Genomic DNA, 57671 nt, shown 5'->3' with positions numbered 1-57671 from the left:
CCCGTGCCTGTGGGAGAAACGAGCAACAGATTTTCCCCGGCGTCGATGACCGGCCACGCCAGGGACTGAGCCGGAGTCGGTCCGCCTGGATACGATTGGGCAAACCAGCGCCGAACGGCGGTCGATCGGATCGAGCCGTCAATGAACTCGGTTGAAGATCTTCGACGCGATCGAGCGTCCTGATTGCCGAGCTTGCGAGCCATCCGGGCGTCGTCCGACCGGAAGATCGACGCCAGGCGTGATCCGTTCCGGACTTTCGGGGTATCTGACAGGGGCGTTTGTGGTCAGGTATTCTAGTCAGGAGTGAACGAATCGTCGAGCGTGAGCTCATCGATCCGGGCCACGGCCAACCCAACCCAGTCGGCATGATCCGGCGAGAGTCCTGGGCACAGGAACAAAATCCCGGAATCCGTGTCGGGAACGCGTCTCGAATTTCGTCCAAGAGAGTGCGAATGACTCGTCGGAAGACCGTTCCGGGTGGACGACACCAACCGGCCGGCGACTGGATTCAGGTTAAGCGCCGATGACGGGATGGCAGACCTGTTGACGTCGGGTCGGCCCACTGCACCAGGGACTGAAGGAGCCAAGACCGTGGTTCGAGCCGTCCGTCGCACATCTCGAAAGGCTCGACCGGCTCGGGTGGAACTTCTCGAAACGCGGGCAATGCTCGCGACGGACCTCGGCCTGTTCGATCCCCCGAGTGACGTGGAGCCAATCTCGCTCGCCGTTCCGGGCCAGACGATCAATCTCTGGGAGTTGGAGACGCCGGATGTCGTCATCGATCAGGTCCTGGACACGCCTCCGGAGCATTCCCGCGTCACCATGTCGTTTCCCTGGCGGGTGACGTCCTGGCTCAAGGCCGACGAATTGCGGCCAGGGGATCGCCCCTCGTTCCCGGAGGAGGATTTCCCCTCCACGTTCGATCCGGACGCGGCGAGGGTCCTTCCCTCCGATCAGGAGATTCTGTGGAAAGGCTCCATCGTGTCCGGAAACGAGGGCCAGATGTTTCGCATCTCACTCGCCCCGGGAACGCGAGCGATCAACTTTTCCTATGCCGTCCGATTCGAAGATCGGTTCGATGCCAACGTCGCGGCGCTTCGTGTCTCGTTGCGGGATGCCGAGGGTGCCCTGATCGATTCCTGGTGGCTTGACGCCTCGGTCGATCGGGTTGATGCCCGCTTGCTCGCTCTGATCCCTGCGGAGGAGGCCACGTTTTATCTCGGGATCGAAGCTGTAGGTCCGCCTTCCGTGTCGGACACGCCGATTCCGTATGCCCTGAACGTCCGCCCGGCGGTTCATCCTCCCGGCAACTGGTTTCCCGGACCGGGACCGGGACAAAGCCAGGTTGAATCTCCGGTTTTCGGGGACGAGACCCTGAGCCAGGTCGTTCCGTTCTTCGGGGAGGTGGCACGATTCCACCCTCCGATTCTCCTGAGTCTCGACGCCAGCCGAGGTACAGATTTCTCCACGATGGAGGTCGCTTCGGGTCGAGAAACGGCGATGGAACTCATCGCGGGCGAGCCGGGCATAAGCTCTGCGTTTGAGGGAGGACTCATCCGACCGTTACCGACGCAGAGCGCCTCAACCGTGGGTGGCTTTCTTGCCACGGGACCCGACATTCGAGGAGAGCGTGATGTGCCCGATCGGTTCCCTCGGATCGACGAGTTCGCCGACCCCTTGCTGATGGCTTCCAATCCGGTCACCGAAGGTTCCGGGGAATCCGACCGTTTCGGCATCAAGGAGAGCCCCGATCAGGTCGGGGAGTCGTCGGCGTCGGGCTCGGTGGCCGAACTGACGGTCATCCCGATCGAACTGGCGCCGGAAGCCGCGGGACCAGGCATGACTTCGGTGGCCGATGCGGGATCGCTTCCCCTGTTTGTGGCGGGGCTTCGGACCACTCGGGGAACCCCGTCGATTCTCTCCGGCGAGCATTGCTCGCCGCCCATTCCCGACGATCTGGCCGCGTTGGTCGCCGCCACCGACCCACCCGCTCCAGTCAACACCGAGCAACAGTCCGAGGACCCACCTGAAGAGGACCCTGATCCGACCCGACCTCGGGTACTTCGCACGGCCTTGGTTGGAGTCGCGGCGCTGGCCGTGGGGCTGCTTTTGCCCGATCTGACCTCGGAACGGACCTTGATTCGCCTCCGATCCTCACCCGCCCGCGCTCGATGGTGGTTCTTCGGATGAGCCGCAAACCGTGGACTTCCACGAGCTTCGGCCGCGATTTGATTCGAGCCGACTTTCCTGCTTGGTGCAGATGAAGCAGGAATGCGGGGCCCGCGTCTTGCTCTCAACACAGCGAGCCAGGGGCCGTATAATGCGCCGCGATCATGATCTCGGGCAGACCGCTGACGGATTGGCGGTCGAGCGACCCGCAGATGACTCCAAACAGCGATCGTACCCCTCGACTCGAATTTCTCGTCACGGAGGCTCCATCCATGTGCGTGATCGACCGACGCATTCTGTCGCCGGCGGCCCTTGCCCTTCTCTTGTTCCTGGCGGGTGCCGCGATCGCGCAGGCTCCGCCCACCGGCAGGCCGTCAGGGGCCGCTCCGGCTCAGGCCCGAGCGACCCCTTCGGCCAATGATCCGGTCGTGGCGACCTACGAGGGGGGGCAGATCACCCGATCGCAGGTCCTCGAATTCCTCGGCCAGTTTGCCATTCCTCCCGATGCGAGAGAGGAAGTTTATACCACGGGCATCAACGCGCTGATCAATCAGGAACTGTTCGCTCGCTTCCTTCAAGCGCAGAACGTCGCCGTCACGGCGGCGGAACTGGACGCCGAGGTCGCGAAGCTGGGCCAGCAACTTCAGCAGAGTGGTCAGGGAAGCCTGAACAGTCTGATGGCCGAACTCGGACTGACCGAAACCGAGCTACGCGAACGCCTGGCGATGAATCTCCAGTGGGCCAAGTATCTCCGCTCTCAGGCCGATGAAGCCACGCTTCGCGCCTATTTCGAGAAAAACAAGGATCTGTTCACCGGAACGACGCTCCAGGCGAGTCACATTCTCATGCGGGTCGAGCCGGAAGCAACGGATGCCGAGAAGCAGGCTGCCCGGCAAAAACTGGTCGACTTGAAGAAACAGATCGACGAGGGGGCACTCGATTTTGCCGTCGCTGCCGACAAGTTCTCCGAAGACCCAAGCAATCAGGAGGCGCCCGACGGCGGCAACATCGGTTACTTCTCCCGCCGAGGGCAGGTGGTGGAACCGTTCGCCGAGGCCGCGTTTGCGCTGGACGTCGGAGCGGTGTCCGATCCGGTCGAGACCGAGTACGGCTATCATCTCATCAAAGTGACCGACCGTCGCTCGGGTCAGGATGTCACCTTCGAGGAGATTCGAGACGCCGTCGAAGCGGTCTATGGAGAAGAACTTCAGCAATCCATCATTGAAGAGGCCCGGGAAACGGCGAAGATCGACATCAAGCCGATGCCCGAGAACTTCTTCCCCGCCCCAACCCCTGCGGTCGGGATTCCCGGAGCCCCGACCCCGGGAACGGTTCCCGGTCAATCACCCAGGTGATCTCGCGGGATCGCCGCTCGATCGACAAGAACGCCCCCTTCGCTCCTCGATCATCGTGGAGCAAAGGGGGCGAGTGGGTTGAAATTCCAGCCTTCCTGAATCAGCGGGACTGACCCCGGAGCCAGGCGAGCGTATCGGCAATTTGCTGATCGTTCAGCACGATCTGGAAGCCGGGCATCCGATGGCGTCCTTCGCGGAGAATCGTGGCGTAATCCACCGGTCGGAGCAAGACCGAGCGAGCAATCAGGCTAACCCCAAGATCGCCGCCCAATCCGTCCGGACCGTGGCAGGTTGCGCAGTGCTCGGTGAAGACGGCCGCCCCGCGGTCGGCCTGACCTTCGGGAAGGGCGTCGGCATCGGGCTGGGGGCGGGTCGAGGATCGGGCATTGTCGAGCGTTTGCCGATCGAAGACGGGCTCGTCCGATTCGGTCGCGTAGGAGGAGGCCAGGTAAGCCACCAGCAGAGCTGTTTCTTCGGGAGGAACGGGCGCCCCCCAGCCGACCATCTTCTCGACCTCGGCGGCCCACTGCTCGGGAGTGAGACGCTGGGTCTCGATCATCTCGATCGAGTGGCACATCAGGCAGTTGCCTTCGAGACTTCGACGCCCCAACTCGCGCTCGAAGGCCCGTTCGTCATCCCCGGCATCATCCTGTCGAGGGACCGCTTCCGCGTGGACCCGGCCAGGCGAAATGCGTGCCAACGAGCCGGCCAGGACTGTAACCGCCAGGGCAACGGCGACAAGAGCGATTCGTGTCTGCATCACTCGATCCGATCCTCGGAAGAAGAAAGAAGATGGGCGTCAGGCAATCTCGACCGTGATCGCTTCGATCGAATTCCAGAGGTAACCGCTGCGGTTCCAGGGGGATTGTTCCGGCTGGGTCTCACCGTGGGAATCGACGGCTCGGGCCCGGATGGTGTGCGAGCCGCTAGGCGCGTTCCAGACATGTTGCCAGGTCCGCCAGGAGCCTTCCACGTCGGGGCCGGTCAGGGTGGCTGATTGCCAGGGGCCACCGTCGATCGAAACCTCCACCTCGGTGATGCGGCCGGGGCCGGTCCAGGCGACTCCGCTGATTTCCATGGGGCCAGATGAGAGCGTTTGACCATCGCCGGGACTGGTGATCAGCGACTTGACATTCATCGCCGTCACAGGGACCACTTCTCCCTCCGGGTCCTCGATCCAGGAGCCGGGCGGGGCCAGTTCGCGCGGAATCCGGTAGCCGGTCCTCTGGTAAAAGCCGGGGGCTTCCTCGTCGGCCAGGGTGATCTCACGGAGCCACTTGAGCGAGTGATTGGCGGTCCAGCACGGCACGATCAGACGAAGCGGTCCGCCGTGCAGTTCGGGCAGGGGTTCGCCGTTCATGTGGGTGGCGACCATCGTCATCGGATCGACCGCCTTGACCAGCGGGATACTTCGGAAAAACGCCGGGGTTTTCGGATGCGGTGGTCGGTCGGCCCCGAGCAGGTGGACGTGCTTCGCTCCGTCCTTCACACCCGCCCGATCGAGCAGATCAACCAGCCGCACCCCGGTCCATTCCGCGTTGCCGACGGCCCCCTTCGCCCAGGGAATCCCCGGAATGTTCGGGCGGAACAGTCCCCGGCCGTTCCCGGCGCACTGGAGCACGACCGGCCTGGTGATCTGTTCCATCTCGGCCAGATCGTCCAGGGTCAGCGAGATCGGCCGATCGACCATCCCTTTGATCTCGACCCGCCACGGCTCGGAGAGAATCGCCGGCTCGACAAAGTGACTGCGCTTGAAGAACAGATCATTCGGGGTGATCCAGCGTCCCAGGCTTGTAACCGGTGTTTCAGCGTCGAGCGGGACGAGGTTCCGAATGATCAGCTCCCGGTCGGATTCGTTCGCCTCGGCGAACCACCCGAGCGCCTCTGATTCTCGCCAGGCCCAGATGCCGATTCCCGCCGCGGTGCCGCCCAGGGCTCGACGTAAGAGCGATCGGCGGTTTGACTTCGGGATCGCACTCGTGGCTTCCTGGCTCATGACGAATTCTCCGGTCGATCGGTTTCAGGGCCTTCCGGCTGGCGTTTTTTTGATTCTATCCGGCATTGGCCCACGGTCCAATTCCTGCCCAGGAGGACGCAAGGATCACAGATCCGACAGGTCGAGGCGTCCTTGGGCTCGAAGGCTCGAAAACCGCTGGTAGGTGTCGGCGATCCCTTGACCGAGGCTGGTCCGGGGCAGGGGGCCGAGCTGAGCCTGAAGCCGACCTTCGTCGAGACTTGGGGCGATGGGCAACTGATTCGAACCGTGTGAGACGCGGCCTTTCGCCTCGGGAACGACGGATTCGAACGTGGAGACGAACGTTTCGATCGGCACGACATCGCCCCGGACGTTAAAGGCATCGGCCCCCTCGAACGGCGCGTCGAGGGCCCGGACGAAGGCGGCGGCCACGTCCCCGACGTACTGAAGGTCCTGAAGGCCGCCATAGCTGATCGCATAGTCGCGGCCGGCGGCGACAGCCTTGATCGCTTTGGTCGGCTCGCTGGTCATGCCGAAGTCCCGACCGACTCCGTACACGGTCCAGGGACGCAACGCGACGCTCGAAATGCCGTGGTCGAGCCAGTAAACCCGGGCATTAAGCTCGTTGCAGACCTTGTAGGCGCCGTAATGGGTCACCGGGGTGAGGCGGACCTCGTCGGCCAGAGGGGCGCCTCCTGGTTCTGAGGGACCGTGTACCGCGGCCGAGCTGGCGTAGACGACCCTCGAAATCTGATCCTTCAGAACCCGAGCCGTTTCAAAGACCGCCAGAGTGCCGACGACGTTGACCAGGGCTCCCTTGATGGGATCGGCCCGGCAGAGGGGCACCTGCAAGGCGGCCAGGTGGAGCAGCTGGGTGGCTCCGAACTGCTCGGCCGCCTCCCGGACGAGATTCGGATCGGTCACATCGCCAGGAAGAAACTGCACGAGTTCCAGTTGTTCGGGACTGAGCAGCAATTCCAGGCGGTGCGTGTCCCGTTTCAGGTCGAGGATCGCGACCTCATGGCCTCCTTCGATCAGTTGCAGGGTGACCCAGGAACCAATGCATCCGTATCCGCCGGTCATCAAGACGCGCACGCCAATGCTCCTGGCCCGAGGGCCTTCTCATTGTCTCGTTTCGAGTGTTCGAATTTCCGGAGTGTATCGACGCGGGGGTCGCCTGCCCAGCGTTCGCTCCGGCGTCAGCCGGGAATCCGCGTGATCGACTCGAGAGGGACGAACGGCACGGAGATCCTTGAGTCAGAAGGTCTGAGCATTGTGTAAGCTATGCGGTTCGACTGTTTCGGTTGTGTCTGCCGAGGTCACTTCCATGCTGCTGGTTGCCGCGTCGATTCACTGGGGACATGTTCTCATCACGGGATTGGGCATCCTGGTGAGCCTCATCGCCACCATGCATGTTTTGTTGCACAAGAAGGAGACGCGGGCGGCGATCGGTTGGATCGGTCTCATCTGGCTCTCGCCGATTCTGGGAGCGATCGTCTACGTGCTGCTGGGAATCAACCGGATCGAACGGAAGGCCAGGGCGTTGCGGCGGGATCGGCCCTCGGTGCATAAGCTCGACCCGGAAGGCTATACAGATGCCCTGTTAATCGAACGGCTCGGCCAGGATCGTGCTCATCTGGCGACGCTGGCCCGGCTTGGCTGGGCGGCGACGGGACGGCGACTGCTGGGAGGCAATCGCGTCAGGCTGCTCGATGGCGGCGACGAAACCTATCCGGCGATGATTCGGGAGATTGACCGAGCCGAGCGGTCGATCACCCTCTTGACCTATATCTTCCGCAACGACGAAGCCGGGATTCCGGTGGCCGAGGCCCTGTCCCGAGCCCGCGATCGGGGGGTTGAGATTCGGATCCTGATCGACGGCCTCGGCTCGGTCCATGAAGGCGCGCCGATCGTTGAGCACCTGCGAAGCCTTGGCCTCACCGTCGCACTGTTCATCCCCACCCTTCGGCCCGACTGGATGCGTTATGCCAACCTTCGGAATCACCGAAAGGTGATGATCATTGATGGCCATCTCGGGTTTACCGGAGGCATGAACATCCTTGATGACTTTCTGAGTCGACCGCACGAGCAGCGCGGAGTTCATGCCCGCGACACCCACTTCGAGATTTGTGGCCCGGTCGTCACCACGCTGCAGCAATCCTTCGCGGACGACTGGGCGTTTAGCACGGAGGAGATCCTCGACGGTGAGCTCTGGTTTCCTCGCGATCATCCGTGCGAAGGTGACACGATCGCCCGCATCATCGTGGATGGCCCCGACCTGCAAGACAACCCGTTGTCTGCCGTCCTGTTCGGAGCACTTGCGGTCGCTCGGAATTCCGTGTCGATCGTCACCCCTTATTTTATCCCCGACCCTCCGCTCTCAGCCGCCTTGATCTCGGCGGCGCAGCGCGGTGTTGACGTGGAGATTCTCGTTCCCCAAAAGAATAATCATGCAGTTGTTCAGTGGGCTGGAATCCCGTTGCTCGAACCGTTGCTTGAAGCGGGATGCCGTGTCCTGCTTCTGGAACCGCCGTTCGACCATTCCAAGCTGATGGTGGTCGACGATGCCTGGTCGTTCTTCGGTTCGGCCAACTGGGATCCGAGGAGCCTGGTCCTGAATTTCGAGTTGAACGTGGAATGCTACGATCCCGACCTTGCGGCCGAGATCAACCGGTTTCTTGAGGATCGTCGTCGCCACTCTTGCGAGTTGACCCTCGATTCCCTCAGGCGTCGATCGCTTCCGCTGAAACTCCGAGACAACCTTGCCCGGCTGTTCTCACCGTATCTTTGAACCTGGCGATGCCCCGCCGGCGGCGGCCCGCTTGTATCGCGTCCTGGGCCATTGCCGTTCATCAGGAGTTCCGTTCGTGAGTGACTCTACGAGTTTCCTGGAGATTCCGGTCGGGCTGGAACAGATCCGCGAGGCCGCCGATCGCCTGAGCGGTCTGGCCCATCGGACTCCGGTTCTGACCTGCTCGGCGTTGGATGAGCGGGTTGGCGCCTCCGTTTTTCTGAAGTGTGAAAACTTCCAGCGGATTGGTGCGTTCAAGTTCCGAGGAGCGATGAATGCCATCCTGCAACTCTCGGACGACGAGCGACGAGCCGGAGTCGTCACGCATTCCTCAGGCAATCATGCCCAGGCGATTGCGCTCGCGGCGAAGCTCGCGGGAGTACCGGCCTGCGTGGTCATGCCGCATACGGCGCCGAGCATCAAACGCCAGGCGACCGAAGGGCATGGGGCTCGTGTCGTCTCCTGCGAGCCGACCGTTGCGGATCGCGAAGCAACGGTTGCCCGCTTGATCGACGAGCATGGTTACACACTCGTTCATCCCTACGACGACTGGCGCGTGATTGCCGGAGCCGGGACGGCCGCCCTGGAACTGATCGAGGACGCCGGGCCGCTCAACGTTGTCATGGCTCCCATCGGCGGTGGAGGCTTGATGGCCGGAACCTGCCTGGCGACGGCCGGATCGAGCCCCTCAACCCGGCTGGTCGGTTCCGAGCCAAGCCGAGCCGACGACGCGAGGCGATCTCTCGAACTTGGGCAGATCCAACCGTCGGACAACCCGAAGACCGTGGCCGATGGCCTTCGTACGTCGCTCGGTTCTCGCCCCTTCGCGGTCCTCTCGCGTCACCTGGAGCGGATCGTCACCGTAGAAGAATCAGAGATTCTTGAAGCGATGCGCTTCATCTGGGAGCGTTTGAATCTCATCATCGAGCCCTCGTGTGCCGTGCCGGTCGCCGCGTTGCTTGCCCACCGCGTTCCGGAGGTCCGTGGGGCTCGGGTCGGAGTCATTCTGACAGGTGGGAATGTCGACCTCGACCCGATGTTTCAGTCACTCGCCGAACGCTGGCTCGGCGAGGGTCGTTGACAGAGTTTCATTCCCGGCCTAGCCTTCTCGTGAGAGTCTCTGAGAATGCTGTTTGACCGGGAAGCGTTCTGCTCCTCCTACCAAGAGAAAGCCCGATTCGATGCTCGCTCGATGGTTCACTCGAATCGTGTCTGACGATTCCGCGGTCTCGGCAGTCGAGTACGCCTTGGTGCTCGCGCTGATTGCATTGTTCTGCGTCTCCGTGATCTCTGCGCTGGGTGACGCAACTCAGAGACCGATGCAGGTGATCACGGAGCTTTTCTTGAGTGGTTCCGAGATGTAACCGATCGGATCCAGTCGGTCATCTGGTCGAGGACTTCCGGTGCGATGGTCTCTTCGATCGACCCATATTCGGTCGGAGAGCCGCTCTCGGTGTGCTGAAAGAGATGATTCAGGCCAGGCAACAGAACCACGCTTGACTGGGGATTGCCACTCTCTCGGAGGGCGGCTTCGACCTCAGGCGCATTCTGGGTCGGATCGACTTGAAGATCCTTCTCGCCGAACAGAGCAAGAACCGGACAGGTCACCTGCCGGAGGGCCGGCCTCGGGTCATACGTCAGAAAGAAGCGGAACCAGGGGCGTTGCAACTCGGAGGCGGAGAGCGCGAGCGCCACGTCCGACTCTTCCATTGCAGTGCGTTGTTCGGGACTCAGGACTTCGAGCGCCTCACGGGTCAACGCTTCAATTGCCTCGGTGTCGAGGGCCGCGGCCTTGCCCGATGCCGGTGGGGCCGTCAGCTCGTCCAGAACCTTGACCTGAAACGCGACCAGCTCATCGGGAAGTCCCGAGGCCCGGGCGATCAGGTCGGTTTGCCGCAGGATGATCTCCCGGCCGGTCACACCGGTTCCGGCAAGCAGGACCAGAAACGCGACGTCCTCGGGAGCCTTGATTGCTGCTAGGGGACCGATGACCCCTCCTTCACTGTGGCCGATGATGCCGATGGTCCCCGAATCGATCTCTGGCCGATTCCGCAGAAACCGCACGGCGGCGAGGGCATCGGTGGCGAAGTCTTCCGTGGTGGCCGAGGCGTGATCCCCCTCAGACTTCCCGACCCCTCGATCATCGAACCGCAGCACGGCGATGCCCGCGCGGGTCAGGTGATCGGCGATGACCAGGAAGGGCTTGTGCCTCACGATCGTCTCATCCCGATCTTGCGGACCGGAGCCGCTCACCAGCACGGCCGCCGGAAACGGCCCGTCTCCTTCGGGGATCGTCAGGGTGCCGGCGAGCTGAATCTCGGCGGCCGGATTGGCGAATGTGACCTCCTCGACCGCGTAGGGAAACGGCGGTTCTGGATGCTGCGGACGGTTGAGCGTGCTCGTCGCCTCGACCTTTTCGAGAGACAACGGGAGGCTCAGGATGGATTGCGTCCACTGTCCCTCGATCCGGGTGCGATCGTCGTTGATCGTGCCTTCAAACGAGCCTCCGATGGATTTGACCTCGAATCGGACGGCCTTGTTCTCGACTGAGATCGCGGTGACGGGGATTCCCTTCACGTCCTGATCGATACTGTCGAAGACGGCCCGGCGCGTGTCCGGCGACCCCTTGACGGGTTCCACGCGAATCGCCACGCGAAGCGTCTGGCCGAGCGGCAGCTCGATCGGCCCTTGCCAGATGCCAAGCAACACTTCCGGGGCATCGACGGGCCGAGGGAGTTCGTCTTCCGGAGTGAGGGTCAGGGTGATCGGGTTTGCTCGGCCACCCTGGTGAAATGTTCCTTTGATCGTCTGACCATCCTCGGCCAGCGTTCCCTCAAAGCTTGCCGCAACGGTCTGGCTTTCGAACTGGAGCGTCCGATCGTCGAGGGAAATCTGATCGACCTTCAGTCCAAACGACCCCTGATCGGGGCTGTCCAGAGTTCCAGCCAGTTCTCCTTCGTCGGTCGAGGTCACGTGCAAGACGAGGATCAATTCGATCGGACCGACCTTCAACGTGCCGACCCAGTGGCCAAGGACGGGAGACGGTTCGTCCTGGACGGTTCCCGGCACAGCCGAGGTCAACAACGCGGTTGCAAGGATCAGCGAGGTCATCGGAATACCCAGGAGGCCCATCGACGGGAAAAAAAGACGTTCAGAGTGGCTCGGCGAGCCCCTCCTCGCAAAATCGACGCGAAGACTTGGTTTCTTCGTTAGGCTTGCGTCATTATTGAAGGCGGATCAAGCCCGCCTCGTCGGTGAACGTCCCAACCGAAACGATCGAGAGGTCAACCCGATGCCGACCACCGGGCGATCGTTGGCTCCGGGACTCGTTGACGGCCCAACCGGCTGGCGGCTTGCCCCGGAGGGAGCAGCGATCTTCGAGGCCGATCAGGTTGCGATTGTCGCCGATGTGCACCTCGGCTACGAGTGGGCGAGAGCTTCGGGGGGCGATATTGTGCCGTCGCATTCGCTCGGAGAGACGATCAACAAATTCGATCGCCTGCTCAATCGCGTGCCGGTCGATCGGCTCATCGTCGCCGGGGATGTCACCGAGTCGGCTGCGCCGTGCCCAAGGACGGCTCGATCGCTGGCCCGCCTCCGAGCCTGGTTTGCCGAGCGTCGAGTCGAGTTTCTCATGATCGCCGGCAACCACGACCCGCGCCGACGCCCCCCCTTGCCGGAATCGATTACCGTGGGAGGCTGGACGATCGCCCACGGCCACCGCCCGATTCCCGGCGACCGGATCGTCTTCGGCCATCATCACCCCACCTTGAAGGCGGCCGGGCGATCGGCTCCGTGCTTCCTGTTCGATGACCGGACCATCGCGCTACCGGCCTTCTCGGCGAACGCGGCGGGGCTGGATGTGGGATCGGCTCCCTTGCCCAGAGCGCTGCAAGCAGGCACCTTGCGATGTGTCGCGGGGACAGGATCGGAACTGCTCGACTTCGGCCCGCTTGCGGAGTTGCGTGCTCGACTTGCGACCCGGAACGGCTGAACCTGACTCAATCGGTCAGCGTCGCTCGCGTCGTCGTCGGGCAGATTCGAGGTTGCTTTGCAGATCGAGCACGACCAGCAACTCGGTTTGCGTCGGGCCGCCGAACCCGAGGTTGAGCGGCCCCCCTTTGTTCATGAAAATCCCCGGGAGAATTCCGGCCGAAATGAGCAAGGTTTTGTCCAGCGGCCACTTGGGGATGGTCTGGTTGAGCCGGCTGTGGGCGACCTCCGGCACGTCGAGATCCATTTCGGCCGGGCCGATCTGGCGGGGGACGATCACGCGGGTCAGATGTTTCCGCTTGACGACCGTGGCCCGCAAATCGACCGCCAGATCAACCGAGGTGCCATCGTCTCTGAGCAACGGGCTGGCCCGGAGCTCCACCCCTTCCTCAATGGCGTCGATGGTCGGCTCGAACCCAATCTGCACCGTGTTCGAGCGGTCGAGTCCCCCTCGATAGGTAATAGGGTCCTTCAGACCGGTTCGAAGACTGAGCGTCTGGCCGTTGACGATGGGTTCCTTCCGCTCCTCAACGAGTCGGAACGACTGGCTCAGCGCCATGGTGGCCATGAGCTGTTCCGTCAGGCTCGGGTCGACCAGCCAGGCTTGCTGCCCTTGAGGGCCTCCCCGGCCCTGAGTGCCCAGCCGAACGGGTTCGAGGCGCGAAAAGACGTCGAGCCGCCACTTGGGATCGATCGCCGCGACGATCCGAACGCGGAGCGTCAACACGTCGAACCAGGCATCGACGAATCGCTTGTAAACCTCATTGACCTTGGCGATCACCTCTTCGCGGTGAAAGGCACGAAGCTGCTTTGAGGTCGCACTCAGGACCGCGAGATCCCCGCTGTGCCAGATCTCCGACCCGGTGTGCCGAAACACCCACTCGACCAGTGCCGTCTCGGGTTTGGCGGTATCCCGGGAGTGGGGCAGGGCCGTGTACGGGGCGATGTTGAAGATGCCCCAGCCAAGCCCCTGTTGCTTGATCTGAGAGGGAGGCGTGAACGGCAGGTCCTCGGACGGGTCCGAGCCGCTTCCTCGCCCGATCTCCGGGGCGAGGGGATCGGTACCGATCCCGAGCAGATCGGGATCGAGCCCTGGCTCATCGACGGTGTCCTGGGCCGGTCGGAAGCCCGAGGATCGACGATCCTGGCCCCGAGCCATCCGCCCGATCAGACCGCCGAGCATCATCGTCGAGAACAAGGCCATGCGGCGATTCATGCCAGTGGCCTCCTTGCCTGCTGGCGGTGCAGTCGCGACGGATTCCAAGGGGCGATCCCGTTTCGTGTGGCCGATCGGCGCGGATTCACCCCACCGTGTGCGTTGCAAACCTTAGCGAATCGAGCCAGGAGCACAAGGCCGATTCGATCGTCAGGGATTGGGGTTGGCTCGTCTGGTTCGGAGGTCGGGTACGAAGGTCAGTCGTTCCAACCGTCCCAGGTCAAGCGGAGCGTTTCTGGCAAGACACGACCGGCGGCCTGATAGCCGTGATAGCTATCGTCGGTGACGAAATCGACGTCGTAACCGGTTTCCGACAGGGCGGCGTGCATCCGGATGTTGGCCTCCCACCAGTTGCCGAAGCGATTGATCAGATCATTGCGGCCATCGTGCAGGACGACTTTGACGATCGGCTTGCGCTCCGAATTCCGGACGATCTCGGGGTACGCACCTCCCCCCCGGATGTTCGTGAAGCTGCCGATGTGCGAGCAGACCCGACCAAACAGATCCGGCCGCTCCCAGGCGACCGTGAACGCACAGATGCCTCCCGACGACGCCCCACCAATGGCCCGAAACGACGGATCATCGCGCAGGGTAAACTCCGACTCCAGTCGGGGGATGACCTCGTCGGCCAGGAAGGTCGCGTAGCGATCGCTCAGGGTATCGTACTCAACGCTCCGGTTTCGCGAACCGTCGTCGTTGACGCCCGGATTCAGCAAGGCCAGGATCGTCACCGGCATGGCTCCATCGGCGATCAGGTTCTCGACAACTGTGCCGACATGCTCGCGCTTGTACGCATCTCCGTCCTGGAAGACCATCAAGGCGGCCGGTTCGGAACCGTCGTACGCACTGGGAATGAAGATCCATCCGGTGCGATCGTTGTCGAAGACCTCGCTTCGGAAGGAGAACTCGCGGAACGTCCCGTACTCCTGGCCCGGCCGCTCAGACGACTCGGGGGGATACGCCCACCCGGGCATCTCGATCGACCCACCACCGATTCGGTCGTCTCCCAGAGTCAACTCGTAATTGAATTTCTGGTCGTTGGCGACCTCCAGCACGATTGCCCACAGTCCGGTATCACCGATCGGCTTCAGGTCCCGGCCCTGTTGTCTCGTGACCATCCCTTCGAGCCGAGGGGCGGGATTGGCGTCGCTCGGGGCGGCTACAATAAACGCGGCCAGTCCCTCGTTATGGAAATGCGCTCCCCGAGCCAGATCGGCTGTTTCGGGAAGGCGTTCTCGAATGCGATTGGCCAGCCGATCGCTTGCCTCTGCGGTGATGGGGGAACGCAAGGCGTCTCGCAATTCCGCCGCAGAAATTGGGTCGGACTCCAGAATCATCGCAAGCAGGAGGGAGAGGATCATGAGGGGATCTCGCAACATCACGGGGCGGACACGTCACGGGCCTCCCCGACGGCTCATCACCAGATACGCCGGGACACCCGCGAGGATGATGCCGAGCCCGACAATCGACTCGGCGAACGTCTCTTGAAGCATGTTGCCGAGCAGCAACGCGGCACCGGCCAGGTAGATGATTGGCGTGATTGGGTAGCCCCACGTTCGGTAGGGGCGGTTCAGGTCGGGCCGGGTTCGCCGGAGAACGAAGACGGACGCGACGGTCAGGGCATACATGAACGTCGCGCCAAAAATCACGTAAGAGAACAGAACATCATAAAGAGGTGTCTGATTGAGTTTCACCCAGGCGTTTCGGAGCCAGACCGGCAAGCCGCTCTCCGTACCTGGCGCCTCGATCACCAGGAAGATGGCTCCGGCGGCCGTCAGAAGCGCTGCCCAGGCGGTCTGAATGATGATGGCGTTGGCCGGGGTATGGAACCTCGGATGAACATGGCTAATCGAGTGCGGGAGCAATCCATCTCGGGCCATGGCGAAATATGCCCGAGGGCCGGACAGGGCATTCCCATTCAATGCGATGAAGATCGACCCCATCACGACCAGGGCGATGAGCCAGGCACCGGGCAGGCCGAACAACCGAACAAAGAACGCCCCCGCCACATTTCGGCCGTCGGGCGGCTGCGCGACATCGGCCATCGGCAAGACCAGGTGATACGAGAGTGTGACCCCGAGATACACGGCAATCAGGGTCAGGGTTCCCAGAATCGCCGCTCGGGGAATGTTCCGCTCGGGTTCCCGGATCTCCTCAGCGAGTGCGGTAATGTTGATCCAACCGTCGTACGTCCAGAGTACGCCGACCATCGCTGCGAGCATGGCCCGGGTGAGTGAGCCGCTCAGGTCCGTCGGCCACATGGGGGAGAGGTTGTCGGTCCGGGCCACTCCCATCAGGAAGGGCAACGGGAGCAGGATCATGGCGACCATTGTGCCGACCTTCAGCACCGTGCCGAGGACCTGCACACCCCCGCCGACCTTTGCGCCCAGGACGTTCAGGATGGCCAGGGTCGTCATCGCCAGGATGGCCACGCCCGCTTCCCAGGCCGCCTTGGGAATGCCGTTCGGGGCCGGCACCACCTCTCCGAAATAGAGCGCAAATCCGGCGGCCAGGGCCGCGACCGAGCCGGATCGGATGACCAGGAATTCGGTCCAGCCGAAGAGGAAGCCCGCGAGCTTGCCGAACGCCTCCCTCAAATACACATACGGCCCACCGGCTTGTGGGAGCATCGCCCCCAGCTCGGCGACCGTCAGGGCTCCGGCCAGCGTGAGCAAGCCTCCGGCGATCCAGATGGCAATGATCAGACTGATCGACCCGAGGGTTCCCGCGACCCTCGCCGGCACGATGAAGATGCCCGAGCCAATCACCGATCCGACGATCGCGCTGTACGCAGTTGCTGGTCCCAGAACGCGAGGCAAAATCGGGCGGCTGGCTTTCGTTGGATCGGTCAACATTCGAGCATGCTCTTGTGGGAAAGCGATTCTGCGTATTGGAGACAGCAGGCGGGGCAGGAACACGTCCTCCGATCCCTGGCTCAATCCTCGTCCCGTGCGGCCTGTTCCGCTTCAGACATGACGGTCATGGCGGCCTTGATTCGATCGATCAGGATGGGCACCTGTTCGTTCATCAGATCCTGATGAGTTTCTTCGATCGCTTGTCGGACACCCGGCAAGGGCCAGCTTGCATAGCCCGTCGTCAGGCCGGGAGCATAGATCGCATGACGGAAGAACGGACGGCCTGGGAGCCCGCCCTCGATCAAGAACGCCCGTTCGACACGCATCAGGGCATCATTGACACGGCTCAGCGTGTCCTCGTCCGGACGATCCTCGCGAGCCGCCAGGGCGGCCGTCGCCTCATCGAGCGCAGCGGCCTGTTCCTGAAAGTCCTGAATGGCCTGGGACAGCTCGACCAGACCCTCGAACCGGATCGGCGGTTCGTCGTCGCTCGCCAGCGTCTTGCGAGCCACCATCTCGCGGAGCCGGTTCAATTCGTCTTCGAGCGCCTCGCCGTAGGGGGTGAAGGTCAAGGGAGCCACCTCGGCCGACGAAGCTCGCAAGAGGATCAACGTGTAGAGCTTGGCCGCGGTGGTGTGCCTCGTGAAACTCGGGTCGCCGAACCGTTCCATCCAGAAGAAATCATCATAAATGGAATGATAGACTCCATAGCGGCCACCGAAATCGACGTTCAGCGCGGGGATGCCCAGGTGGTCGACGAAGGCCGTGTAATCGGACCCCGAGCCCAGCGGCTTGAGCCTGGCGGAGAAGGGCGGCAGCTCAGGCTCCGGGTCATTGGCGTCAAGGTCGGGCAAATTCAAGCGAACCGACTTCGCCCACGCCGATCGCTGCTCCTCTAGCCAGACCTCCCGCAAGGATCGGCCGGAGGACGGCTCGATCACGTCCGCGGCGGCCGAGAGCATCAGGTCGCGGAGTGACGGAACGCCATCAATGTCGAGGTTCGGACCGGAGACGGCCGAATCGACGTTGAGCATTATCAGGCCCTTGGCGTCGAGTTCGTCGCGATGTTCGTCGGCCCATTCGGTCGAGCCCACCAGGCCGTATTCCTCCGCGTCCCAGCTCGCATAAACAAGCGTTCGTCTCGGACGCCAGCCAGCCTTAGAGGCTTCACCGAGGGCCCGGCAGGCTTCCAGGGTGGCGGCGGTGCCGCTTCCCGGATCGACGGCGCCGTAGGTCCAGGCGTCTCGGTGGTTGCCGACCATCACCCAGCGGTCGGGCTCGATCTCCCCCGGCAAGGTGGCGATGACGTTGTGAATCGTCTTGAGGCTGTATTGGGTCCGGACCGCCAGTCGCACTTCGACCGGACCCGGCCCGACGTGATAGGCCAGGGGCAGTCCCCCTTGCCAGTCTTCGGGGACCTCGGGACCGGCAAGGGCTTCAAAGATTGGCTGCGCGGCCTCGTAACTGATGGGGAGCGACGGGATCGCGGCGAAGTACTCGTTGCGATCGAACCCGGTTTCCTCCTCCCAGATGGCGACCTGATCTGGGTGAACCGTGTAGAACATGCTGGGATCATCAAGCGACCCCGGCGCCTTGCCCGCCAGCGGGAACCCGAAATGGCGGTCGAACGGCAACCGATCGGCCCCCTTGACCGACGGGCCAAATGGGGTCGAGGGGTCTCCTGGCCCGAGCGACAGGAACTGGACGCTCCCGCGCTGGATTGCTGAGGGGGGCCGGAACGGGCCGTTGGGATAAATGTTCCCTCGGGCGTAGCCGTCGTCGATGGGATCGGAGTACAGCAACACGCCAATCGCCCCCCGACGCTGGGCGTTCAACACCTTTAAGCCCCGAAAGATCGCCCCGTAGCGTGCCAGGACGATCTTGCCGGCCACATCGATCCCCAGGTTCTCCATCGCCTTGAAGTCGGCGACCGTTCCGTAATTCGCATAAACGATCTGCCCGGTCACGTCTCCCGAAATTCCGTAGCCGTGGAAGGCGGGCCAGGCGTTTGGGCTCGCTGAGTCCTTGTCGAGCGGGTTCGGGTCTTCGATCACCTTCAACTCCACCCGGTCGGGGTGAAGGATGGTGACGGACGTCAACCCGTCCGGCTCGTTGAGCAGAACCTCGTACTCGGCGAACTCTGCCTCCCAGCCCCATTCGCGGAGCCTGTCCCGAACATAGACGGCCGTCTCGTAACCAGCGACGGTCCCGGCCTCGTGCGGTTCCTCGGTCAGGCGGCGGAGGATCGCCCGCGCCGAATCCGGATTCGGAACGGTCAAGGCAAGGGCTTCCACCTCGGCCAGTGTTTCGGCCGCTGCCGCTGAGACTCCCGGAGGGCGCGGGCCCTCTGCTCGACCGGAGGCGGGAGTCGCCATCAGCAACCCAAGCAGAAAAGAGAGCCCGAGGAAACGGGGAAGAGACGCGGATCGATGCATCGGCTCTAGGCTCCGAAACGACGGGGCGACTTGACAGAGAACGCCGCAAAGGGTCATCCTCAGTCCAACAACCCGAGACGGGGCTCTCGTGATCTGAGCAGGATACGGCCCGTTTTCGACCGACGCCAGCCCCTCCGATCGGATCGTCGGTCCTGCCGATCCGCTCCGAACCGTTCAATTCCCCGGACGTCTTCGTCGAGGCTCGTTGCGAATGTCCATTCTGCCGTTGCTTCTGACGCTCGGAATCCTGGGCAATGCCGGTCTCCAGGATTCTCCCGCCGAGGGAGAAGCCATCAATGCCCGCTACGAGGTCGATCTCCTCGGCAAGAGCCGTGTCGTGTTTGCCTTGCCTCCAGGGCCTCGGACCATCCGAACCTTCCGGTGGGTTCCCGCCTCCGGTTCCTCCGACTCCTGGAAATCAGCTCGGCTGCGCCTCGTCTGGGATGGCGACGACCCGGAACGCGCGGGGGTTGACGTGCCGCTTGGCCGGTTCGTCCGCACGGACGACGATCTCCCGGCCGAGTTCGCCACTGATCGCGTGATGCCTTACCGTCGAACCGGCCGTTTGGTGCTCGATGCCGAAGGGGCGGTGCGCGGTTCGCTCCGGCTCGAAACCGCTCCAGGGGCAACCTCACTCGACGACCGGGGCTATCTTCGAGCGAAACTCCAGGCCAAGCCCAACGCGGCGGAGGATCGCCCGCCGTTGAATTCGGAAAACGTTTCCGAAATTCCCGAGGGTGGATCGGGACCTTTCGTGCGATACTGGTACGACCGCGAACCAGGTCCCCCTGCATCGCGCCGGTCAGAATGATCGAAGTCACTTCCCTGCCCGTTCTGTCAGTCGTGCGTCGAGGTGTCTCAAGGCCCCTATCGTCCGGCGGCTGCCTTCTGCGGAGCCGGGGGAGATCTTCTCATGCCGCTCTCCGTCACCATCGGTGGTGCCAAAGGAACCTTTGCGGATCGGGTCGGGAGCGAGGTGGCTCGCGTGCTCGATCGGGCATTCGGGGCCGAGGGTGACTGGGAAGGCGTGGCCGTTCGCCACTTTGGCGAATTGACCGTGGATCTCCTTGCCGATCTTCGCCGCCGAGCCGCCGAAGAACTGGGCGAAGACGCTGTGCCGAACCTCTCCGGCGTTATGGGAGCCAAGACCGGGGTGTTCCTCCCCGCCCACGTCCAGACGATCACCCTTCCCCTGTCCGAAGGCGGATCGCTCCGCTGTGCGAGTCTTCCTGGACTGCGAGACGAACTGGCCGAACTGGCCAAATGCTGGGACTTACCCCTCGACGATGCGGCCTTGCTCGACTTGCTCCGCGTGGCCGACGACCCGGAAGACGGCCCCGTCTCCGAGCCCCTTGAGGTCGTTACCTTCGCCCGCCTCGCCCTGGCCGCCAACGAGGCCGTCCGGCGCGATTGCCCGCTCTGGCTCCTCGATTGAGCCTTGTCTGGCTGGCTCCGAAGTCGAGCGGCCCGACGCAAGCACTCAAAACGCGTAGCGAATGCCGCAATACGGCAAGGTTTTGCGCAAGAGTGCCTCGAACTGTTCGACCAGGTCCCCTTTCAGGCCGCGCTGGTAGCGAACATTCCGCCCTCCGGTTTCGGAGATCTTCGCCTCCTGAAGCTCGGGCACCCAGAGCAAGTCCTCGGCCCTCGGGTGCCAGCGCAGGTTCACCTCGTGCAAGCCGTCGTGGTGGGTCAGGAAAATGACCTCCGCCCGCAATTGCCGGCGAGCCCGGGGGCCGATCGCGTCGTCGATGTTTGAGAACAGTTCCGCGTAATCGTCGAGCCATCCTTCGTAGTACACAACCGGGCTGAAGTTCAGATGAACCTCATACCCGGCCTCGACAAAGTCGTCGATCGCGGCGATCCGATCCGCGATGGATGACGTGCGAATGTCCAGCAGTTTCGCCACGATCGGCGGCATCATGCTGAACCGGAGACGTGTTTTGCCGCAGGGGTCGTAATCGAGCAAATCACGGTTCACAAACTTCGTGGCGAACGACGCCTTCGCGTTCGGCAGGCGGCGAAACAAGGAGACGAGGTCCCGAAGATTGTCCGAGATCAACGCATCGACCGAGCAATCCCCGTTCTCGCCGATGTCGTACACCCACTGCCAGGGATCGACCTGATTCGGGGTGACTTTGTCTCCCTGTCGAATCGCATGCCGCTCGATCGCCTGTCCAATCGCGTCGATGTTCACAAACGTACTGATTGGATTGGCATATCCTTTACGCCTCGGCACATAGCAGTAGGCACAGGCCATCGCGCAGCCATTCGAGAACCCCGGCGCGATGAAGTCGGCCGATCGACCGTTGGGACGGATTTCCATCCCTTTGCGAACACCCAGGACCAGCGTGGACTTTTTGATCCGAAGCCAGTCCTCCGCGTTCCCCTCGTTGCCGTGTAGGCCGGGAATGTTCCAGTGCGAAGGAACAACAATGCGCTCGGCATTCGGGAAGCGATCGAGGATTTCTCGGCCCCTTGGTATCTCTGGGATCGAGGATTCCAGGTATATCGTCCCGACATCCAGCATCGCGGCCGGAAGGGCAGGCGCGGATCGTGTCGGCATCCTTCGGTCCCTTCATCCTTGAAACCGAGAAGGAATTGCGGCTCGTTTCTGGGCGCAGATCGGCCGTTCCGGTCGGCCCCGCCGCCAGGGATGATTGTAGACAGGCGTCCAGATATCGTCGAGCCGGGGGCGCAGATCAGTTCCCCGTTGCCCTCCGCCGGGGAAGATTCTGGGGAATCGGGCTCGGCGCGGTGATCGTGACCTGCGGATTGGAGTTCAAGAGGTGGGCACTGCTCTGACCCGACTGGATGGTGTCGAAGTGGACCGGGGGCGAATGCGGGGGCAGGGGATTGCTCCGCTGCCGGAATCGATGGGCCAGTTCCTCGCTCCGGGCACGTTCCCGGGCCCGTCGCTTCTGGATCTCCATGATCTGCATCATCACCATCCGAGGGCTGCTCCCCCCCGAGGCACCTACGTTCGAATAGATTTGAGCCTGTCGCGTGTTGTACATGGTCCAGTAGACGCCATACAGGTTGTCGTTGGTCCGGTGGATGACCTGCTGTTGCATCCCTCGCATCGTGGCCGCGCGATTGGCGTTCATCGACTGGATCATGGCGTTCGTGCGGTTGACCGACGCGATCGCCCCGGTCATCGGCTGGCCCCCGCCCCCGTATCGGGCGGCGACCGGGCTCATGGAGGACATGGCCCCGTTGGTCCGGACGATCGACTGTTGCGTCGCGTTCAGATAGCGGTCGGCCCCCCCCAACGTCTGCGCCCCGACGGCCGATGCCATCACGACGGGACCCATCAGCGACGCCAAGAAAATCGGCAGCGGTCGTGTGGCTGTCATGGCTGGCCTCCGGGGGAAACGCTCGGATGGGGGCGGAGATCCTTGGAGTCGCAATGCAAGCATGATTCTAGGGCCTGGCGCAGCAGTTCGGCAAGCAATCTTTCCCTTTGCACCCCGTCATGGATCGGGGCGCCGGGCACAGAAGGGTGCAAGACACTTCGCTTGCCGAGCCGGGCCGGATCTGCTACGACACCTGCCGGATCCGCTGCGGTTCGAACCTGCAAAGCCTGGGCCGGGGGTGGTTGCGTGATCGGGAATCGGATCGATCTGGCCTTCTCCGGCGACCTGACCGACCCGTGGGTCGCGGCCCTCCACGAGGCGATCCGGGGCCTGTCCCCCCGGATCCTCGGGGCGGAGCTGCCCGAGGACGGGGCGGCGGGGCCGACCCCCTCGGTCCTGGTGCTCCATCGAGGAACCCTCTCGGTGACCGAGGCCGATCGCCTGCGACGGCTCCGGGACTCCGATCGGGCGCCTCGGGTGATCCTCGTGGTCGGCCCCCACGCCAGGTATCACCAGATCATGGCCTGGTCGGGGCTGGTCGATGTGGTCTTGCCCGAGGCGACCGCGAGCGAGACGATCGCCCGACACGTCGGGCAGCCGGGGCCGCCCCGGAGCGTGCCGCCCCGAGCCCGCCCGATCGCCCTGGCCTGCGGTCATTGGGAACTGGGCCGCATGGTCGAGGACACGCTCCGCGAGGCCGGTTACGCCCCGAGACGCGCGCGGGACAATCCCCTGCTCGGGCCGGAACCCTGGGTCGTCTGGGACGTTCCCGTGCTCGATCCCGACTGGTCGACCCGGCTGGCAACGGCCGCGCAGCGGCGCGGGGTGATCGCCCTGCTCGGCCTGGCCGATCGGGAGACGGTCGCCAAGGCCCGAGCCAGCGGAGCGATCGCCTGCCTTGATCTCCCGTGTGATCCCGACGACCTGATTTTCGTGCTCGATCGTCTCACCGCGTCGCGGCGTGCGGCCGCACCACGCCGAGACGCGTCTCACCCGCACCGACCTCGATCGTTCGATCGGCAACCTCGTGTCAGAACGCAGTAACGAGGGGACGAGTTTCGCAGGGGCCTCTTCGCCAAGAGCACGCTGGCAGCAGGTTGCCGGTTGGGATAGGCTCTGCGTTGGGTTCGTCCCCTTGAGACTCGTCGAGATGTCACGCAACACGGAGACACACCGGAATGACCCCTCGCCTTTCGAGACGATCGCTGCTCGGGGCTGCCTCGGCCCTTGGCCTGACCTGGAGTGGCTCGCGAGCGAGTGCGGCCGACGCCCGACCGGCGGTCCTCGGAGGAACCCCGGCGCGCACGGCGTCATTCCCGAACTGGCCGATCTTCGGTGATGAGGAGATCTCAGCGCTGGTCGATGTCGTCCGGTCGGGGGCCTGGTATCGGGGCAGCGGGAATCGGGTCGAGCAGTTCGAGGCCGCCTGGGCCGATCGCCTCGGGAGCAAGCACTGTGTGGCGACGGCCAACGGAACAAGCGCCCTGATCACTTCGCTCAATGCGCTGGAGATCGGCCCGGGAGACGAGGTGATCGTTCCGCCGTACACCTTCGTCGCCACGATCAACGCCGTCTTGATTCAGCATGCCTTGCCCGTCTTCGTCGACGTGGACCCGGAAACCTCGCAAATCGACCCGAGCAAGATCGAGGCGGCCATCACCGATCGGACGCGAGCCCTGATGCCGGTCCATATTGGCGGGTCGCCGGCCGACATGGACGCGATCATGGCCATTGCCTCCAAGCACGGCCTTCCCGTCATCGAGGATGCCTGCCAGTCTCACCTGGCCGAGTGGCGCGGCAAGAAGGTCGGCACGATCGGCGACCTGGGCTGCTTCAGCTTCCAGGCGAGCAAGAACCTCAACTCGGGGGAGGGGGGAGCCGTGATGACCCAGGACCCTCGCTTGCAGGCCGAGTGCATGAGCTTCCAGAATAACGGCCGATCCGGTCCAGGGATGCCCGGCATCTTTGCCCGCAATGGGGCCAACCTCCGGCTTACCGAGTTCCAGGGGGCCATGCTGATGGCCCAGATGACCCGGCTCGATGCGCAATCGAAACAGCGCGAACAGAACGCCGCCATCCTGACCGAATCCCTCAACGACATCCCGGGCGTCACCCCCGCTCGGATGTACGAGGGCTGCACCCGCAACGCCTATCACCTCTATATGTTCCGCTACGACCCGGATCAGTTTTCGGGCCTCTCCCGCGCTGGCTTCCTCAAGGCCCTCGCGGCCGAGGGGATTCCGGCCTCCGGTGGTTACAGCCCGCTCTACGACGAGCCGTTCCTTCGCCGCGCGCTCGATTCCCGAGGCTTCCGCGCCGTCTATTCCACCCAGCAACTGGCTGACTACGACGATCGAATCGACTGCCCCGGAAACGATCAACTGTGCCAGGAAGCCGTCTGGTTGACTCAGACAACACTGCTCGGAGGGCGAGAGGACATGGATCAAATCGCCTCGGCGATTCGCAAGATCCGAGAACACTCCGGCGCCATCGCCGCCCTCTGATCCAACCCTCGTTACGAAACACCGTGTTCTGGTCGATTCCGAGGCCCGCCCTTATCAGGGGGTCGGCCTCGGAATCACGCGAAACCGGGAGGATCGACCACGGAATCCGCAACATAAGAGGCATTCTTGTTGCGATTGATCGTATCATCCACGGCCTGAACGACACTCTGGCCGAGGCCCTTTTGCCGGATGCTCTCGATCTGTTCCCGACAGGCGAACATCGCGTCCACCACCTCGGGATCCCACTGGGTTCCCGCGCCGTCTCGGAAGATGCGGTCGATCTGCTCGGTGGCCAGTCGGCGTCGATACGGTCGGGTGCTCGACATGGCGTCGAAGGCGTCGGCGACGGCGAGGATCCGGGCGATCTGCGGAATCTGGTTCCCGCTCAGACCATCGGGATACCCGGAGCCGTCGAAGTTTTCATGATGGTGCGCCACTCCGGGCAATAAGTGATGCAATTTCTTCAGGTCTGAAAGAATCTGCACGCCAATCGTTGGGTGACGCTTGATCTCCTGGAACTCCTCCGGAGTCAACGGACCGGGCTTCTGCAAGGTCGCGTCGCGAATCCCGATTTTGCCGACATCGTGCAGCAGACCGCACAGGTACAGGTCTCCTCGCTCGTTGGCCGACAGGCCCAACACTTCTCCCAGCAGCGAGGCGATTCGCCCCACCCGCTCGGAGTGCCCGAGCGTGTATGGGTCTTTGGCGTCGATGGCCGCCGTCAGGGATCGAATGATCCCGAACAGGAGATCTTTCAGTTCGGTGAAGTGCCGGGCATTGATGCGTTGCGTGGCGATCAGGCTCGCGACCGGTCGGAGCACATCGGCCTCATCCTGGCCGAGGGATCGGCCGTCGATCGGGTTGACCGCGACCAGCCAGCCGGCTCGAACTCCCTCGGAGTCCGACGAGATCGCCAGCGCTTGCCGCACTCCTTCGATCTCATCCTGTGCGTCGTCGGTCCAGCGTCGTTCCCCCTGGTCGGACTTGCTGGGAAGCAGAACGCGGTATGCTTCGGCGCTCAGACCCGCGACCTCGCCGTCAATCACCACCGCTTCGCGATGGCTCCGAGGAACCCATGCCACGGCTTCCACCTGGAGCGTCTCGCGCATCAACTCGACCGCCAGTTGCTGAAACCGTTTCGGCGGCTCCGCGATCGACATCTCTCGAGTCAGGCGGTCGGGAATGCGGAACTGGGTTCGTTTTGATCGGAGCGAAGACGACTCGGCTTTTGCCGACGAACCGCGTCTCTTTCCGAGCCGCTGCGCGACCTCTCGGCCCCACGCCAGTAACGCCTGGGCGGGCGTTGCCGGACCCCAGGTGCGATTTGCGGCGCGCTCTCCGAAGCTCACCAGCGCAAAGCCGACCCAGACGGTCAAGTCTTTGCCGAAGACCTCCTCGATTTCCGTCAGATGCAGAATCAACCAGAGGTGATCTTCGGCGGGACCGGGAAGCCAGAGCGAGGCTCCGCTCTGCTCTCGGTCCAGGTCGATGGCCGTACCTGCCGCTCGGGACGGTTCGGGCCAGCGAACCCCGTCGGAACCTTCCTGGGCCAGCCAGAGTGGTTGGTTATTCAGATCGGTGCTGAGCAAACCCACCGGCGCCGAGAATTCCAGGCGTAACGCTCGTGCGAGCCCCTGGGCCTGGCTTTCGGGGCTCTCCACCATCTGCTGAGCGTCCAGGTGGATTGAGAACGGATCAACCGTACTGCCAGCGTGCATGGTTCCTCCTGGCTTGCAAGACGCCCCCGTCCCTCCAGGCACGCCCGGTCCGGCGTTCGGTGACGGTCCAGGAAGAACGCTAGGTCGTGGCGGAGCATCTGGCAACTCGCGCCGGCGTCATCTTCCTCAACAGGGCAAGGCCGTTTTGCCCGATCATGGATCAATCGAACGAGGTGGATCAGAGACGTCGGCCGATCCACCCGAAGCGATCCATGATGTTTTTGGAAGACGTACGGGGGCATTCTTGCGATCTGGGCCGGTGATCGCCGCGTCGAGAATCGGGTGGCGCCCTAGAGTTCCTTTGGGATTCCACGAATTCGGGTTTCCACGCACGTGAATCGGAATCGGCCTGGACTCCCCTCCGCGCATCGATCAGGTCCGGTCTGCCCGCCGACTCGGAGGAACAACGGCGATGAGTGATCGGGGGTCATCGTTTCGGGACGACCCTTTGGACTTTGACCCGGCCCTGGGCTGGAATCTTCGTCCCGAGTCGTTCGAGGAATCCAACGCTTCGCCTTCGTCATTCTCGAATCCCTCCGAGTCCCACCCCGCTCCGTCCGATCTGTTGCGACCTCCAGGCGAGCTCCGGATCGATCTCGATTATTCGATGCATCTGCGCCCGAGCGACTCGCCGATCCCGCCGCCAGACGCTCCAATTCCACCGCAGCGACCATCGGGCTCGTCGGCTCAGGGAACCTGGCGCTATCCGAGAGCAGGCGAGCAACTGGCCGGCTTCCGGATCGTCGGCGAGCTGGGACGAGGGGCTTTTGCACGCGTTTATCTGGCCGAGCAGCAAATACTTGCCGACCGGCAGGTTGCGCTGAAGGTTTCAAATCAGCCGGTGGGTGAGGAGTCGCAACTGCTTGCCCGATTGCAGCATTCGCATATCGTCCCGATTCACTCGGTTCACGAAGACGTGGCGTCGGGCCTTCACCTCATTTGCATGCCCTATCTCGGCGGGGCAAACCTGGCCCAGGTGCTGGAGGCCGCCGCCACCGGATCGAGCCCCACCTCCCGTGATCCGGGGGGAAGCCTGATCGACGCGCTCGATCTGGTCTGCGGGCCGCTGCCCTCGTTGCCGGCCAGCCGGATGGCGGGAGGCCATCGGCACTCGTCCCGGGGTCAGTCCCCCTCCCGAATCACGGCGTCCGCAATCTCCCCCTCGATGCCGAATGTCAGACCGATCGAGGCTGCGAACGGCCCAATCTCTCGGCTTCGGGCGATCTGGGATCGCTCCTGGAGCTGGATCACCGGCTGGAGCCTTAATCACGATGAGGTCCCTCGCACGGTTGTCGAGTCTGACCGGGCCCAGCCGGCCCGTCACTTTCTGAAGCATGCGACTGCTGTTCAGGGCTCGGTCTGGATTGCGGCGCGACTGGCGGAAGGGCTCGAACATGCTCATTCCCGAGGCCTGCTGCACCGCGATCTCAAGCCGTCGAACATCCTGATCACCGCCGATGGCATGCCGATGATCCTCGACTTCAATCTCTCGGCGATCGCCAATCCCGGAGACGAAGGCAAACGGGCTCGGATTGGCGGCACCTTGCCCTACATGGCTCCCGAGCATCTCGACGCGTTCCATCCCCGAGGGTCAACTCCTGCTCACGCGGTCGACGAACGCTCCGACCTCTACTCCCTGGGTTTGATCCTCTTTGAAATGGTCGCCGGCCGACAGCCGTTCCGCGAGCCTCCCGATGGCCCCCCCATCGCCGAGGTCCTCGACCAGATGATCGTCGAGCGCCTGACCTCCGTCCCCTCGGCTCGGGCCATCAACCCGGCGGTGCCCTGGAGCCTCGACGCTCTCTTGCGCAAGTGTCTCGATCCCAATCCCGCCAAACGCTACCAGCACGCCGGCGATCTGGCCGAAGACCTGCGCCGCTTTCTGGAAGATCGGCCTGCGCGGCACGCTCCCGAACCGAGTCTCCGAGAGCGATTCAGCAAGCTGATGAGGCGGAACCCCCAGTTGAAAAGCTCGACGACGGTCGGGGCCGTCGCCATGATTCTCCTGGTGCTGGTTGCCCTGATGTTCGTCACCGTCCGGGAACGCTGGCAGGGTGATGCCGCACGGGTGGCCCTCCAGGATTTCGACAGCGACTTTACCCGCTGCCAGATTCTCCTGAACTCCTCGGCCGAACTCGACCAGGCCTCGAAGGCCGATCTCGAACGTGGCCTCAGACGTGCCCGGATGGCGCTGGCCCGCTACGGGGTCGATCGCCTCGGTCCTGCCTGGGTCGATGAGCCGATGGTTCAGAACTTATCCCCAACGGATCAACAAAACCTAATTGATCGTGTGGTTGAGCTCTTGATGCTCGAAGCGAGGGCCTCAATCGTCGTGGCCCGCGATGGCTCCGAGGCCGACTATGCCGCCGCTCTGATCCGAGCCCTGAAGCGGCTCGACCTGGCCGAGCAGATCGATCCCCGGCCTCCCTCGACGCTATTCGCCGAACGCGCGACCTATGCCGCCGCCCTTGGCCTCAGCGACCAGGCCGAGCGCGACCGCATCCGAGCCGACGCGATCCCCCCCAACTCCGCCCGCGATTATTACCTTCGGGGCACCGCAGCCCTGGCCAATGGGCAGATCGATCAGGCCGAGCGCTTGCTCGATCACGCCACCGGACGCGACGCGCGCCGCTTCTGGTCCTGGTTCGCCCTTGGCCTGTGCCATTTCGAGCAGGGACGCTACGACGTGGCCGCCTCCGATTTCACCATCTGCATCATTCTCAACCCAGAATCTGCCCAGGCATTTGCGAATCGAGGCCTGGCGCTGGCCTTGGATGCTCGACCGGCCGAAGCCCTTCGGGCCTACAACGAGGCCGTGATCCTTGATCCCGACCTGATCCCGGTTCGAATCAATCGCGCCCTGGTTTGCCTCGAACTCGACAAACCGGATCAGGCCGTCAACGACCTGCGATATGCCATCGAGTCCACCAAGAGTCGCGACCCCGCCTTGCTGGCGACCTGGGCCGAGGCGCTGGCCCGTTCCGGCGAAAAGGTCGAGGCCGACCATCGCTTCGGCGAGGCGTTGAAGGTCCGACCCGGCGACCCGGTGATCCTCGTTGCCCGAGGCTTCGTGCGCCTGCCCGATGCTCCCGAAGCCGCTCGAGACGACTTCGAACGGGCCCTCAAGGCCGATCCGAGATCCCCCAGAGCCCATCTCGGTCTCGCCCATGTCCTTCGCGCAGATGATCCGAGCGAGGCCCTCAAGCACCTCGACACGGCTCTTGCGGCCGAGCCGAACCTGATTGATGCGGTGCAGCTTCGCGCCTTGGTTCGCGCCCGGCTCGGCATGCGATCGGCCGTGGCCGATGTCGATACCCTGCGACAGTACCCGACCCCTCATCGGCTCTACAATGCGGCCAGCGCCCTGGCCATTCTTTGCGAAACGACCTCGGAGACCTCCCTTAAAGGGGATGCCCTGGCCTTGCTCCATCGGGCAATCGACGCCGGCTTCGACCCCGCGTTCGCCGCCTCCGACCCCGATCTGACCTGCTTGCAATCTCTGCCGGCCTTCCAGAAACTCGTTTCCCCGAAGTGAGCGGAACGACCGAGCTTGCCCGAACCGAGGCAGGATTCCCAGCCGAACCTCAATCCTCCTCTTCGACCGCTTCGACCGTGGGCGTTCGAGGTCCCTCGTCAATTCGGATGTGCAGTCGGAGCGCATCGACGACTCTCGAAAAGCTCTCGGCGCTCATCGCCTCAGGAGCCCGAATGCGAACAACCTTCCCCGCATCGGTTCCCCAGAGCAGCAGATCGATCCGCACTCCCGGAGCGGGGGGGGCGTTTCGAGCCGGTCGCCGAGGCTCGGGCTCCGGCGCGGGACTCGTTGATTCCCAGCGAGCGGGAGGCGCCGCGGCTTCGATCGGCGGTCGAGCGGAGAACGCGCCGTCGGGCCTGAGGATGCCGTCGTCTCCCAGGGCTCCGGCGAATCGGGCCGATTCCACAAACGACTCGGCCGCGGCCAGCTTGGCCGAGGCCGTGATCTGGTAGCTGTGATACAGGAGGTTCGCCAAACGTTCGGGATCGGGCATTCGCCGGTCGGCCAGGCGAACGAGCAAGTCAGCATAGAGTGGCGGCGTCTTCAGGGCCTCACGATACAGGCGCGGCAGGTCGGCCGGATCGACCGGATGAAGGATCGCCCGCGAGAGGGGAGAGAGCCGATACCCCGAGCCTTCGAGCGTCAAAAGGCCGAACTGACGGGCCGCGCTCAGGCGCGTCGAGAAGGTCCGCGTCTTGATGCTCTCAAACCCGAGCGACGCCGCGATGGCCTCGGCCGAGGTGCCGTCGAGCCCCTGATCGTCGACGAACCGGGCGAGTTCGATCGCCTCGGAGAGTGGGGCGCCGGGATACCGGGCACTGCGCTCCCGGCGTCCTCGAACGGTGGGAGCCTCGGAATCGTCACTCACTCGGCACCCCCGATGGCCTCTCGACGCGCCAGCACGAAGGCCGCCGCCAGGACGGCCGCCAGAAACGCCAGGACGGCTGCAACCCAGAGCCAGTCCTGTTCCGCAATCGCCGCCGCGACGGCCAGGACCGCCGCGCCGAGGAGCAGCGGTCGCCACGGTCGCAGCCGGAAGCTCAAACGAAGGATCATCCTGAGAATCCGCAAGCCATCCCGAAACGCATTCAGCTTGCTGTGCGTTCCGGCGATCCGAGGGCGATACGGCACAGGTTCCTCGGCCACCCGCAAGCCTCGGCCGACCGCCTCTCCGGCCAGTTCGGTCTCAATCTCAAACCCTTCCGACCGCAGCCGCATGGTTCGCATCGCTCGGGACGAGAAGACCCGATAGCCAGAGAGCAAATCCGTGGTCCCCGGGCCGACGAGGACCCAGAATCCCACCCCGATCAACACATTGCCGACGCTCCGGATGGGCGACATCGCCCCCGGCTCGGCAATCGGCTGGCGAATCCCCACCGCCATGTCGGCCCGACCCTCTCGCACAGCGGCCAGCAACGGGCCGACGGCCGAGGCCGGATAGGTGCCGTCGCCGTCGATCATCACCATCGCGTCGCGGTCGGCCAGTTCGGCGAACATCCGGCGCACGACGTACCCCTTGCCTTGGTCCGGCACCGGAATGACCGTCGCTCCGGCCTCGGAGGCCTTGGCGGCCGTCCCATCGGTCGAGTGATTGTCGAAGACAACAATCTCGGCCTCGGGCAGCTCCCGACGCCACTCGGCGACCACGGCACCGATCGCCGCCTCCTCGTTATAACAAGGAATCGCCACAGTCACCCGAGGGGATGTTGACGGGTTAGGATCACTCAACGGTCTTCCATCAGTCTCAGACGTTGGGATTCGGGAGCCTCCCGGCCAGGGGACACGATGACCCATTGTTCCGCCAACCGCCTTCCGAGGCAACGCGGAGTCATCGACCGAACCGGACATTCCTCCGGTTGTCCTTCTCCAGGCCCGGCCGATATGATGAGAACCGATTGGCCCGCGTCCGTGTCTGGCACGGAGGCGGGTCGATTCGTTCCGCGCCTGCCTTGTGTTCACCGGCCTGATTCTCACCTTGCCGGCAAATCGTTTCGAGTTCCCAGACATCGCTCCCAAACGGGCCAAGGAGATGTGTTCGTGTCGAGCCGCCGGGTGATCAGCAACGGGGTGGCCTTCCTGATTGTGCTGACGTTGGTGCACCTGATCATCGATGCCTTCGCCGCATCGGTCCACCCGCTCTGGCCCGACTTGCAAAAGCGGCTCGGCGGTGGCGCAGCCATGATCCAGGCGGCCTTCCTGTTCTGGAGCCTCACCACCTCGGCTAGTCAGCTCGTCTTCGGCTACTTCGGCGACCGCTACCGGGGGGGCTGGATGCTCTGGGCTGGGCCTTTGGTCGGGATCGCCTGCATGGGAGCGGTCGGTCGGGCCGACTCATTGCCGGTGCTCGTCGGCCTCTTGATGCTCGGTGGCCTTGGTGTGGCGGCCTTCCACCCGGAAGCCGCGGCCGCTGTTGGCCACGCCTTGCCCGAGTCGAGAAGTCGGGCCATGTCCCTCTTTGCCACCGGCGGGTTTCTGGGCCAGTCGCTCGGTCCGCTCGGAAGCGGCTGGATGTCGGAGCGGTATGGCCTGTCGTTCCTCGTCTGGAACATTACCTGGGGCCTGGCTCTGGTGGCGATTTTGACCCCCTGGCTTCGCTCGGCGACCGCATCCATCGGATCGAGCCAGAACGGCCGCGGGGTTTCGCTTCCCGAATTGATTCAGGCGAGTGGCAGCCGCCTGGGAACCCTCGCCTGGGTCGGCGTGCTGCGGACCATGCCCGCGGCCGGAGCACCGATCGCCCTGGCCTTCCTGCTCGAATCCCGAGGCGCGGGGAACAGTCGGATCGGTCTGGTTCAGGCCGCCTTTTTCGGAGGGATCGGCCTTGGCGGCCTTGTCTGTGCCGCACTGGTGAACCGGAAACGAGAACGGCCGGTCCTCTGGCTCCTCCCGATCCTGGCCGCTCCCTTGCTGGCGGCCTGCCCGGTGGTCGCGGGCCCGTGGATGGTGGCGGCGTCCGGAACGCTTGGCCTGATTGTCGGGCTCGGCCTGCCGGTGTTCATCAGCTACGGTCAGCAACTCGTGCCCGAAGGGCCTCGGATTGCCAGCTCGATCACAATGGGCGTGACCTGGGGCCTCGGCGGAGCCCTCGTGGCTGGCATCATGGCCGTGAGCAATCATCTGGGCCGACCGGAACTGGCCTTCATCACCTTTGCCGCCTCCTCCATGCTGGCGGGCCTGGCCTGTTTGCGGCTCCCTGTGCCGGGGAAGCACCTCGTCGAATCGACCCCCGTGGTCCTCGACCCGGCGCGACCGGGGGAGGCCGTCGCCTGATCGATCGGAGCGACCGGCCCGATGAACCTCGCCGTGCTAGCCTTTCTGACCGCAATGGTGCTCGTCATTCCCGCCGTTTTGCTGGTTCAGCTCGGAATCGACTGGATCGCCGATCGAATCGAGGACCACTGGCCCGACCCGACCCGCGCGGCTTCGGTTCGCTTCTGGTTCCGATTGCTCGCCCCGATGGTCCTCTCAATCGTCCTGCTCATCCTCTTGATCGCCTTGATCGTCAACGGCATCGTCAACCGCTGAGCGCTTCCCCTCGCTTTTTGATTTCCCGCTGAGGAACCATGAACACGCAGGTCGGGACTGTCACCCTGGTCGGCGCCGGTCCTGGAGATCCAGGGCTCTTGACCCGAGCCGGAGCCGAGGCGCTGGCTCGGGCCGAGGTAGTCGTCTACGATCACCTGATCCAATCCCGATTACTCGACCTCGCTCCGCTCGGGGCCGATCGCGTCTTTGCCGGCAAGCAACGGGGCCGCTGCCCAGTTCCTCAGGACGAGATCAACAGCATGCTCGTCCGCTTCGCCCGCGAGGGGAAAGCGGTCGTCCGCCTCAAGGGGGGCGACCCCTACGTCTTCGGCCGAGGGGCCGAGGAGGCCGAGCATCTCATCGCCCACGGCGTTCCCTTCCGGGTTATTCCGGGGGTGACGGCGGGAGTGGGCGCGACCTCCTACGCCGGGATTCCCGTCACGCACCGAGACGCCACCTCAGCCGTGGCCTTCATCACCGGCCACAACGAGCCCGGCGACCCGAGCGACCGCATCGACTGGCCCGCCCTGGCGCGGTTCCCCGGCACGCTCGTCTTTTACATGGGCTTGCGGCACCACGCGGCGATCTGTGCCACCCTGATCCGCCTCGGCGTGGCGAATGCCACCCCGGCCGCGATCGTCTGCAACGGCTCGACCACCGCTCAGCGCACCGTGAGCGGGACGCTCAGCAATCTGGCTGATCTGGTCGCCGAGGCCGGTCGCGGCATCGGATCTCCCGCCTTGCTCGTCGTTGGTCAGGTGGTGGCGCGACGAGAGCCCCTGGCCTGGTTCGAGCGCCTGCCGCTCTTTGGGCGATCGATTGTCGTGACCCGTCCGATCGGCGAATCCGACCGCTCCGCGACCGACCTGGAAGCCCTCGGTGCCGAGGTCCTGATCGCCCCGACTGTCCAGATTCTTCCCATCGACGACCCCGCACCGATGGACGACGCCATCGACCGCCTTGCTTCGTTCGACTGGCTTGTCTTCACCTCCGGGAACGGCGTTCGACACTTCCTCGACCGCCTCGAAATCCGAGGCCGCGACCTCCGCGCGCTCGGCCACCTGAAGCTTGCCGCCATCGGCCCCGCCACCGCAGAGGCCCTGGCCGGTTACCGACTCCGGGCCGATCTCGTCCCTGAATCGTTCCGCTCCGAAGGACTTGCCGAAGCGTTGGCCCCGCTTGTGTCCGGCAAACGCGTCTTGCTCGCCCGAGCCGACCGAGGCCGAGCCATCCTCCAGGAACAGCTGTCTCCGATCGCCCACGTCGAACAGATCCCGGTTTACCGCAACGCCGACGCCGACACTCTGCCCGCCGACGTCCTCGATCGCCTGGAGCGCGGCTCGGTGGACTGGATCACCCTGACCAGCTCGGCCATCACCGCCCGCCTGCACGCCTTGCTCTCGGAATCGGCCCGAGGCCGGATCTCCTCCGGATCGATCCGCCTGGCCAGCATCAGCCCCGTTACCAGCGAGGCCGCCCGCCGCCTCGGATGGCCGATCGCCGCCGAGGCCACCGAACACACCTGGCCGGGCGTGCTTCAGGCCCTGATCTCCATCGAGACTGGCCGGAACCCGCACGACTATTCCCAGAGGAGCCAAACCAACTCAGGGTGATGGCGGAGCAAGGACGACATCGCCTGGCGTCGTTGTCCAGTCAACTCCTGGCTGGTGAGGCGTCCCGCCGTCATCCTTGCCGTCTGGACCGACTGAGTAGAGGACGAACCCCGGTTCCTCTTCGGTGGTTCGGTACACGAAGGGACCGTCGGTGAAGGGATCGGTCGGCACCGTGTCGAGGAAATCGGGCACAAGCTGATCGACCCGGTCAGGCGGGGCGTTTTGTCGTACCTGGTAGGCTCGAATGGCCAGATCAATCGCCAGCAATCGCGTTAACGTCGAGGCTCGGAGTGACGCGTTCCGGGCCGATTCCAGCGCCGGGATGAGCAGTCCATCGAGTTTGCCTCGAACTCCGGGAATGAAGGTTCGGGCCAGCTTCAAGCCTCGCGGCGCGGTCTCAAGGCCCCAGGCCGTTTCCAGGGCAATCGTCTCCTCGATGTCAGCCCGTTGGTTCTCGAAGGCCATCACCGCGCGAGCGATGGCCCGGCATTGGTCCTCGTCCAGTCCGTCGCGGAGCAACTGGAGGCGTTCCCTTCCCGTGCCTTCGATCGCGAAGCCAACCAACACGTGGATCAACAGGCCGTTCCGCGTTCCGTTTCGAGACAGTCGGAGGATCGCAAGGCAACGATCGGCTGCCGCGTCGATGCGTCCCTCCTCCTGTGCCACGATCGCCTCGGCCAGCATCAGACGGGCGAGCATCCGGAGCGCTCCGAGATCCCGCATGTCCGCATCGTCCTGGGTGAAGCTCAGCGGGACACCGCTCGGCAGTTCGAGCCCCTCATCGGCGAGTTCCAACGCCTTCTGATTCGCAAGGACCCAGACCCGTAACGCATCCGGATCGGCCTCATCAATCTGGCCTTCGTTCGGCGGCGTGCCTTCGATCATCAGGCCCGCATCGACGAGCAGGTCGTAGCCGTTCGGGTCCGGAATCGGAGGCGGAGCAGGGGGGCCGGAGCCTCGAACCAGTGCCATCACGATCGAAGCAAAGGCGACCACGACCACGAAAAAGCCGGCGAAAACCCATCGCATCCAGCGCCGTGGGCGGCTCGACATGGGACGAATCTCCTCGGGCCGGGAACCCTTCAAGGGCGGGGCGTTACGGGGGATTCGTCCGCTCAAGCCGGATCTTCATCAGGGCAAGGGCGAAAGCGGACCGGGGACCTTCCGAATCATCGCAGTTCTCGATACGTCTCGACCCCCTGCCAGAGCACAAAGGCGGCACCCAGGATAAAGAGGATATCCAGGACGATGAATCGCCCGAAGATGCCGAGGGCCAGATCAAGTACGAAGAGGAGGGCCACCAGCCCCGCGACGATCATCGACGCGAAGCAGAGGATCTTCTCGGTCTCCATGACGGACGCGCTCCAGGCGGACGATGGACGGGAGGAGAGTCCTTTAGCATGACTCTACCATATGCGACGGGGCCACGAGGGGCTTATCATGCCCGCGCGGGCCGAGCCGATCAAGCCGGCGACCCCGGCCGTTGCCTGGAAGATACGCGAAATCAAGAAGCTGGGCCATTCCCATCGAGCCCCTTGATCTCGATCCGACGCGGCTTGGCACGTTCGGCCTTCGGCAACGAAATTCGCAAGACACCGTGTTTCAATTCGGCTGAAATGCGCGAGCGATCCACTTCATCGCTCAGAATAAAGGTTCGCTGGTAGCACCCGAACGGGAATTCCTCGAGCAACGCCGAGGCCGACTCGGGCACCGTCCGCCGGGTCTCGGCCCGGAGTGTCAGCAGATTGTCTTCCAGCTCAATCGCCACCGAGTCCTCGATCGCCCCGGGAAGATCGGCCAGCAGGACCAGGCCGTCCGGCTCCTCGAAAATGTCGATCAACGGGGTCTGGACAAACGCCGGAGCGGCCGTCGGCCGAGCCGCCGAAGACTCGGTCGCAGGGGCCGATGCCTCAGGGGAAGCCGCGTCCCCCTGCGGGCGGCCGATGGGCACCGGAATCGGGCGCTGTGGGGTCGACATGAACAAGCCTCCGGAAGCGAGCAGGAACGAGGAACAACCGCCAGACCACCGCTCGATCAGCCGGGAGTGGCGACGGTGATCTGTCGAGGACGGGCCTCGGCATCCTTGGGAAGGGTGACCGTCAGCACGCCGTGTGCAAAGTGCGCCGAGGCCGCCGCGGAATCGACCCGCTCGGGCAGCGTGACCGATCGGCCGAAGCGGCCGAACGGCCGTTCCTGGCGTCGGAAACATTCGTCCGACGCCCCCTCAGGTCGTCGTCGTTCTCCCCGCAGCGTCAAGGTCTCGCCGGTGATCGTCAGGTCAATCTCCTGCGGATCGATCCCTGGCAGCTCGGCGGTGATGTAGTACTGCTCCCCCGCGTCATACAGATTGATGGCCGGAAACGGTCGCGCGAACCGAACCCCAAGCGACTCGATATTCCCGAGAATCCGTCCCACCTCCCGGCGAATTTCCCGGAATGGGTCCCACGGGCCGGGGCCTTGCCACTGTAAGCCATTCATGCACGACTCTCCCTCCTCATGATCGCAAAACAGTTCGACGATCACTGATGGAAAAATCGTAGAGCATATCATGTGCCGCACGCTCGATCACGTGTCGAACAGACAGGGCTGAGAGGACGCAACTGCTTTTCTTGATTCAAGTTGCGGAAATGCTTTTCGGGCGTGCCGCCCAGCGGTTGCTTGATGGGTTTGCTCGCGGTACTGCAAGAATGGCAGGCGCGAAGGAGGGGAATTCCGCTCCGAGGCGCAAGGAAATGCCAGATCGGCAGCTTCGCGCCGCGATCTGGAGTTCCCCCCAGGTGACTCAATGAGCAGCGATTCTAACGGGGCCAGGCATCAGGCCTGGTCGGCGGTTCCGTCGGTCGTCGGCGGGGGTTCGACCTTCAAGGCCCGGTCGGCGATATCGTGACGATACCAGCCACCTGTGAACCGGATGGCGGCGGCGGCCTGGTAGGCGCGTTCGCGGGCCTCGGCGATGCTGTCCCCAATCGCCGTGACGTTCAAGACCCGGCCGCCGTCGGTCACGGTTCGGGGCCCCTGCGGCTCGTTTCGCAGGGTCGTTCCGGCATGGAAGACCTTCACTCCTTCCACCCGGTCGGCCTCGTCCAGACCGTTGATCGGCCGGCCGCGGTCGTAGTTGCCCGGATAGCCTTCGGAGGCCATGACCACGGTGATCGCCGGCCTGGGGTCCCAGTCCAGCTCGACGGTGTCGAGCCGCTCCTCTACAACCGCGTCGAGCGCCTCCAGCAGGTCCGATCGCAGCCGCATGAGGACCGCCTGAATTTCCGGGTCGCCGAAGCGGACATTGAATTCCAGGACCTTCGGCCCTTGTTGCGTGAGCATCAGTCCTGCGTACAGGACCCCTCGGAACGCCCTGCGCGACCGTTTCATGGCATGAACGATCGGCACGAGAATCTCGCGCTCGACCTCGACCATCAGCTCCGGTGTGACGATCGGGGCAGGGGAGTAGGCTCCCATGCCCCCTGTGTTCGGCCCCTCGTCGCCGTCGAAGGCCCGTTTGTGGTCCTGGCTCGATTCGAGCGGAATGATCGTCCGCCCGTCGGTCAGGGCAAGGACACTCGCCTCGACGCCATCGAGCCGTTCCTCAATCAGGACCCGGTCGCCGGCCCTTCCGTAGGAATGCCGGACCATGATCTCGTCGATCGCCTCAAGCGCCTCTCCCAGATTCCGGCAGACGTAGACCCCCTTGCCCGCCGCCAGGCCATCGGCCTTCACGACCAGGCCGATCGGACGGGTCAGGACGTAGCGCCGGGCCTCCTCGATCGTCTTGAACCCCCGGCGCTTGCCGCGCTCGTCGAACTCGACCTCGGCCGATCCGGGGACGATCACCTGGCGAGGGTCAAGAATCGCCTCGATCGCCTCGATTGCCTCGGCCGCGGTTCGGCAATGTTGCGTCCCTCGGACAGGAGATTTCCCCTTCGGCCGCAAGGTCAAGGCGACTTCCCGAGACAGGATGTACTGCTCGGCGTCGGGAGCCGATCGGAAGACGCGGAACTCGGCCGTCGGAATCCCGGCCTGCCGCATCAGTTCCTTGGCGAAGATCTTGCTCCCTTCCAGCTCCGCCGCGTCCTTGCGAGGGCCGAAAATTCGCAACCCCTCGCGCTGGAAGGCATCGACCAGGCCGTTGACCAGGGGCTCCTCGGGACCCACGATCGTCAGGCCAATGTCTCGACTCTTGGCGAACCGGATCAGCTCTCGGGTGTCCTTGGGATCGATCGCCACGTTCTCGGCGTCGCGAGCGGTGCCGGCGTTCCCCGGAGCGCAATACACGGTGTTCACGCGGGGGGATTGGCCGAGCTTCCAGCAAAGGGCGTGCTCACGACCACCCTTGCCAATGACCAGAACGTTCACGGATCGACTCCCTGCTGCTCTCCGGATCGGCCCGGCGTGGGGCCGGCTCATCCTGTTTTCTTGGCTTGAAGCAGATCATTCTACTCAGCGACGATCAAATTCGCGCCGCCATCTTTTTTTCCAACCGATTGACGATCCCGGTGGTCCCCCAGCCTTGTGATCGTTGGAGACGTGGTTTCGCATCCGTCGATCCGCTAGAATTCATCAACTTGAGTTGCGCCCGGCCTGAGGGCCGATCGGCGCTCGATGTCATCTTCAGAGAGGAGCGATTTGTCGTGAAGCGCGTTGCTGTGGTCGGGGCCACCGGGGCCGTCGGAGAACGCATGATTCGATTGCTGGAGGAACGCGCGTTTCCGGTCCAATCGCTCACCTGCCTCGCCTCCGAACGCTCGGCCGGAGCCAACCGAACCGCCCGGTTCCGAGGGCAGGACCTCCCCGTCGAGCCGATCCGTGAGGACGCCTTTCGCGGCATCGACATCGTTCTGTCGAGCGTTCCCGGTTCCGTCTCCCGCCAGTGGAGCCCCATCGCCGCCGCGGCCGGGGCCGTCGTGGTCGATAACTCCAGCGCCTTCCGGATGGACCCCGACGTTCCCCTCGTCGTCCCCGAGGTCAACGCGCACGACATCCCGAAGCACAAGGGGATCATCGCCAACCCCAACTGCTCGACCATCCAGATGGTCGTCGCGCTGAAGCCCCTGCACGATGCCGCGACCATCCGTCGCGTGGTCGTCAGCACCTATCAATCCGTCTCCGGAGCCGGTCAGAGCGGCCTCGTCGAGCTGGAAGAACAGCTCGAAGCCCTCGTCCACAAGCGTGACTGGCCCGCACCGTCGAAGTTCGCTCACCCGATCGCTGGCAACTGCCTGCCTCATATCGATGTCTTCCTCCCCGACGGCTACACCAAGGAGGAGCGGAAGATGATCGACGAGACGCGCAAGATCATGGGAGACGACTCGATCGAGGTTGTCCCCACCTGCGTCCGTGTCCCCGTGCCGTACTCGCACAGCGAGTCGGTCCTCGTCGAGTTCGACCGCCCGCTTTCTCCCGACGATGCCCGATCCCTCTGGGCGAAGGCCCCCGGCGTCACCGTGCTCGACAACCCCGAGCACAACCAGTATCCCCTCGCCGCCGACGCCGAAGGCCACGACGACGTCTTCGTCGGCCGCATTCGCCAGGACCCGGGCCGCGCCAACGCCCTCTTGTTCTGGTGCGTCAGCGACAACCTCCGCAAAGGCGCGGCCACTAACGCGGTGCAGATCGCCGAGGAACTGGTGAAGCTCTCCCCCGTCAATTCCTGACCGCCTTTCGGACGGACGATCGGCATGACCTCCCACCCGCTCGACCTCGACGCGGCCCGCTGTCGCCTCGTGCTCAACGACCTGAGCGGGGAGGAGATGGTTGCCGTCGCCGAGCATGCTTTGGACCAATGGCTCTGGTGCGACGAATTCTGCGTCCTCGTCGGCCTGAAGAACCCTTTGATTTGGGAGGTTCGTCCCATCTTCGAACGCGGTCTCAGGACGCTGGGTCTGGAATGTCCCAGTCGAAAACAGGCCCTCATTGGCGTCGGTTGCTGGCGGTCGATGCAGGTCCTCGACAGGATGACCTCTCCCGCCCTTGCCGCCTGGAGTCTTCGCCAGATCGCCGGTAAGCACTGGTCCGATTGCGATCCACTCCTTCCGTTCGTCTCGCTCGACGAGGATCGCCAATCTGCCGAGGGGGAGCACTGGCGCACGGTGCAGGCGCGGTCTGATCGGGCCATCGTCGAGGAGGCCCAACGATTCCTCCGCGACCATTCGCACGCCTTCCCCCAGCCGTGACGATGCGGAAGATCAAGCTCACCCTCTGCTATGACGGTGCCGGATACCACGGCTGGCAGCGCCAGCCGGGGCGGCCCTCGGCGCTGAAGCTGAAGCTGCGAGACAAGCAAGCGTGCATCAGTTGGCACTGCTTGGCAAAAGAGAAGGGGAGTGGTAGTCTTGGCGAGATTGGAGGCCGCTTCTCATGAAGATACACGTCTCGGAACGCTGGGAGCCGTTTATTCGTTCCCAGCTGCAAAGTGGCAAATATGCGTCCGAGGATGACGTTGTGGATCAGGCCCTTGATCTGCTCAGGCAACGCGAGGCGGAGCAGGCCAGTGAGCGAAGTCGAGTCGAATCATTGCTCATCCAGGGCTTGGATTCGGGGCCTGCCACGCCGATGACTTCCGATGATTGGGATGAAGTCGAGCGAGAAGGGCAGCGGCTCATCGCGGAGCGCAAGGCGAAACGCGCCCGATGAACGAGGGGATCGTCCTCAAGCGGCCTGTCGCTCGCTTCGACCTGGCTGCCTGTTACGCTTACATTGGGGAACGGAATCCCGATGCTGCCTATCGGTTCCGCATGGCCGCCGAAGCCACGTTCGCCGCTCTGGCCGCCTCGCCCGGCATCGGAACCCCTTACGAGGTTGAGAACCCGCGCCTTGCCGGGCTCCGCTGCAGCCGGGTGAACCGCTTCCGCAACTACCTCATCTTCTACCTGACCATCGAGGGCGGTATTGAGGTCATCCGCATCCTGCACGCGGCACGAGATATTCGCGCGATTTTGGAAGATGAGCATGAGTGATCAGGAAGGGACGAGTTGGTGAACCACCTTGTTCCAGTAGATTGACAACCATTCTGCGGCGACCATTCGCGCACCTTCCCCCAGCCGTGACGATGCGGAACATCAAGCTCACCCTCTGCTATGACGGTGCCGGATACCACGGCTGGCAGCGCCAGCCGGGGCGGCCGACGGTTCAGGGGGAACTCGAATCAGCGATTGAGCAGATCCTCGGTGATCGCCCGACGACCCTCGCCAGCGGCCGAACCGATGCCGGGGTGCACGCGATCGGGCAGGTGGCGACGTTCGAATCCGAGACGACCTTGCCCCCAGAGGTGCTCGTCCGCGCCATCAATGCCAAGCTCCCGCGATCGATCCGGATCCTCGAAGCCGAGGATGTCCCGCTCGACTTCCACGCCACCCTCAGCGCGACGAGCAAACGCTATCGCTACGTGATCGACAATTCCCGGATCCCCGACCCGTTCCAGCGGCACTATTGCTGGCACGTCGGCTACCCGCTCGATGTCCCTCGGATGCACCGGGCCGCCCAGGCGCTGAAGGGGACGCACGACTTCCGCAGCTTCGAGACCGAGTGGCCGAACCGCCAGACGAGCATCCGCACCATCTTCGACATTGCCGTCTCGCGTCACGATCACCTGGTGCATGTCGAGGTCGAGGCCGACGGCTTCCTGTACAATATGGTCCGGGCGATCACCGGCACGCTCGTCCTGATCGGCAGCGGCCGACGCGCAGAAACCTTCGCCGCCGACGCCCTCGCCGCCCAGGCCCGCCGCGATGCCGGACCGACCGCTCCGCCGCAGGGCCTGTTCCTGCTCTACGTCCGTTACGAGGGCGAACGCCCCCCTTCGACCGAGGAGAGGCCCTGACGCCTCGGCTCCATGCGCATTGTTCACGTCATCACGCGATTGATTCTCGGAGGCGCTCAGGAGAACACCCTCTTGACCGTCGAGGGGTTGCACCATCGCTTCGGCGATGACGTGACCCTCATTACCGGCCCCGCCGAAGGCCCCGAGGGGGACCTGTTCGACCGCGCCGAGCGTCAGGGGCTGAAGGTCGAGCTGATGCCGGAGTTGGTCCGCGCCATCCGACCCGGAACCGACTGGAAAGCCTATCAGAAGCTCCGCCAGGCCATTCGAAGGCTCAATCCCGAGGTCGTCCACACCCATAGCTCGAAGGCCGGGATCGTCGGCCGCGCCGCCGCCTGGGACGAGAAGGTGCCGCTCGTCGTGCACACGATCCACGGCTTGCCCTTCGGGCCGTCGGAGAAACCCTGGCGCAATCGGCTTTACGTCGGCCTGGAGCGCTGGGCGGCAAAGCGGTGCCACGCGATTGTCAGCGTTTGCGACGCCATGACCGAACAGGCCCTCGCCGCCGGGGTCGGGGTGCCTGAGCAATTCGAGACGGTCTACAGCGGCATGGAGGTCGAGCCGTTCCTCAATCCGCCCAGACCCCGCGAGGCCGTTCGCCGCGAGCTTGGCCTGGCCGATCACGAGGTCGCCTTCGCCACCGTCGCCCGATTGTTCGAGCGCAAGGGGCACGAGGATATTCTCGACATCGCCCCTCAGGTCCTTCGGCAGAATCCGAACGTCCGATTCGTCTGGATCGGCAGCGGAATCCTCCGCGACCGGCTCGAAGCCGAGGCCGACCGGCTCGGCATCCGCCACGCGATCCACTTCACCGGCCTTGTTCCGCCCGATCGCATCCCGGAGTTGCTCAACGCCTGCGATGCCGTCCTGCACCCGAGCTACCGGGAAGGGTTGGCGAGAGTCCTGCCGCAAGGCCTGATCGTGGGGCGACCGGCGATCAGCTACGACGTGGACGGGGCAAGGGAGGTCGTGATTCCGGAAACGGGGATTCTCGTCCCGTTTCTCGACCGCGCTCGGCTCGCCTCGGCAATCCTCGAACTGGCCGGAAACGCCGACCGGCGAGCAGCCCTCGGGCGTGAGGGCCGTCGCCGGTTCGCCGATCAGTTTCGAAAGGAAACGATGGTCGATCAGCTCCGATCACTTTATGCGGAGCGACTCCAGGGTCTCTCGCCCCCGGGCGACGGTCGGCACCGGGCCTCCGTCGGGTGAGGTCGTCCCCGGCTTCGGCCGGATGACTACCACCTTCAGCTCCTCGTTCCGGAACCGCTCGACGTTGAACCCCGCCACTGTGCCGCGTTCCTCGACCTCCAGGCGGGGGTGATTCCGGAGCATTTCCAGTTCCAGGGGCATCAAGGCCGAGACGAGCGCCCCCGTGCGCCGGGCATAGTTGTCGGCATCCACCCGGCCGAGCAACTCGGGAATCGGATAGCCGATCGAGTAGATGATTCCCGGCGGTTTGAACGACGCCAGGACCGGCACCGCCCCCTCGGTTCGCTCGATCCGATCGAGCGCCTTCGCCACCTTCTGAGGCAAGCGGTACGGCTCGACCGACGGCAAGAACCAGGCGCCGACGATGAGCAAGACGGCTGCCCACGATCCGACCAGGCTCGCCGCGGCCCGCTCGGTCGCCCCGTTGCGCAGGCGATCCACCGCGTAGACCGTGCCCAGGCCGATCACCACCGCCGCCGCCAGGCAAGGCCATCGCAATGCCCCCGGCAGGGCCACCGCTCCGGCCAGTCCGCCGACACTCAGGGCGATGCCGACCCCGGCCAGCAGTCCCAGCGACGTGCTGCCGAGCGTCCAGCGCCTTAGGTTCAACTCCGATCGCGACAGGGCAACGATCAGCCACCCCACCGCCAGAGCACAGGCCGGATAGGCCGGCAGATAGTAATGAATAATCTTCGTCCGCATGATTTCGAGCAGGAGCAGCGGCCCGATGATCCACCCCAGCACAAACCCCGCCGCGGGCATCTGTTTCCGCTGTCGCCAGAGGCCCACCAGTCCGGCCGGCAGCAAGGCCGACCACGGGTAAAGCAACGGTAAGGAGAGGACCACGTAATAGCCCGGGAAGCCGCCGTGAGTCTCGATGGCCTCGGTCGCCCGCTTCAAGACGTGGTAGCCCCAGGCCACGCTGTAATAGGAGCCCTCACTGATGATCCCAATGGCGACATACCAGGGAGCCGCAATCGCCAGGAATAGGAGGAATCCCCAGTTTCTCACGAACCAGCGGCTTGTGACCCGGGCCGTCAGTGCGAGCATTGTGGCAGGCACCGCCACCAGCCCGGCCAGGCCCCCCCTGGCGATGGCTTCCCGAAATCGCAGGCCCTCATCCAGACCCGTTGCATCGGGCCAGATCGGCCCAAGCAAGCGTCGATATCCGGCCGTCGGCCCTCCCCACCACCAGGTCATGATCCCGGCCGAGGCAAGGATCACCGGACCCGCCGGGCCCTTCGTCAGGACCGCCAGCGCCAGGCACGCCCAGAAGGCCGCCGTCAACCACCGGCTCGATCGCTGACTGAGTTCCCAGACCGACCACTGAGCGCCGATCAGCCAGAGCAACAACGCCGCATCGGTCGTCGCCAGCTTCGACTCGGCCACCATGATCGGCGCGGTCGCCAGCGCCAGGGCCGCCCATCGCCCCTGCGCCGGTCCGAACAATCGACGACCGAACCCCCAGATCAAGAGACAACTGGCCGTCCCCGCCAGCGACGAGGCGAGCCGGGCTCCGAACGGGTTGTCTCCCCCGATTGCAGTTCCACCGAGCATCAGCCAGTAGATCAGAACCGGCTTATGGTAGCGCGGTTCGGCGTTGAACGTCGGGTGGATCAGGTCGCCACTTTGGCGCATTTCCCGCGTACACCCGGCGTACCGCGGCTCGTCGCGGTCCCAAAGGCTCGCGCGGCCATTGCCGGCGAGGTTCAGGGTCAAGGCCAGCAGACCGATGAGCACAGCCTCTCGCCAGGGGGGTCGTCCTCGACCGTCCTGGGAGGCTTTGGCAGTCGTTGCGGGAGCGTCCAACGGTTCCCTCCCTGGGGGTCGCTGCGATGCGGGGCGGCGCTCGCATCCTTGCTCGGGGTGGACAACCCCGGCCGCCCGATCCCGAACGGAGTCCAGAGCAATTCCGGACCCCTCGGGCTCGTCGCAGAATTTTCTATAATCGATCGGCTCGTTCCTGTTGAGCCCGATTTTCCGAAAGTTTCTCGACCGGCCCCGAGGCCGGGGAGCCCCTTTGCCATGTCGCAGGCCGAAACCGAGGCCCAGGCCCTGCTTCGTTCCGGTGCCCTTTATCCCGAGCGCGTGGGGCTCCAGCCGAATCACGGCGATTTGATTTTTTTCGGCGTTAAACACGGCGCCATTTCACTCTATTTCGGAAACGAGCCAAGTTACCACTTCGACCTCGAAGGCCGCTGGCTCCGCTGTTACGTCCATCCCAGTCACCTTCTTCGACGGCTCGACGGTTCGACCCAGGCCATCGATCGGCCGAGGGTCAACCATCAGATGCTCCTCAATCGTCGTACCCTCGACCCGGCCGAAGCCGCCGCGCTCGACGCCTCGATTCGCCAGATGGCCCTCGGCCTGATCGCCCGGCTCGACTCGGGAGACGTGACTCTGATCCCTCCTCCCGCTCCCGCTCGATCCATTGCTCCCGATCAACTCCGGGAACTGCTGTCCCGCATCAGCCGCTGGGATGCCGCTCGCTGGGATGATCACCGCCGAGCCTTCGCCAGGACCTACGGCCCCCTTCCGGTTCTTCCCCCCGACAGCCAGGATGCTCTTGTCCTTCAGGCGACCGTCGCTCCAGGCTCAGGAGCGGCGGTCGAAGTGCGGTCCCCCGAAGCCTTTGCCGAGCATTGCCGGAATGTGACCCATCTGCTGGGGAAGGGGATCATTCCCTCTCGCAACCTGTTCCTGGCAGGTCCCGACGTGCTCTGTCGTTCCCCCGATCTGGTCGAATCGTACCTTCGAATCGCTGGCGAAGCCTTCCCCCTGGCCGAGGCTCCCGCCCCTCCTCGGCGCTTGGAGCTTCCCGTCGATCGGCCGCATCGCGAGGGCATTCATGCCGTGCTGGGGGCGTCCGATGGCCCCTTGCCCGACGCCTCGGCCTGGTCCCGCTATCAGGCGCTCGGCCTGCGTCGCGTGACCTTCGGCCTGGCCTTCGGATCGGATCCGAACTCCGCCTGGCCTATCACTCCCCGAGACGACCTCAAGCGTCTCATCGCCGAGGCCCGAGCCGCTCACCTGGCCGTCAGCCTGGTGGTCTGGCCGGGCTCTCTCGATCCCTCCACCGAGGCTGAGGAACGCACCCGAACCGTCGCGTTGATCGAATCGCTTCCGTTCGGCAAAGGAGACCACGTCTACACGATCGAGAACGACGACGCCACCGAACCCCCCATCACCGCCTTGCGATCGGCGCTCACTCCGCTTCGAAGGACGCTCGGCCTGAAGGTCTTGCCTTACAACCTCCGCAAGCAGGGGCTTTGAAAGGGGGGGGCGAACCTCTCCCGCCTTGCCGGTCAGTCCATGCCTGCCCCGGCCGGGATCGGTTCCTCCTCGGGAACTCCGACCGGATTGCTCGGCGCGGGGACGTCGGCCTCGGCCTTGAGACGCTGCTGCGTGGGATCGGGCATCCCTTCGGGCCAGATGTAGAAGCCGCCTTTCCAGCGAGGTGCAATTTCCCAGGTGCCCCAGATTCCCTTGCCTTCGTTGAATCCCGCATAGAAAACGTCGTGGCGGCCGACGTACGTTTTGACCCAGTGGCAAGAGCCGTCGTCCAGGTTGTAGCGTCCTCGGACCAGGAACATGCCGACCCGGTCGCGGCCTTCTCCGGAGAGAACCCCCTGGCGAAACGTCAGATGCAGTTCCATTCCGTGACGGCCGGGGAGTTCCTTTTGCAGGAAAAAGCCGACCCAGGGGCCCGACGGGAACCGGGGATCGGTCTCGTTGGGGGGAATGGGGGTGTCCGTCTCGCTCATGGGTGCCGAACTCCCTTCCGGGATTTCCAAGGGTTCGGTCGAGAGACCTTGGGGCTGAGGCAGCGGGAGCGATCGGCTCCGTCTCAATCGGCCTTCAGTTCCTTGATCCGAACGTTGCGGTACCAGGCCCGGGCGCCGTGGTCTTGAAACGCAATGTGGCCGACGCGAGGGTGGTCCTTGATCGCGGTGAGAAATTTGTGCCGCGAGCCGTCCGGGCGGCGGGTGGGCTCGGGCCATTCCTCGGTGTTCAGAGTCGCGGTCTGGGTTCCGTTGACGGAGACGGTGACAATCGGCCCCTGGCACCGGATCTCGATCTCGTTCCATTCGCCGGCCGGTCGAGCCACATTCGAGGCCGCCGGAACCAGGTCGTAAATCGCCCCGAAGCTGTGAATGCCGGTCCCTCCCGGACCGACCTGGCACTCAAACCCCGTTCTCGGGTTCCGAGACGGGGGACCATGATGCGTCTTCGGATCGACCAGGCGTACGAACACGCCCGAATTGGTCCGCTCGGTCTCTTGCTTCACCTCGCACCGGAGGATGAAATCCTCAAAGACATCTTCGTGGTACACGAACGCTCCACCGTTCTGGAAGACCTGGAGCGTTCCATCGTCGATGGGATCATCGTACGGCGATCCGTCACCGTTGCGCCAGCCTTCGGTGGAGGAGCCGTCGAACAGAATGCGCCAGCCATCCTCCTCCGATCGAGGAACCGTGGCGGTCGCGTCGATTGGCAAGAAGGTGAGATTCGCGGCGAGGGCCAGAATGGCCGGCAAGAACGGATGGGGCATCGTGACGGGCTCCTTCGGTGCGATTCGGAGGCGATTCTCACTGTACTCGGACCCTCTTGCTGGCTCAACGCTCGAATCAGGAGTCCTGACGCCCCTGCGTGCCCTGATGCTCGCCGATCGATCCCTCGATTCAGACTCGGGGGTCATCGTCGTGACAATCGGAGTAGAATATCCCGGGAGACCTCCGCGAACACAGTCCGCGATCCGGTACGTCAACCGCTTGAGTCTCAACAAAGGTCGATTCGTGCTCGCTCCGTTTCCTTGACACGCTTTCTTTCGTTGCTGATTTGGATGGTCCTGTCGTATGGCTCGCTCGCGATACATCGTTGGCATTGATCTTGGAACCACCAATTGCGCCGTCGCGTTTGTCGACACCAAGGGGAAAGCCCGGCCCTCGGCCGCGATCCAACCGTTCCCGGTACCCCAACTCGTCGCTCCGGGCGAAACGAGCCCGAGGCCGATGCTCCCCTCATTCCTCTACCTCCCTGCCGGGCCTGAGTTGCCCCCCGGTGCCTCGGTCTTGCCCTGGGATGAAGGGGCCTCTCGAATCGTCGGCGAGTTCGCCCGATCCCAGGGAGCCCGCGTCCCCGCCCGCCTCGTCGCCAGCGCCAAGAGCTGGCTCTGCCACGCCGGGGTCGATCGCGAGGCCGCCATCCTCCCCTGGGGAAGCCCCGAAGACGTCCCCCGCCTCTCTCCCGTCGATGCCTCCGCCGCCCTGCTCGCCCACATCCGAGACGCCTGGAACCACAAGATCGCCCGCGGCGACGACGCCTTAAAGCTCGAAGCGCAGGAGATCGTCCTTACCGTTCCCGCCTCCTTCGACGAGGCCGCCCGAGAGCTGACCGTTGAGGCCGCCAAGCGAGCCGGCCTGGCCCATCTGACCTTGCTTGAAGAACCGCAAGCCGCCTTCTACTGCTGGATCGTCACCCATCAATCCGGCTGGCAGAAGCAGGTGAAGGCGGGCGAGCTGATCCTCGTCTTCGACATCGGCGGCGGCACGACCGACTTCAGCCTGATCACCGTCAACGAGACCCCCACCGGCCCAGGCTTCCGCCGCGTGGCGGTCGGCGATCACCTGCTCCTGGGGGGCGACAACATCGACCTGGCCCTGGCCCACCTCGTCGAGGGGAAGCTCGGCGGCCCCCGCCTCGACGCCGAGCAATGGAGCGCCTTGCGCTATTCCTGCCGGTCGGCCAAGGAGCAGCTCCTCTCCTCCGGAGGCCCCGACCGCGTCCCCGTCACCATCCCCGGCCGAGGCTCCCGGGTCATCGGCGGCAGCCTGAAGTCGGAGCTGTTGCGCGACGAGGTCCGATCGGTCGCCATCGACGGCTTCTTCCCGAGCGTCGATCGCACGACCGAGCCCGACCGCTCCGCCCGCGCCGGCTTCCAGGAGTTCGGCCTCCCTTACGTCAGCGACCCGGCCATTCCGAAGCACCTGGCCGCCTTCCTCCGTCGCCACCGGGGCGAGGCGATCCTGCCCGAAGGCCACCTGCCGGACGCCGACTCCCGCCCCGCCCGGCCCGACGCCATCCTGTTCAACGGCGGCGCCTTGACCCCCCAGGTCGTCCGCGATCGGATCGTCTCGGTCGTCACCTCCTGGTTCCCGGACGAGCCGGACGGGGCCTATGCCCCCCGCGTCCTCTCGAACGACTCGCTCGACCTGGCGGTTGCTCAGGGGGCGGCCTATTACGGGGTCGTCCGTCGCGGCGGCGGCATCCGGATCGGCGGCGGCACGGCCCGATCCTTCTACATCGGCCTCCAGGCGCAGGACGACGGGGCTGCCCCTTCCTGGCTCTGCACCGTCCCCCGAGACGCCCAGGAAGGGGACGAATTCCACATCGAGGACCGCAACTTCGAACTCCTCGTCGATCGCCCCGTCCTGTTCCCCCTGGCCAGCAGCTCCGTCCGGCCGCAGGACAAGCCCGGCGACCTCGTGCCCGGCGACCCGAATTCGATCCTCGACCTCCCCCCGCTCGCCAGCGTGATGCGGGTCGGCCGCAAGGCCAAGAGCGAGCGCGTGCCCGTCAGCCTGGCCGCGCTCGTCACCGAGATCGGCACCCTCGAACTCTGGTGCCAGTCCCGCACCGACGACCGCCGCTGGAAGCTCCAGATCCAGTTCCGCAACCCCGCCGCCTCCGGCAACGCCCCCGCCGCGGACCTCGACACCGACACGGAACAGGACATCCTCGAACAATCCCTCGTCGATGCCGCCGTCTCCGCCGTCCGCCTCGCCTTCGAGACCCCCGATCCCCAGGCCGAGCACGGCGCCGCCCGCCTCGTCAAACGCCTGGAGGAGGTGCTCGACCTCTCCCGGGACGACTGGCCCCCCTCGGCCCTCCGCGCCCTCTGGGAACCGCTCCGCGACCATGCCGCCGACCGCAAACGCTCCCCCCGCCACGAGCAGCGTTGGCTGAACCTCGCCGGCTACTGCCTCCGCCCCGGCACCGGCTACCCGCTCGACCCGGTCCGCATCAAGGCCCTCTGGCCGACCTTCCACCAGGGGGTCACCCACGCGAAGGACGTGCAATGCTGGGTCGAGTGGTGGGTTCTCTGGCGACGCGTCGCCGCCGGCCTCAACCGCGCCCACCACGACGAGATCTACCGACGCCTCGCCCCCTTCCTCCTCCCCGGCAAGGGGGGGGCCGGCCCCGCCTCCAAGAAGCTCAACCGCCCGAAGCCCGAATCCCACGAGATCGCCGAGATGTGGCGCTGCGCCGCCGCCCTCGAACGGCTCGAACCCTCCCTCAAGGTCGGCCTCGGCGACGTCCTCGCCAAGGTCGTCGGCCGCCCCCATGCCCCCCGATCCGCCCTCTGGTCCCTCGGCCGCCTCGGCGCCCGGATGCCCCTCTACGGCCCGGCCAACACCGCCGTCTCGAAAGACGTCGCCGAACGCTGGGCGTCCTCCCTCCTCGCCGTCGACCCCTCTTCCGACCGCGAGCGCGACGACCTGATCTTCGCACTCTCCCAGATCGCCCGCGTCTCCCGCGACCGCGCCCGAGACCTCGACGACCCCTTCCGCTCCCAGGTCCTCGCCCGCCTCTCCTCCCTCGGCGCCGATGACGAGGAAACCGTGGCACCCGTCCGCGAATTCCACGAACTCCGCTCCCGTGCCCAGGGGGTCGCCCTCGGCGACGCCTTGCCGGTGGGCCTCCGCCTGGTCGGTGAGGAGGGCTCCACCATTGATTGACTGAGCGTCTTCCTGTCGCGATTGCCTCAATAAGACCTCGCGCAGAGACGCAGAGAAGAGGAGTGATACGGAATTGCCTGGAAGAGTTGCCTTTGCGTGTGGCCGGGGCAAAGCACAGCGTGCCCCGGGTCCGGCGGCCTCCGCTCCCGGGGCACGCTGTGCTTTGCCCCGGCCACACGGGCAATGAGCGGTGATCCAGGCATTTCGGCATGAGAGAGGGAGCGAGGAAGAGGAGTGTTCAGGAGCCACCCAATCGCCCGGCTCAAAACCAGACCAGATGTTTCCTGGCGAATCCCAGAACATTGCGTGAACCATCGAGGCTCACCGTCTTCTTTCCCTCGCGTCTTCTCCGCGTCTCTGTGTCTCTGCGTGAGTCCCTCCCATTCGTCATTCAATCCGCATGGGCGAAATCCAACCTTCTCCCTACAATAACCCCACTTCCTTTGCTCCCGGCCCGACCCCGGGCGGTCCTCCTCGCCGATCATCGAGGGAACGATGCCCGACGCCTCCACCGCCCGATCGCTCGCCGATCCCCGAGCCCTCACCGATCTGACGCGCCTCATCCAGACCGCCGACGGCTTCCCCGAGGTCCTCGCCGCCCTCAAGAACAACCGCGGGGCCACGATCGACGGCGCCTGGGGCTCGGCCGCTCCGCTCGCCGCCGCCGCGTTGAGCTGGCACACCCCCAAGACGCTGCTCGTCGCCATCCCCCACGTCGGCGATGTGGACGACTTTGCTGACGACCTGAGCACCTTCTCCAGCCTCCCCGTCGCCGTGCTGCCCGCCTGGGAGAAGCCGCCGAGCCAGGCCAATCCCGGTGATGAAACGCTCGCCAGGCGCCTCCGGATCGCCCGGCAATTGCTCGACGACCCCCCGCGCATCCTCGCCGCCTCGTTCCAGGCCTTGATGCAGCCGGTCCCGACCCCCGAGGCCCTCGCACGGGCTTCCCGCACCCTCCGGGTGGGCGAGACCATCCCGGTGGAGGACCTGATTGGCTGGTTCGTCGAGCGGGGGATGACCCGCGTCGAGGTGGTCGAGGTCGCCGGCGAGTTCAGCCTGCGCGGCGGCATCCTCGACGTCTTCTCCCCCGACCGGGCCGAGCCGGTCCGCGTCGAGTTCTTCGGCGACGACGTCGAGTCGATCCGCCCCTTCGACCCCGAGTCCCAGCGATCGCTCGGCACGCTCGATGCCGTCTCGCTGACCGCCCCCGTCGCCGCGGCCGATCACTCCCCCGACGCCCTCGGCCACCTGGCCGATTACCTCCCCGAAGGCTCCTGGGTCGCCCTCGTCGAGCCCGACGACCTGAAAGAGCAGGGGGGGCACTACCTCGGCCGGGTCGAGAACCGCCGCGGCCTGTTCACTGTCAACGGCACCTTCAAGCGCCTCACCGAACGCCCCTCCATCGCCCTCTCGGCCGTCGCCTCCGCCAGCCTCGAAACCACCTGTCGTCTGCGGGTCGAGAGCGTCGAACGCTTCTCGGGAGAACTCTCAAAGGTCAAGGCCGAGCTGGAAACCGCCTCCGGTGGGCATCGCGTCCTCATCGCCTGCCACAACGCCGCCGAGGTCGAACGCCTGAGTGAGGTCTTCGCCGACACGTCCCTCGTCCGAGAATCCCGACTCGAACTGACCATCGGCCGCGTCCGATCCGGCTTCCATCTCATCGACGCCGAATTGCTCGTCATCGGCGATCATGAGCTGTTCGACCGCACCGAGGTCCGCCGCGGCACCGGCCGTCGCCGCTACGAGAGCCGGGCGATCGACAGCTTCCTCGATTTGAACGAAGGGGACCTCGTCGTCCACCTGAACCACGGGATCGCCCGCTATCGCGGCTTGCAACTCGTCGACAAGGAACGCGATAACGGCGGCTATGCCGAGGAACAGCTCGTCCTCGAATTCGCCGAAGGCACGCGCCTTTATATCCCGATTGCCAAGATCGACCTCGTCCAGAAGTACGTCGGCGGCGGCAAGATCGACCCTCCGCTCTCGAAGATCGGCACCACCTCGTGGGAGAAGCGCAAGAAGCGCGTGGCCGAGGCCGTCGTCGATCTCGCGCAGGACCTCATCGACCTGCAGGCCGAGCGCGCCCACAAGCCTGGCATCGCCTATCCCGAGGACGACTCCCACTGGCTCACCGAGTTCGAGGCCGCCTTCCCCTATCAGGAGACCCCCGACCAGCTTTCCGCCATCGAAGCCATCAAGCGCGACATGGCCCAGCCCCGGCCGATGGACCGCCTCATCTGCGGCGACGTCGGCTACGGCAAGACCGAGGTCGCCATGCGCGCCGCCTTCAAGGCCGCCGACGCCGGCAAACAGGTCGCCGTCCTCGTCCCCACCACTGTCCTGGCCGAGCAGCACCACCGCTCGTTCTCGAAGCGGATGGCCGAGTTCCCCTTCCGCATCGAGGTTGTCAACCGCTTCCGCCCCAAATCCGAGATCAAAGCAGTCCTCAAGGACACCGCCGCCGGCCAGGTCGATATCCTCATCGGCACCCATCGACTCGTGCAGAAAGATGTCGCGTTCAAGGATCTGGGTTTGATCGTCATCGACGAGGAGCAGCGTTTCGGCGTCGAGGACAAGGAGTGGCTCAAGTCCCTCCGCGCCACCGTCGACATCCTCACCCTCTCGGCCACTCCCATCCCCCGGACCCTGCACATGGCCCTGCTCGGCATCCGGGACATCTCGAACCTCGAAACCCCTCCCCCCGACCGCAAGGCCATCGAGACGCGGATCACCCGATGGGACGACCAGATGATCCGCCAGGCCATCCAGCGTGAACTGAACCGCGACGGCCAGATCTACTTCGTCCACAACAAGGTCTACGATATCCAATCCGTCGCCGACCGCATCCAGCAGCTTGTGCCCGACGCCCGGATCATCATCGGCCACGGCCAGATGACCGGCGATCAGCTCGAAAAGGCCATGATGACCTTCGTCCGCCACGAGGCCGACATCCTCGTCGCCACCACCATCATCGAGTCCGGCCTCGACATCCCCAACGCCAACACCATCTTCATCCACGAGGCCGACCGCTACGGCCTGGCCGACCTGCACCAGCTTCGCGGTCGCGTCGGCCGCTTCAAGCATCGTGCCTATGCCTACATGATCCTCGAAGAATCGAAGGCCGTCACTCCCAACGCCGTCCGACGCCTCAAGGCGATCGAGGAGTTCACCGACCTCGGCGCCGGCTTCAAGATCGCGCTGCGCGACCTCGAGATCCGGGGGGCCGGCAACATCCTCGGCGCCGAGCAGTCCGGCCACATCGAGGCCGTCGGCTACGAACTCTATTGCTCCTTGCTTGAAGGGGCCGTCCGCTCCCTGACCGGCAAGGGGGAACGTCCCCGCTACGACTGCTCGATCGAACTGTCCTGGCGTGCCTATCTGCCGGCCGATTACGTCCCCTCGCACAAGCTCAAGGTCGAACTCTACCGCCGCGTTGGCCGCCTCCGCAGCCTCGAACGCCTGGCCGATTTCCAGCAGGAACTCATCGACCGCTTCGGCCCGCTCCCGAAGCCCGCCGAACACCTGCTCGCCGAGGCCGAGCTGCGCATCCTCTCCGAGCACTGGATGATCTCCCGCCTCCATGTCGAGGACGCCTTCCTCGTCCTTACCTACCGCAACCCGAAGCGGATCGACGCCCTGGCCAAACGCCATCCCCCCTCGACCGTTCGGATCGCCGACAGCAAGACCGCCTACGTTCCCCTCGGCGACGACCGCTCCCCCGCTGCCATCGCCGCGCTTGCCCGCAATCTCCTCGCCACGCTGACGTCATCCCCCCAATCGTCTCCGTCGAAGCCCTCCCCGAAACCTCCGGCCGCCGCGTCGATTGCCCCTCCTGCCGCACCCGCTCCCGAACCCGACCCCAGCGTTCCGCTCAGCCAGGGCCTGAAAAGCCGCACCCGGCGCCGCAAGGCTTGATTCCGGTTCGGCACGATCACGTTCTTCCCCCCGAGGCGACGACCGTTCTGCTCCATCGTCGGTTTGAAAACCCTTGCTGCGAACCTGGATCACCGGACATCTGTCTCAATCTTCGGACAGGTGTTCGGGCAGCCTCGGAACCAGACGGGGAGCACCCTCATGGCCTCGAACAAGAAGCGCCGGAAGCAAAACTCCGTGGCTCGACGGATTGAAGGAGCCAAGCCCGCCTCCGCCTCCGATGGTGACCGCCGCCGCCGGGCGTTCGGTGCCCAGGTGGATGAGGCGCTCCGCCGCAAACGATCGGTCCGGGACTGGACGATCGACGAGGGCCCACCGCCGGGTGTCTAATTGCAACCGCCCACGGCAGCGCGTGCTGCCCCAATCGGCGGCAAATCAAGTGAGGCCGGTTGTGTCGATTGTGGCGGCGGTCACCACTTGACCTTCCGCGACGGGCTCGATACCGTACCGATCTGGCCTGATCTGGTCCGAGCCTGACCCGCCTGACTTGCCACGCGGCAAGTCGAACAAAGGATGTCGCGGGGGTGGCTCGGATCAACACGGATGACGATCCGGCCGAGACTCACGGAGGAGACGACCATGGCGACGCACGACCGTCGAGACGCCAAGGGGCGACGCAGCGGCTCGCGAGGCCCGAGCATCCTGCGGTTCGAACCGCTGGAAGGCCGCCAACTCCTGGCTGCAAATTTCGGGTCCGCCCTGGCCGGAGCCCGAGGCCCCGACCTCGTCGCCGTCTCCTTCCGCTCCGATTCGACCGGAGACTGGGGAGAGTCGATCAACATCAGCGGCACCCTTCGCAACGAGGGGAACGTCGATGCCGCATCTCCCTTCAAGGTTGATGTTTATGTCTCGGCCGCTCCCGATCGCTCGACCGGCGCGGTTCGGATCGGCTCGGTCGAGTTCGACGGCGTGAAGGCGGGCGACGAGGTCGAATTCCAGGAGACGCTCGACCTGCCTCCGGTCGCCGTGCCCGGCATGAGCAGCGACGACGCCGTTCATATCGGTCTGGTCGTGGACGCCGGCAACGCCGTGGCCGAGGTCAATCAGGCCAACAATGTCGATCGCGGTCTGAACATCGACTCCGCCGTGGTCCGAATCGTCCCCCAGGCGTCGGCCCACCTGGAGGTCCGCTCGGTCGAGTTCGAGAACCCTTCGCCCAACTGGGGCGAGCTGGTCCAGGTCACCGCTCGGATCGAGAACACCCACCCGGGACGGGCCCCGGCCTCGGTCGCCCGGGTCGTCCTGACCCCGCCGAACATCCCCGCCGGAACCGGCCAGGATGTGACCCTGGTGGGTGATCTGGAGGTCCGGGAGCTGCAACCCTATTCCAGCGCAAAGGTTTCCGGCTACGTCCGCCTGCCCGATGGCCCTCCCAAGGACTTCCCCGAGGCTGGCGGTTTCATCGCTCGGGTCGTTGCCGATGCGGGTTACGACGTCCACCCGGTCTTCGCTCCCCAGGCCCCCCAGGGACGAGGGATCGACTGGGAGGTGCTGACCATCACCCCCGCCTCCGACGCCGACCCGGTCGACCCCAACCTCGCCCGCCCCGATCTCGCCGCCTCGACCCTCTTGACCCCCGGCGCGACCTTGACCTGGGGGGGAACCTTCCAGGTCGCCGCAACCGTCACGAACCAGGGGCCTGCCTCTGCCGGCCCGCTCCATCTCCGCTTCCTGCTTGCCGGGCCAAACGGCGAGCTGAACAACGCCCTGGTCCTCGGCGACGCCCTCCTGGAAAACGGCCTGGCCGCCGGTGCCTCGCAGACCGTCAACCAGACGCTCAAACTCCCCGGCAAGCTCCCGTTTAACATCCCGCTCGGCGACGGCATCGGCCGGCTCGTCGTCCAGGTCGACCCCGAAAACCTCGTCGATGAGTCGAGCATCTCGAACAACTTCGCCCTCTCAGTCCCGATGACCCTGAAGCTCCCGGTTCCCGAGGC

Annotated in this window: 46 protein-coding genes (1 of these 46 running past the window's edge); 24 read left to right on the top strand and 22 right to left on the bottom strand. The window is 64.8% G+C overall.

Going from position 1 to position 57671, the window contains the following annotated elements:
• Positions 1 to 203, bottom strand: partial view of a DEAD/DEAH box helicase gene (locus tag GA615_RS19400; protein WP_152052980.1) — the start only. 2404 nt of this gene lie to the left of the window's left edge; the window shows 203 of its 2607 coding nt (coding positions 1-203); the start codon lies at positions 201 to 203; its stop codon lies off the left edge, out of view.
• A 460-nt stretch (positions 204 to 663) separates the two neighbouring features.
• Between GA615_RS19400 and GA615_RS19395 the strand changes: the two genes are divergently transcribed.
• Positions 664 to 2190 carry a hypothetical protein gene (locus GA615_RS19395; RefSeq protein ID WP_161602432.1) on the top strand — a complete coding sequence of 509 codons (1527 nt, stop codon included), beginning with the start codon at positions 664 to 666 and terminating at the stop codon, positions 2188 to 2190.
• Between the two features lie 251 nt (positions 2191 to 2441).
• Positions 2442 to 3524 carry a peptidylprolyl isomerase gene (locus GA615_RS19390; RefSeq protein ID WP_161602431.1) on the top strand — a complete coding sequence of 361 codons (1083 nt, stop codon included), beginning with the start codon at positions 2442 to 2444 and terminating at the stop codon, positions 3522 to 3524.
• 100 nt (positions 3525 to 3624) lie between these two features.
• Here the strand turns inward: GA615_RS19390 and GA615_RS19385 are convergent, their stop codons facing one another.
• From GA615_RS19385 to GA615_RS19375, 3 genes are all read right to left on the bottom strand, one after another.
• Positions 3625 to 4284: a c-type cytochrome gene (locus GA615_RS19385; protein ID WP_152052977.1), complete on the bottom strand. Its 660-nt coding sequence runs from the start codon at positions 4282 to 4284 to the stop codon at positions 3625 to 3627.
• Positions 4285 to 4323: 39 nt separating this feature from the next.
• Positions 4324 to 5520: a sulfite oxidase gene (locus GA615_RS19380; protein WP_152052976.1), complete on the bottom strand. Its 1197-nt coding sequence runs from the start codon at positions 5518 to 5520 to the stop codon at positions 4324 to 4326.
• 105 nt (positions 5521 to 5625) lie between these two features.
• Complete coding sequence (locus tag GA615_RS19375; RefSeq protein WP_235905564.1) at positions 5626 to 6594, bottom strand: NAD-dependent epimerase/dehydratase family protein; 969 nt, start codon at positions 6592 to 6594, stop codon at positions 5626 to 5628.
• 232 nt (positions 6595 to 6826) lie between these two features.
• Between GA615_RS19375 and cls the strand changes: the two genes are divergently transcribed.
• On the top strand, positions 6827 to 8290 hold the full coding sequence (gene cls, locus GA615_RS19370) for a cardiolipin synthase (protein ID WP_152052975.1): 1464 nt from the start codon (positions 6827 to 6829) through the stop codon (positions 8288 to 8290).
• Positions 8291 to 8366: 76 nt separating this feature from the next.
• Positions 8367 to 9371, top strand: a complete 1005-nt coding sequence (locus GA615_RS19365) for a threonine ammonia-lyase (RefSeq protein WP_235905563.1) — start codon at positions 8367 to 8369, stop codon at positions 9369 to 9371.
• A 248-nt stretch (positions 9372 to 9619) separates the two neighbouring features.
• On the opposite strand, the gene GA615_RS19360 is transcribed toward GA615_RS19365, so the two are convergent.
• On the bottom strand, positions 9620 to 11401 hold the full coding sequence (locus tag GA615_RS19360; RefSeq protein ID WP_161602430.1) for an alpha/beta hydrolase family protein: 1782 nt from the start codon (positions 11399 to 11401) through the stop codon (positions 9620 to 9622).
• A gap of 181 nt (positions 11402 to 11582) precedes the next feature.
• Between GA615_RS19360 and GA615_RS19355 the strand changes: the two genes are divergently transcribed.
• Positions 11583 to 12284, top strand: a complete 702-nt coding sequence (locus tag GA615_RS19355) for a metallophosphoesterase (protein ID WP_152052973.1) — start codon at positions 11583 to 11585, stop codon at positions 12282 to 12284.
• A 15-nt stretch (positions 12285 to 12299) separates the two neighbouring features.
• On the opposite strand, the gene GA615_RS19350 is transcribed toward GA615_RS19355, so the two are convergent.
• The 4 genes from GA615_RS19350 to GA615_RS19335 form a co-directional block, all read right to left on the bottom strand.
• Positions 12300 to 13499: a hypothetical protein gene (locus tag GA615_RS19350; protein WP_152052972.1), complete on the bottom strand. Its 1200-nt coding sequence runs from the start codon at positions 13497 to 13499 to the stop codon at positions 12300 to 12302.
• 197 nt (positions 13500 to 13696) lie between these two features.
• The gene (locus GA615_RS19345; RefSeq protein ID WP_161602429.1) at positions 13697 to 14860 is read right to left on the bottom strand and encodes an alpha/beta hydrolase; all 1164 of its coding nucleotides are present in this window, start codon (positions 14858 to 14860) and stop codon (positions 13697 to 13699) included.
• Positions 14861 to 14893: 33 nt separating this feature from the next.
• Positions 14894 to 16354, bottom strand: a complete 1461-nt coding sequence (locus tag GA615_RS19340) for an APC family permease (protein ID WP_152052970.1) — start codon at positions 16352 to 16354, stop codon at positions 14894 to 14896.
• 80 nt (positions 16355 to 16434) lie between these two features.
• Positions 16435 to 18789 (bottom strand): M28 family metallopeptidase, encoded by a 2355-nt coding sequence (locus tag GA615_RS19335; RefSeq protein WP_235905562.1) that lies wholly within the window; start codon positions 18787 to 18789, stop codon positions 16435 to 16437.
• Between the two features lie 211 nt (positions 18790 to 19000).
• Between GA615_RS19335 and GA615_RS19330 the strand changes: the two genes are divergently transcribed.
• Both GA615_RS19330 and GA615_RS19325 read left to right on the top strand, forming a co-directional pair.
• A complete protein-coding gene (locus GA615_RS19330) occupies positions 19001 to 19600 on the top strand; it encodes a hypothetical protein (protein ID WP_152052969.1) in 600 nt (199 codons plus the stop codon).
• A gap of 102 nt (positions 19601 to 19702) precedes the next feature.
• Positions 19703 to 20224: a hypothetical protein gene (locus tag GA615_RS19325; RefSeq protein WP_152052968.1), complete on the top strand. Its 522-nt coding sequence runs from the start codon at positions 19703 to 19705 to the stop codon at positions 20222 to 20224.
• Positions 20225 to 20269: 45 nt separating this feature from the next.
• Here GA615_RS19325 and GA615_RS19320 read toward each other — a convergent pair whose 3' ends face one another.
• Together GA615_RS19320 and GA615_RS19315 are read right to left on the bottom strand one after the other, a co-directional pair.
• Complete coding sequence (locus GA615_RS19320; protein ID WP_152053073.1) at positions 20270 to 21319, bottom strand: spore photoproduct lyase family protein; 1050 nt, start codon at positions 21317 to 21319, stop codon at positions 20270 to 20272.
• Positions 21320 to 21491: 172 nt separating this feature from the next.
• Entirely contained in the window at positions 21492 to 22145 is a 654-nt protein-coding gene (locus GA615_RS19315; RefSeq protein WP_152052967.1) for a hypothetical protein, read from the bottom strand.
• A gap of 246 nt (positions 22146 to 22391) precedes the next feature.
• On the opposite strand from GA615_RS19315, the gene GA615_RS19310 reads away from it, so the two are divergent.
• Together GA615_RS19310 and GA615_RS19305 are read left to right on the top strand one after the other, a co-directional pair.
• Positions 22392 to 23189 (top strand): hypothetical protein, encoded by a 798-nt coding sequence (locus GA615_RS19310; protein WP_152052966.1) that lies wholly within the window; start codon positions 22392 to 22394, stop codon positions 23187 to 23189.
• A 134-nt stretch (positions 23190 to 23323) separates the two neighbouring features.
• On the top strand, positions 23324 to 24649 hold the full coding sequence (locus tag GA615_RS19305) for a DegT/DnrJ/EryC1/StrS family aminotransferase (RefSeq protein ID WP_152052965.1): 1326 nt from the start codon (positions 23324 to 23326) through the stop codon (positions 24647 to 24649).
• 74 nt (positions 24650 to 24723) lie between these two features.
• On the opposite strand, the gene GA615_RS19300 is transcribed toward GA615_RS19305, so the two are convergent.
• Entirely contained in the window at positions 24724 to 26367 is a 1644-nt protein-coding gene (locus GA615_RS19300) for an HD-GYP domain-containing protein (RefSeq protein ID WP_152052964.1), read from the bottom strand.
• Positions 26368 to 26974: 607 nt separating this feature from the next.
• On the opposite strand from GA615_RS19300, the gene GA615_RS19295 reads away from it, so the two are divergent.
• Positions 26975 to 29902, top strand: coding sequence for a protein kinase domain-containing protein (locus GA615_RS19295; protein ID WP_235905561.1), 2928 nt, complete (start codon positions 26975 to 26977; stop codon positions 29900 to 29902).
• Positions 29903 to 29951: 49 nt separating this feature from the next.
• On the opposite strand, the gene GA615_RS19290 is transcribed toward GA615_RS19295, so the two are convergent.
• Together GA615_RS19290 and GA615_RS19285 are read right to left on the bottom strand one after the other, a co-directional pair.
• Positions 29952 to 30770 (bottom strand): hypothetical protein, encoded by an 819-nt coding sequence (locus GA615_RS19290; protein WP_152052962.1) that lies wholly within the window; start codon positions 30768 to 30770, stop codon positions 29952 to 29954.
• On the bottom strand, positions 30767 to 31630 hold the full coding sequence (locus GA615_RS19285; protein WP_152052961.1) for a glycosyltransferase: 864 nt from the start codon (positions 31628 to 31630) through the stop codon (positions 30767 to 30769). Before GA615_RS19285 ends, GA615_RS19290 begins: the two co-directional genes overlap by 4 nt.
• 309 nt (positions 31631 to 31939) lie before the next feature.
• On the opposite strand from GA615_RS19285, the gene GA615_RS19280 reads away from it, so the two are divergent.
• The 3 genes from GA615_RS19280 to cobA are packed head-to-tail and all read left to right on the top strand — an operon-like array spanning position 31940 to position 35040.
• On the top strand, positions 31940 to 33172 hold the full coding sequence (locus GA615_RS19280) for an MFS transporter (RefSeq protein WP_161602428.1): 1233 nt from the start codon (positions 31940 to 31942) through the stop codon (positions 33170 to 33172).
• A gap of 21 nt (positions 33173 to 33193) precedes the next feature.
• A complete protein-coding gene (locus tag GA615_RS19275; RefSeq protein ID WP_152052959.1) occupies positions 33194 to 33427 on the top strand; it encodes a hypothetical protein in 234 nt (77 codons plus the stop codon).
• 38 nt (positions 33428 to 33465) lie between these two features.
• Positions 33466 to 35040, top strand: coding sequence for a uroporphyrinogen-III C-methyltransferase (cobA, locus tag GA615_RS19270; RefSeq protein ID WP_152052958.1), 1575 nt, complete (start codon positions 33466 to 33468; stop codon positions 35038 to 35040).
• Here cobA and GA615_RS19265 read toward each other — a convergent pair.
• The 5 genes from GA615_RS19265 to purD all read right to left on the bottom strand — a co-directional run bounded on the left by GA615_RS19265 (position 35032) and on the right by purD (position 39390).
• Positions 35032 to 36093, bottom strand: coding sequence for a hypothetical protein (locus GA615_RS19265; protein WP_152052957.1), 1062 nt, complete (start codon positions 36091 to 36093; stop codon positions 35032 to 35034). The two genes, cobA and GA615_RS19265, sit on opposite strands and share 9 nt — an antisense overlap.
• A 116-nt stretch (positions 36094 to 36209) precedes the next feature.
• Positions 36210 to 36392, bottom strand: a complete 183-nt coding sequence (locus GA615_RS19260; RefSeq protein ID WP_152052956.1) for a hypothetical protein — start codon at positions 36390 to 36392, stop codon at positions 36210 to 36212.
• Between the two features lie 152 nt (positions 36393 to 36544).
• Positions 36545 to 37018: an Hsp20/alpha crystallin family protein gene (locus tag GA615_RS19255; protein WP_152052955.1), complete on the bottom strand. Its 474-nt coding sequence runs from the start codon at positions 37016 to 37018 to the stop codon at positions 36545 to 36547.
• Between the two features lie 56 nt (positions 37019 to 37074).
• Positions 37075 to 37518, bottom strand: a complete 444-nt coding sequence (locus tag GA615_RS19250) for an Hsp20/alpha crystallin family protein (RefSeq protein ID WP_152052954.1) — start codon at positions 37516 to 37518, stop codon at positions 37075 to 37077.
• Between the two features lie 336 nt (positions 37519 to 37854).
• A complete protein-coding gene (gene purD / locus GA615_RS19245) occupies positions 37855 to 39390 on the bottom strand; it encodes a phosphoribosylamine--glycine ligase (RefSeq protein WP_152052953.1) in 1536 nt (511 codons plus the stop codon).
• A 275-nt stretch (positions 39391 to 39665) separates the two neighbouring features.
• Here purD and GA615_RS19240 point away from each other — a divergent pair, with 275 nt between their 5' ends.
• From GA615_RS19240 to GA615_RS19215, 6 genes are all read left to right on the top strand, one after another.
• Positions 39666 to 40688 carry an aspartate-semialdehyde dehydrogenase gene (locus tag GA615_RS19240; protein ID WP_152052952.1) on the top strand — a complete coding sequence of 341 codons (1023 nt, stop codon included), beginning with the start codon at positions 39666 to 39668 and terminating at the stop codon, positions 40686 to 40688.
• 24 nt (positions 40689 to 40712) lie between these two features.
• The gene (locus GA615_RS19235) at positions 40713 to 41207 is read left to right on the top strand and encodes a hypothetical protein (protein ID WP_152052951.1); all 495 of its coding nucleotides are present in this window, start codon (positions 40713 to 40715) and stop codon (positions 41205 to 41207) included.
• A 184-nt stretch (positions 41208 to 41391) separates the two neighbouring features.
• A complete protein-coding gene (locus GA615_RS19230) occupies positions 41392 to 41667 on the top strand; it encodes a type II toxin-antitoxin system ParD family antitoxin (protein WP_152052950.1) in 276 nt (91 codons plus the stop codon).
• Complete coding sequence (locus GA615_RS19225; protein WP_152052949.1) at positions 41664 to 41990, top strand: type II toxin-antitoxin system RelE/ParE family toxin; 327 nt, start codon at positions 41664 to 41666, stop codon at positions 41988 to 41990. The genes GA615_RS19230 and GA615_RS19225 overlap by 4 nt, the downstream gene beginning before the upstream one ends.
• 92 nt (positions 41991 to 42082) lie before the next feature.
• Positions 42083 to 42853: a tRNA pseudouridine(38-40) synthase TruA gene (gene truA / locus GA615_RS19220; RefSeq protein ID WP_152052948.1), complete on the top strand. Its 771-nt coding sequence runs from the start codon at positions 42083 to 42085 to the stop codon at positions 42851 to 42853.
• Between the two features lie 12 nt (positions 42854 to 42865).
• A complete protein-coding gene (locus GA615_RS19215) occupies positions 42866 to 44062 on the top strand; it encodes a glycosyltransferase family 4 protein (protein ID WP_152052947.1) in 1197 nt (398 codons plus the stop codon).
• Here GA615_RS19215 and GA615_RS19210 read toward each other — a convergent pair.
• Positions 43991 to 45871: an ArnT family glycosyltransferase gene (locus tag GA615_RS19210; protein ID WP_235905560.1), complete on the bottom strand. Its 1881-nt coding sequence runs from the start codon at positions 45869 to 45871 to the stop codon at positions 43991 to 43993. The two genes, GA615_RS19215 and GA615_RS19210, sit on opposite strands and share 72 nt — an antisense overlap.
• A 216-nt stretch (positions 45872 to 46087) precedes the next feature.
• Here GA615_RS19210 and GA615_RS19205 point away from each other — a divergent pair, with 216 nt between their 5' ends.
• Positions 46088 to 47335 carry a hypothetical protein gene (locus tag GA615_RS19205; protein WP_152052946.1) on the top strand — a complete coding sequence of 416 codons (1248 nt, stop codon included), beginning with the start codon at positions 46088 to 46090 and terminating at the stop codon, positions 47333 to 47335.
• A 32-nt stretch (positions 47336 to 47367) separates the two neighbouring features.
• Here GA615_RS19205 and GA615_RS19200 read toward each other — a convergent pair whose 3' ends face one another.
• Both GA615_RS19200 and GA615_RS19195 read right to left on the bottom strand, forming a co-directional pair.
• The gene (locus GA615_RS19200) at positions 47368 to 47826 is read right to left on the bottom strand and encodes a hypothetical protein (RefSeq protein WP_152052945.1); all 459 of its coding nucleotides are present in this window, start codon (positions 47824 to 47826) and stop codon (positions 47368 to 47370) included.
• Between the two features lie 83 nt (positions 47827 to 47909).
• Entirely contained in the window at positions 47910 to 48614 is a 705-nt protein-coding gene (locus GA615_RS19195; protein ID WP_161602427.1) for a 3-keto-disaccharide hydrolase, read from the bottom strand.
• A gap of 304 nt (positions 48615 to 48918) precedes the next feature.
• On the opposite strand from GA615_RS19195, the gene GA615_RS19190 reads away from it, so the two are divergent.
• The 4 genes from GA615_RS19190 to GA615_RS19175 all read left to right on the top strand — a co-directional run.
• Positions 48919 to 51801, top strand: coding sequence for an Hsp70 family protein (locus GA615_RS19190; protein ID WP_152052943.1), 2883 nt, complete (start codon positions 48919 to 48921; stop codon positions 51799 to 51801).
• 495 nt (positions 51802 to 52296) lie between these two features.
• On the top strand, positions 52297 to 55716 hold the full coding sequence (gene mfd / locus GA615_RS19185) for a transcription-repair coupling factor (RefSeq protein WP_152052942.1): 3420 nt from the start codon (positions 52297 to 52299) through the stop codon (positions 55714 to 55716).
• A gap of 159 nt (positions 55717 to 55875) precedes the next feature.
• Positions 55876 to 56064, top strand: a complete 189-nt coding sequence (locus tag GA615_RS19180; protein ID WP_152052941.1) for a hypothetical protein — start codon at positions 55876 to 55878, stop codon at positions 56062 to 56064.
• 249 nt (positions 56065 to 56313) lie between these two features.
• Positions 56314 to 57671 (top strand): CARDB domain-containing protein (locus GA615_RS19175; RefSeq protein ID WP_161602426.1); only part of this gene is annotated, 1358 nt, incomplete at its 3' end.

The organism is Tautonia marina (genome assembly GCF_009177065.1).
Lineage (GTDB): Bacteria > Planctomycetota > Planctomycetia > Isosphaerales > Isosphaeraceae > Tautonia > Tautonia marina.
The sequence above is the reverse complement of the archived record's forward strand: the minus strand, read 5'-3'. Positions and strand labels throughout refer to the sequence as shown.

What these genes read in the sequence shown, in the direction of transcription:
- cls (WP_152052975.1), top strand. Translation starts at nt 6,827, where the DNA reads ATGCTGCTGGTTGCCGCGTCGATTCACTGGGGACATGTTCTCATCACG.
- GA615_RS19395 (WP_161602432.1), top strand. Translation starts at nt 664, where the DNA reads ATGCTCGCGACGGACCTCGGCCTGTTCGATCCCCCGAGTGACGTGGAG.
- GA615_RS19190 (WP_152052943.1), top strand. Translation starts at nt 48,919, where the DNA reads ATGGCTCGCTCGCGATACATCGTTGGCATTGATCTTGGAACCACCAAT.
- GA615_RS19340 (WP_152052970.1), bottom strand. Translation starts at nt 16,354, where the DNA reads ATGTTGACCGATCCAACGAAAGCCAGCCGCCCGATTTTGCCTCGCGTT.
- GA615_RS19385 (WP_152052977.1), bottom strand. Translation starts at nt 4,284, where the DNA reads ATGCAGACACGAATCGCTCTTGTCGCCGTTGCCCTGGCGGTTACAGTC.
- GA615_RS19295 (WP_235905561.1), top strand. Translation starts at nt 26,975, where the DNA reads ATGCATCTGCGCCCGAGCGACTCGCCGATCCCGCCGCCAGACGCTCCA.
- GA615_RS19345 (WP_161602429.1), bottom strand. Translation starts at nt 14,860, where the DNA reads ATGATCCTCTCCCTCCTGCTTGCGATGATTCTGGAGTCCGACCCAATT.
- GA615_RS19250 (WP_152052954.1), bottom strand. Translation starts at nt 37,518, where the DNA reads ATGAATGGCTTACAGTGGCAAGGCCCCGGCCCGTGGGACCCATTCCGG.
- GA615_RS19320 (WP_152053073.1), bottom strand. Translation starts at nt 21,319, where the DNA reads ATGCTGGATGTCGGGACGATATACCTGGAATCCTCGATCCCAGAGATA.
- mfd (WP_152052942.1), top strand. Translation starts at nt 52,297, where the DNA reads ATGCCCGACGCCTCCACCGCCCGATCGCTCGCCGATCCCCGAGCCCTC.
- GA615_RS19205 (WP_152052946.1), top strand. Translation starts at nt 46,088, where the DNA reads ATGTCGCAGGCCGAAACCGAGGCCCAGGCCCTGCTTCGTTCCGGTGCC.
- GA615_RS19300 (WP_152052964.1), bottom strand. Translation starts at nt 26,367, where the DNA reads ATGCACGCTGGCAGTACGGTTGATCCGTTCTCAATCCACCTGGACGCT.
- GA615_RS19315 (WP_152052967.1), bottom strand. Translation starts at nt 22,145, where the DNA reads ATGACAGCCACACGACCGCTGCCGATTTTCTTGGCGTCGCTGATGGGT.
- GA615_RS19235 (WP_152052951.1), top strand. Translation starts at nt 40,713, where the DNA reads ATGACCTCCCACCCGCTCGACCTCGACGCGGCCCGCTGTCGCCTCGTG.
- GA615_RS19180 (WP_152052941.1), top strand. Translation starts at nt 55,876, where the DNA reads ATGGCCTCGAACAAGAAGCGCCGGAAGCAAAACTCCGTGGCTCGACGG.
- GA615_RS19380 (WP_152052976.1), bottom strand. Translation starts at nt 5,520, where the DNA reads ATGAGCCAGGAAGCCACGAGTGCGATCCCGAAGTCAAACCGCCGATCG.
- GA615_RS19330 (WP_152052969.1), top strand. Translation starts at nt 19,001, where the DNA reads ATGTCCATTCTGCCGTTGCTTCTGACGCTCGGAATCCTGGGCAATGCC.
- GA615_RS19255 (WP_152052955.1), bottom strand. Translation starts at nt 37,018, where the DNA reads ATGTCGACCCCACAGCGCCCGATTCCGGTGCCCATCGGCCGCCCGCAG.
- GA615_RS19390 (WP_161602431.1), top strand. Translation starts at nt 2,442, where the DNA reads ATGTGCGTGATCGACCGACGCATTCTGTCGCCGGCGGCCCTTGCCCTT.
- GA615_RS19230 (WP_152052950.1), top strand. Translation starts at nt 41,392, where the DNA reads ATGAAGATACACGTCTCGGAACGCTGGGAGCCGTTTATTCGTTCCCAG.
- cobA (WP_152052958.1), top strand. Translation starts at nt 33,466, where the DNA reads ATGAACACGCAGGTCGGGACTGTCACCCTGGTCGGCGCCGGTCCTGGA.
- GA615_RS19355 (WP_152052973.1), top strand. Translation starts at nt 11,583, where the DNA reads ATGCCGACCACCGGGCGATCGTTGGCTCCGGGACTCGTTGACGGCCCA.
- GA615_RS19215 (WP_152052947.1), top strand. Translation starts at nt 42,866, where the DNA reads ATGCGCATTGTTCACGTCATCACGCGATTGATTCTCGGAGGCGCTCAG.
- GA615_RS19305 (WP_152052965.1), top strand. Translation starts at nt 23,324, where the DNA reads ATGACCCCTCGCCTTTCGAGACGATCGCTGCTCGGGGCTGCCTCGGCC.
- truA (WP_152052948.1), top strand. Translation starts at nt 42,083, where the DNA reads ATGCGGAACATCAAGCTCACCCTCTGCTATGACGGTGCCGGATACCAC.
- GA615_RS19325 (WP_152052968.1), top strand. Translation starts at nt 19,703, where the DNA reads ATGCCGCTCTCCGTCACCATCGGTGGTGCCAAAGGAACCTTTGCGGAT.
- GA615_RS19265 (WP_152052957.1), bottom strand. Translation starts at nt 36,093, where the DNA reads ATGTCGAGCCGCCCACGGCGCTGGATGCGATGGGTTTTCGCCGGCTTT.
- GA615_RS19200 (WP_152052945.1), bottom strand. Translation starts at nt 47,826, where the DNA reads ATGAGCGAGACGGACACCCCCATTCCCCCCAACGAGACCGATCCCCGG.
- GA615_RS19335 (WP_235905562.1), bottom strand. Translation starts at nt 18,789, where the DNA reads ATGCATCGATCCGCGTCTCTTCCCCGTTTCCTCGGGCTCTCTTTTCTG.
- GA615_RS19260 (WP_152052956.1), bottom strand. Translation starts at nt 36,392, where the DNA reads ATGGAGACCGAGAAGATCCTCTGCTTCGCGTCGATGATCGTCGCGGGG.
- GA615_RS19360 (WP_161602430.1), bottom strand. Translation starts at nt 11,401, where the DNA reads ATGACCTCGCTGATCCTTGCAACCGCGTTGTTGACCTCGGCTGTGCCG.
- GA615_RS19350 (WP_152052972.1), bottom strand. Translation starts at nt 13,499, where the DNA reads ATGAATCGCCGCATGGCCTTGTTCTCGACGATGATGCTCGGCGGTCTG.
- GA615_RS19225 (WP_152052949.1), top strand. Translation starts at nt 41,664, where the DNA reads ATGAACGAGGGGATCGTCCTCAAGCGGCCTGTCGCTCGCTTCGACCTG.
- GA615_RS19275 (WP_152052959.1), top strand. Translation starts at nt 33,194, where the DNA reads ATGAACCTCGCCGTGCTAGCCTTTCTGACCGCAATGGTGCTCGTCATT.
- GA615_RS19195 (WP_161602427.1), bottom strand. Translation starts at nt 48,614, where the DNA reads ATGCCCCATCCGTTCTTGCCGGCCATTCTGGCCCTCGCCGCGAATCTC.